General features: G+C 67.6%; 46 protein-coding genes (1 of these 46 only partly in view). 35 read left to right on the forward strand and 11 right to left on the reverse strand.

Going from position 1 to position 57671, the window contains the following annotated elements:
- Together thrS and AC1RU4_RS06570 are read left to right on the forward strand one after the other, a co-directional pair.
- On the forward strand, nt 1-1897 hold the 3' portion of the coding sequence (gene thrS / locus AC1RU4_RS06565) for a threonine--tRNA ligase (protein ID WP_492890242.1). 65 nt of this gene lie to the left of the window's left edge; only the last 1897 of its 1962 coding nucleotides appear in the window; its start codon lies off the left edge, out of view; it ends in the stop codon at nt 1895-1897.
- Nucleotides 1898-2063: 166 nt separating this feature from the next.
- The gene (locus tag AC1RU4_RS06570; RefSeq protein ID WP_492890243.1) at nt 2064-2624 is read left to right on the forward strand and encodes a helix-turn-helix domain-containing protein; all 561 of its coding nucleotides are present in this window, start codon (nt 2064-2066) and stop codon (nt 2622-2624) included.
- Between the two features lie 162 nt (nt 2625-2786).
- Here AC1RU4_RS06570 and AC1RU4_RS06575 read toward each other — a convergent pair whose 3' ends face one another.
- Together AC1RU4_RS06575 and AC1RU4_RS06580 are read right to left on the reverse strand one after the other, a co-directional pair.
- Nucleotides 2787-5402, reverse strand: coding sequence for a glycosyltransferase (locus AC1RU4_RS06575; RefSeq protein ID WP_492890244.1), 2616 nt, complete (start codon nt 5400-5402; stop codon nt 2787-2789).
- 248 nt (nt 5403-5650) lie between these two features.
- Entirely contained in the window at nt 5651-6118 is a 468-nt protein-coding gene (locus tag AC1RU4_RS06580) for a hypothetical protein (RefSeq protein ID WP_492890245.1), read from the reverse strand.
- 256 nt (nt 6119-6374) lie between these two features.
- Between AC1RU4_RS06580 and AC1RU4_RS06585 the strand changes: the two genes are divergently transcribed.
- Complete coding sequence (locus tag AC1RU4_RS06585) at nt 6375-7982, forward strand: glycoside hydrolase family 17 protein (RefSeq protein ID WP_492890246.1); 1608 nt, start codon at nt 6375-6377, stop codon at nt 7980-7982.
- Here AC1RU4_RS06585 and AC1RU4_RS06590 read toward each other — a convergent pair.
- Nucleotides 7942-8322, reverse strand: coding sequence for a hypothetical protein (locus AC1RU4_RS06590; protein ID WP_492890248.1), 381 nt, complete (start codon nt 8320-8322; stop codon nt 7942-7944). The two genes, AC1RU4_RS06585 and AC1RU4_RS06590, sit on opposite strands and share 41 nt — an antisense overlap.
- A gap of 123 nt (nt 8323-8445) precedes the next feature.
- On the opposite strand from AC1RU4_RS06590, the gene glmU reads away from it, so the two are divergent.
- The gene (gene glmU, locus AC1RU4_RS06595) at nt 8446-9801 is read left to right on the forward strand and encodes a bifunctional UDP-N-acetylglucosamine diphosphorylase/glucosamine-1-phosphate N-acetyltransferase GlmU (protein WP_492890249.1); all 1356 of its coding nucleotides are present in this window, start codon (nt 8446-8448) and stop codon (nt 9799-9801) included.
- Nucleotides 9802-9955: 154 nt separating this feature from the next.
- Complete coding sequence (gene glmS / locus AC1RU4_RS06600; protein WP_492890250.1) at nt 9956-11782, forward strand: glutamine--fructose-6-phosphate transaminase (isomerizing); 1827 nt, start codon at nt 9956-9958, stop codon at nt 11780-11782.
- Nucleotides 11783-11910: 128 nt separating this feature from the next.
- On the opposite strand, the gene queF is transcribed toward glmS, so the two are convergent.
- Nucleotides 11911-12363, reverse strand: a complete 453-nt coding sequence (gene queF, locus AC1RU4_RS06605) for a preQ(1) synthase (RefSeq protein WP_492890251.1) — start codon at nt 12361-12363, stop codon at nt 11911-11913.
- A gap of 119 nt (nt 12364-12482) precedes the next feature.
- Here queF and eno point away from each other — a divergent pair, with 119 nt between their 5' ends.
- From eno to AC1RU4_RS06660, 11 genes are all read left to right on the forward strand, one after another.
- Nucleotides 12483-13766: a phosphopyruvate hydratase gene (gene eno, locus AC1RU4_RS06610; protein ID WP_492890252.1), complete on the forward strand. Its 1284-nt coding sequence runs from the start codon at nt 12483-12485 to the stop codon at nt 13764-13766.
- A gap of 39 nt (nt 13767-13805) precedes the next feature.
- Nucleotides 13806-14501, forward strand: coding sequence for an alpha/beta fold hydrolase (locus tag AC1RU4_RS06615; protein ID WP_492890253.1), 696 nt, complete (start codon nt 13806-13808; stop codon nt 14499-14501).
- 116 nt (nt 14502-14617) lie between these two features.
- Nucleotides 14618-14953, forward strand: a complete 336-nt coding sequence (locus tag AC1RU4_RS06620; protein WP_492890254.1) for an FtsB family cell division protein — start codon at nt 14618-14620, stop codon at nt 14951-14953.
- Between the two features lie 267 nt (nt 14954-15220).
- The gene (gene pdhA / locus AC1RU4_RS06625; RefSeq protein ID WP_492890255.1) at nt 15221-16282 is read left to right on the forward strand and encodes a pyruvate dehydrogenase (acetyl-transferring) E1 component subunit alpha; all 1062 of its coding nucleotides are present in this window, start codon (nt 15221-15223) and stop codon (nt 16280-16282) included.
- A 17-nt stretch (nt 16283-16299) separates the two neighbouring features.
- The gene (locus AC1RU4_RS06630) at nt 16300-16617 is read left to right on the forward strand and encodes a hypothetical protein (RefSeq protein WP_492890256.1); all 318 of its coding nucleotides are present in this window, start codon (nt 16300-16302) and stop codon (nt 16615-16617) included.
- 25 nt (nt 16618-16642) lie between these two features.
- Nucleotides 16643-18037, forward strand: coding sequence for a pyruvate dehydrogenase complex E1 component subunit beta (locus AC1RU4_RS06635; protein WP_492890257.1), 1395 nt, complete (start codon nt 16643-16645; stop codon nt 18035-18037).
- A gap of 15 nt (nt 18038-18052) precedes the next feature.
- Entirely contained in the window at nt 18053-19426 is a 1374-nt protein-coding gene (locus AC1RU4_RS06640; RefSeq protein ID WP_492890258.1) for a pyruvate dehydrogenase complex dihydrolipoamide acetyltransferase, read from the forward strand.
- A gap of 162 nt (nt 19427-19588) precedes the next feature.
- On the forward strand, nt 19589-21007 hold the full coding sequence (lpdA, locus tag AC1RU4_RS06645) for a dihydrolipoyl dehydrogenase (RefSeq protein WP_492890259.1): 1419 nt from the start codon (nt 19589-19591) through the stop codon (nt 21005-21007).
- 36 nt (nt 21008-21043) lie between these two features.
- Nucleotides 21044-21322 (forward strand): GlsB/YeaQ/YmgE family stress response membrane protein, encoded by a 279-nt coding sequence (locus tag AC1RU4_RS06650; RefSeq protein WP_492890260.1) that lies wholly within the window; start codon nt 21044-21046, stop codon nt 21320-21322.
- A 138-nt stretch (nt 21323-21460) separates the two neighbouring features.
- Complete coding sequence (gene lipA / locus AC1RU4_RS06655) at nt 21461-22462, forward strand: lipoyl synthase (protein WP_492890261.1); 1002 nt, start codon at nt 21461-21463, stop codon at nt 22460-22462.
- Between the two features lie 3 nt (nt 22463-22465).
- Complete coding sequence (locus tag AC1RU4_RS06660; protein ID WP_492890262.1) at nt 22466-22924, forward strand: type II toxin-antitoxin system RatA family toxin; 459 nt, start codon at nt 22466-22468, stop codon at nt 22922-22924.
- On the opposite strand, the gene AC1RU4_RS06665 is transcribed toward AC1RU4_RS06660, so the two are convergent.
- Nucleotides 22921-23421 carry a CinA family protein gene (locus AC1RU4_RS06665; protein ID WP_492890263.1) on the reverse strand — a complete coding sequence of 167 codons (501 nt, stop codon included), beginning with the start codon at nt 23419-23421 and terminating at the stop codon, nt 22921-22923. The two genes, AC1RU4_RS06660 and AC1RU4_RS06665, sit on opposite strands and share 4 nt — an antisense overlap.
- Nucleotides 23421-24620, reverse strand: coding sequence for a bifunctional 2-C-methyl-D-erythritol 4-phosphate cytidylyltransferase/2-C-methyl-D-erythritol 2,4-cyclodiphosphate synthase (locus AC1RU4_RS06670; protein WP_492890265.1), 1200 nt, complete (start codon nt 24618-24620; stop codon nt 23421-23423). Before AC1RU4_RS06670 ends, AC1RU4_RS06665 begins: the two co-directional genes overlap by 1 nt.
- 198 nt (nt 24621-24818) lie before the next feature.
- On the opposite strand from AC1RU4_RS06670, the gene dusB reads away from it, so the two are divergent.
- The 11 genes from dusB to AC1RU4_RS06725 all read left to right on the forward strand — a co-directional run bounded on the left by dusB (nt 24819) and on the right by AC1RU4_RS06725 (nt 39229).
- Nucleotides 24819-25850, forward strand: a complete 1032-nt coding sequence (gene dusB / locus AC1RU4_RS06675) for a tRNA dihydrouridine synthase DusB (RefSeq protein WP_492890266.1) — start codon at nt 24819-24821, stop codon at nt 25848-25850.
- Nucleotides 25847-27028, forward strand: a complete 1182-nt coding sequence (locus AC1RU4_RS06680) for a two-component system sensor histidine kinase NtrB (RefSeq protein ID WP_492890268.1) — start codon at nt 25847-25849, stop codon at nt 27026-27028. Before dusB ends, AC1RU4_RS06680 begins: the two co-directional genes overlap by 4 nt.
- Before the next feature lie 8 nt (nt 27029-27036).
- Nucleotides 27037-28482, forward strand: a complete 1446-nt coding sequence (gene ntrC, locus AC1RU4_RS06685) for a nitrogen regulation protein NR(I) (protein WP_492890269.1) — start codon at nt 27037-27039, stop codon at nt 28480-28482.
- 145 nt (nt 28483-28627) lie between these two features.
- On the forward strand, nt 28628-30877 hold the full coding sequence (locus AC1RU4_RS06690; RefSeq protein ID WP_492890270.1) for a sensor histidine kinase NtrY-like: 2250 nt from the start codon (nt 28628-28630) through the stop codon (nt 30875-30877).
- 13 nt (nt 30878-30890) lie between these two features.
- Entirely contained in the window at nt 30891-32258 is a 1368-nt protein-coding gene (gene ntrX, locus AC1RU4_RS06695) for a nitrogen assimilation response regulator NtrX (RefSeq protein WP_492890271.1), read from the forward strand.
- Between the two features lie 72 nt (nt 32259-32330).
- The gene (trkA, locus tag AC1RU4_RS06700; protein WP_492890272.1) at nt 32331-33707 is read left to right on the forward strand and encodes a Trk system potassium transporter TrkA; all 1377 of its coding nucleotides are present in this window, start codon (nt 32331-32333) and stop codon (nt 33705-33707) included.
- A 13-nt stretch (nt 33708-33720) separates the two neighbouring features.
- The gene (locus AC1RU4_RS06705; protein WP_492890273.1) at nt 33721-35169 is read left to right on the forward strand and encodes a TrkH family potassium uptake protein; all 1449 of its coding nucleotides are present in this window, start codon (nt 33721-33723) and stop codon (nt 35167-35169) included.
- Between the two features lie 22 nt (nt 35170-35191).
- Nucleotides 35192-36052 (forward strand): D-amino-acid transaminase, encoded by an 861-nt coding sequence (locus AC1RU4_RS06710; protein ID WP_492890274.1) that lies wholly within the window; start codon nt 35192-35194, stop codon nt 36050-36052.
- A 150-nt stretch (nt 36053-36202) separates the two neighbouring features.
- On the forward strand, nt 36203-36454 hold the full coding sequence (hfq, locus tag AC1RU4_RS06715) for an RNA chaperone Hfq (RefSeq protein ID WP_213351732.1): 252 nt from the start codon (nt 36203-36205) through the stop codon (nt 36452-36454).
- Nucleotides 36451-37854, forward strand: coding sequence for a GTPase HflX (gene hflX, locus AC1RU4_RS06720; protein WP_492890275.1), 1404 nt, complete (start codon nt 36451-36453; stop codon nt 37852-37854). Before hfq ends, hflX begins: the two co-directional genes overlap by 4 nt.
- A 37-nt stretch (nt 37855-37891) precedes the next feature.
- Nucleotides 37892-39229, forward strand: a complete 1338-nt coding sequence (locus tag AC1RU4_RS06725) for a nucleotide sugar dehydrogenase (protein WP_492890276.1) — start codon at nt 37892-37894, stop codon at nt 39227-39229.
- A 15-nt stretch (nt 39230-39244) separates the two neighbouring features.
- Here the strand turns inward: AC1RU4_RS06725 and AC1RU4_RS06730 are convergent, their stop codons facing one another.
- Nucleotides 39245-40201, reverse strand: coding sequence for a polysaccharide lyase family 20 protein (locus AC1RU4_RS06730; RefSeq protein WP_492890277.1), 957 nt, complete (start codon nt 40199-40201; stop codon nt 39245-39247).
- 121 nt (nt 40202-40322) lie between these two features.
- On the opposite strand from AC1RU4_RS06730, the gene AC1RU4_RS06735 reads away from it, so the two are divergent.
- The 8 genes from AC1RU4_RS06735 (at nt 40323) to AC1RU4_RS06770 (ending at nt 51827) form a co-directional block, all read left to right on the forward strand.
- On the forward strand, nt 40323-43079 hold the full coding sequence (locus tag AC1RU4_RS06735; protein ID WP_492890278.1) for an ABC transporter transmembrane domain-containing protein: 2757 nt from the start codon (nt 40323-40325) through the stop codon (nt 43077-43079).
- Nucleotides 43076-43585, forward strand: coding sequence for a cyclic nucleotide-binding domain-containing protein (locus tag AC1RU4_RS06740; protein ID WP_492890279.1), 510 nt, complete (start codon nt 43076-43078; stop codon nt 43583-43585). Before AC1RU4_RS06735 ends, AC1RU4_RS06740 begins: the two co-directional genes overlap by 4 nt.
- An 88-nt stretch (nt 43586-43673) precedes the next feature.
- Nucleotides 43674-45329: a 2Fe-2S iron-sulfur cluster-binding protein gene (locus AC1RU4_RS06745; RefSeq protein ID WP_492890280.1), complete on the forward strand. Its 1656-nt coding sequence runs from the start codon at nt 43674-43676 to the stop codon at nt 45327-45329.
- 64 nt (nt 45330-45393) lie between these two features.
- Nucleotides 45394-47205 carry an ABC transporter ATP-binding protein gene (locus AC1RU4_RS06750; RefSeq protein WP_492890487.1) on the forward strand — a complete coding sequence of 604 codons (1812 nt, stop codon included), beginning with the start codon at nt 45394-45396 and terminating at the stop codon, nt 47203-47205.
- A 35-nt stretch (nt 47206-47240) separates the two neighbouring features.
- Complete coding sequence (locus AC1RU4_RS06755) at nt 47241-49127, forward strand: ABC transporter substrate-binding protein (protein WP_492890281.1); 1887 nt, start codon at nt 47241-47243, stop codon at nt 49125-49127.
- Nucleotides 49128-49130: 3 nt separating this feature from the next.
- The gene (locus AC1RU4_RS06760) at nt 49131-50129 is read left to right on the forward strand and encodes an ABC transporter permease (protein ID WP_492890282.1); all 999 of its coding nucleotides are present in this window, start codon (nt 49131-49133) and stop codon (nt 50127-50129) included.
- A complete protein-coding gene (locus tag AC1RU4_RS06765) occupies nt 50126-51310 on the forward strand; it encodes an ABC transporter permease (protein ID WP_492890283.1) in 1185 nt (394 codons plus the stop codon). Before AC1RU4_RS06760 ends, AC1RU4_RS06765 begins: the two co-directional genes overlap by 4 nt.
- A gap of 16 nt (nt 51311-51326) precedes the next feature.
- Nucleotides 51327-51827 (forward strand): class I SAM-dependent methyltransferase, encoded by a 501-nt coding sequence (locus tag AC1RU4_RS06770; protein ID WP_492890284.1) that lies wholly within the window; start codon nt 51327-51329, stop codon nt 51825-51827.
- Here AC1RU4_RS06770 and AC1RU4_RS06775 read toward each other — a convergent pair.
- Genes AC1RU4_RS06775 through AC1RU4_RS06790 form a run of 4 tightly spaced genes read right to left on the reverse strand, consistent with a single transcriptional unit; the run spans nt 51809 to nt 57471 of the window.
- Nucleotides 51809-53758 (reverse strand): glycosyltransferase, encoded by a 1950-nt coding sequence (locus AC1RU4_RS06775; RefSeq protein ID WP_492890285.1) that lies wholly within the window; start codon nt 53756-53758, stop codon nt 51809-51811. The two genes, AC1RU4_RS06770 and AC1RU4_RS06775, sit on opposite strands and share 19 nt — an antisense overlap.
- Nucleotides 53755-54876 (reverse strand): glycosyltransferase family 4 protein, encoded by a 1122-nt coding sequence (locus tag AC1RU4_RS06780; protein WP_492890286.1) that lies wholly within the window; start codon nt 54874-54876, stop codon nt 53755-53757. Before AC1RU4_RS06780 ends, AC1RU4_RS06775 begins: the two co-directional genes overlap by 4 nt.
- Nucleotides 54873-56186, reverse strand: a complete 1314-nt coding sequence (locus tag AC1RU4_RS06785) for a glycosyltransferase (RefSeq protein ID WP_492890287.1) — start codon at nt 56184-56186, stop codon at nt 54873-54875. Before AC1RU4_RS06785 ends, AC1RU4_RS06780 begins: the two co-directional genes overlap by 4 nt.
- Before the next feature lie 4 nt (nt 56187-56190).
- Nucleotides 56191-57471 (reverse strand): glycosyltransferase family protein, encoded by a 1281-nt coding sequence (locus AC1RU4_RS06790; protein WP_492890288.1) that lies wholly within the window; start codon nt 57469-57471, stop codon nt 56191-56193.
- Between the last annotated feature and the right edge of the window lie 200 nt (nt 57472-57671).

A 57671-nucleotide genomic window follows, 5' to 3' on the forward strand; every position in this document is an offset into this window, starting at 1 on the left:
GGTCGCCGCCTCCATCGCCAAGTCGCTCGCCAAGAAATCGCTCGCGGTGAAGCTCGACGGCGTGCTGACCGACCTTTCCGACCCCATCAATGCCGACGCGAAGATCGACCTCGTCACCCGCGAGAGCCCGGAAGCGCTGGAGCTCATCCGCCACGACACCGCCCATGTGCTGGCCGAGGCGGTGCAGGCGCTGTGGCCGGGCACGCAGGTGACCATCGGCCCGGTGATCGAGAACGGCTTCTATTACGACTTCTTCCGCAACGAGCCGTTCACCCCGGACGATTTCGTCGCCATCGAGAAGAAGATGCGCGAGATCATCGCCCGCGACGCCCCCTTCACCAAGGAAGTGTGGGAGCGCGACGAGGCAAAGCGTGTGTTCGCCGAGAAGGGCGAGGCCTTCAAGGTCGAGCTGGTCGATGCCATCCCCGCCGACCAGACGCTGAAGATCTATCGCCAGGGCGAGTGGTTCGACCTCTGCCGCGGCCCGCACATGCCGAGCGTCGGCAAGATCGGCAACGCCTTCAAGCTGATGAAGGTGGCCGGCGCCTATTGGCGCGGCGACGCGAAGAATCCGATGCTCACCCGCATCTACGGCACTGCCTGGCGCACCCAGGAGGAGCTGGACGCCTATATCCACCAGCTGGAGGAAGCTGAGAAGCGCGACCATCGCCGCCTCGGCCGCGAGATGGATCTGTTCCACTTCCAGGAGGAAGGGCCGGGCGTGGTGTTCTGGCACCCCAAGGGCTGGAACCTGTTCCAGAACCTCGTCGCCTATATGCGCCGGCGCCTGGCGGCCGACTATGACGAGGTCAACGCCCCGCAGGTGCTGGACAAGTCGCTGTGGGAGACCTCCGGCCACTGGGGCTGGTACAAGGACAACATGTTCAAGGTGCAGCCGGCCGGCGACACCGAGGACAATGACCGCGTCTACGCCCTCAAGCCGATGAACTGCCCCGGCCATGTGCAGATCTTCAAGCATGGCTTGAAGTCCTACCGCGATCTACCTATGCGGCTTGCGGAATTCGGAGCGGTGCACCGCTATGAGCCCTCCGGCGCGCTGCACGGGCTGATGCGGGTGCGCGGCTTCACCCAGGACGACGCCCACATCTTCTGCACCGAGGAGCAGATGGCGGAGGAGTGCCTGAAGATCAACGATCTCATCCTCTCCACCTATGCCGATTTCGGCTTCGGGGAGATCGTGGTGAAGCTTTCCACGCGGCCCGACAAGCGCGTCGGCTCCGACGCGGTGTGGGACCATGCCGAGGACGTGATGGGCCGCGTGCTCACCCAGATCGAGGCGGAATCGGGCGGCAAGATCAAGACCGGCATCCTGCCGGGCGAGGGCGCCTTCTACGGCCCGAAATTCGAGTACACGCTGCGCGACGCCATCGGCCGCGAATGGCAGTGCGGCACCACGCAGGTCGACTTCAACCTGCCGGAGCGCTTCGGCGCCTTCTATGTCGACGCCGACGGCGGCAAGAAGACGCCGGTGATGATCCACCGCGCCATTTGCGGCTCGATGGAGCGCTTCACCGGCATCCTGATCGAGCATTTCGCCGGGCATTTCCCGCTCTGGCTGGCGCCGGTGCAGGCGGTGGTGGCGACCATCACCTCCGAGGGCGACGACTACGCGAGCGAGATCGTGGCGCGGGCGAAGAAGCGCGGCCTCCGGGTCGAGCTCGACGTGCGCAACGAGAAGATCAACTACAAGGTCCGCGAGCACTCGCTGGCCAAGGTGCCGGCGCTGATCGTGGTCGGGCGCAAGGAGGCGGCCGAGCGCACCGTCTCCATCCGCCGCCTCGGCTCGCCGAACCAGACCGCGATGTCGCTGGACGAGGCGCTGGACGCGCTGGTGGCCGAGGCGACGACGCCGGACCGCACCCGCGACGCGACGTGACGCGAGGGGCGGACCGAGCTCTGCCCCTGTCGCTCCCTTCGAAAGCAGCAAGCCCGGAGCGCCGCTCCGGGCTTTTTCGTGCCGTTCGCTGCCCGGTGACGCCGTGGTGTCGTGGTCGGCGCGGGGCGGCGGCGCTAGGCTCTCCGAAGTCACCGGAGGAGTCGTCATGGCGGTTCGCATCAATCCCGCTCGCCTGAGATCGGAACGCCTCGCTCGCAAATGGTCGCAGGACCAGCTCGCGGCGGTCAGCGGCGTGAGCGTGCGCACGATCCAGCGGCTGGAGCAGGGACGGCCGGCGACGCCCACCTCCCTCGCCGCCTTGTCGCTCGCCATGTCGCTGCCGGAAGCGACGCTCTCGGCATCGGATGGCCCGGTCCGCCGCGTGACCCCGCTCACCATCGTGCGCGATCTCGCCGCGGCACGGGAGCTCTATGTGAGCCTCGGCCTCACCGTCGTGAAGACGGGCGACCCGGAATGCATCGGGCTGCGCGCCGGCCACACGGCGATGATCCTGTGCACGGTCGCCTTCCTGCAGGATGACTTCGGCCGCAAGACTTTCGAGCCGTTGGTCGGCAGGACGATACCCTATCTCTGGGTGCGCTCCGTGGACACGGCCAAGGGCAGCTGGTCCAACATCGTCGCGGATGTCTCGACGCGCAGCGGCACACGGGAGGCGCTGGTCGAGCACGAAGGCCAATGGGCGATTCTCGCGGAAACCGTGCCCTGACGTTCAGCCACAACCCCGACATCGGGGACGACAGTACTCGATAGTCCCATTCTTCCGCAGGTCGCGGCCACGGCCCCAGACGAAAAACGCCGGCCCCGCGAGTGACCGGCGCTTTCGCGTCAAGAATGAACCGGCGCGGCGCGAAAGCGGCGCCGAACCCGCTCAGATGTTCGTCCCGCTCGGCGGCAGCTCGCGGGCCATGGCGACGCCGGAAGCCGACACCGTCACCGGCACGCTGCGGCCGGGCAGCAGGGCCAGCGCGCGGCTGCGCAGGCTTGCCCAGGTGGCGAAGCTGTTCAGCGTCGAGCCCTCCAGCCAGCCGATGAAGGCGGCGGCGAGGAAGGGCAGGCCCTGGATGGCGAGGGCGAGGGCGAACAGGTCGACCTCCACCACCGCGTGCCAGTTGGTCATGCGCAGCGCGATGGCGCAGAGCAGCAGCCCGCCGCCGATCACCGCCTCCGGCAGCGCCGGGAAGGCGCGCACGGCGCTGCCCAGCCATGAACCCTTGGCGGTACGGGCGAAGGCGAGGTCCTTGTAGCGGAACCCGTCATACACCGCCTTGGCGACGGTGAACTGCACCGCCATGGCGGCCAGCGCCGCGCCGAACATGCGCACCGGCGTCGTCGCCACCCGCAGCCGGTAGAGCGCGCAGAAATGCAGCACGTAGATGCCGAAACAGAACACGATCGGCACGGTCAGGATGCGCTGCGGCACGGCGATGCCGAGGCCGAGCACCACCGGCGCCCACAGCAGCGACAGGATCGCCACCAGCGCGCCGATGCTCTCGGCGCCGAGCCAGCTCACCCAGCCGATGCTGAACTCCCGGCGCTGCGCCGAGGTCAGCCGGGTGCCGCCATTGGGCAGCATCCGGTGCCAGTGCTTCTTGATGATCTGCATGCCGCCATAGGCCCAGCGGTGGCGCTGCTTCTTGAAGGAGGCGAAATCGTCCGGCAGCAGGCCCCAGCCGTAGCGGGCATTGGTGTAGTGGCTCTTCCAGCCGCGCTCGACGATCGAGAGGCCGAGATCGGTGTCCTCGCAGATCGTGTCGCTCGACCAGTCGCCGGCCTCCACCATGGCGGCGCGGCGCACCAGGCACATGGTGCCGTGCACGACGATGGCGTCGTGCTCGTTGCGCTGGACCATGCCGATATCGAAGAACCCGGCATATTCGGTATTCATCGCCTCGTGCATCAGGCTACGGTCGGCGTCGCGGTGGTCCTGCGGCGCCTGCACGATGCCGACGGTCGGATCCTCGAAGGTCGGGACGAGATCGCGCAGCCAGTTGGACGCGACGACATAGTCGGCGTCGATCACGCCGATGATCTCGGCGTCCGGCGCGGTCTGCTCCATGGCGACGCGCAGCGCGCCGGCCTTGAAACCCTCGACCTTGGGCAGGTTGATGAACTTGAAGCGCTCGCCAAGCTCGCGGCAATAGGCCTCGATCGGCTCCCAGAAGGCCGGGTCGGGCGTATTGTTGATGATGACGAGGCACTCGTAGTTCGGCCAGTCGAGCCGGGCGACGCTGTCGAGCGTCTGCTTCAGCATCTCCGGCGGTTCCTTGTAGGCCGGGATGTGGATCGACACCTTGGGGGTGCGGGCCGGCATCGGGCCGTTGGTGTTCTCGATCAGCCGGCGCGGGCGGCGGCCGAAGGCGATGGTCGCCAGTTCCTCGACCCGGTACAGCATGACGATGACCAACGGCACCAGCAGCACGATGGAGACCACGAAGGTCACCTTGTTGCCGCCGACGACGTAATGGGTCAGCCAGTGGTCGGTGACGGTGGCGATCCAGGCGCCGACCAGGTTGGCGGCGGCGGCCATCACCGCGGCCTGCGTGAAGGTCAGCCGCGCCATGCGGAACAGCGGCAGCGAGAAGGCGATGCCGAACAGCAGCGCGATGGCGGCCGTGGCGCTGTAGGTGGACGGCGTGACCGGGCCGGCAAGCGGGAATTTCAGCTGCCGGTTGGCGTCGAGCATGCCCCAGTACTGGCCGACGCTGCCCTCGAAGCTCTTCCACGGCGCGTCGAAGGCTTCGATCAGGTTGTAGTCGATGCCGAGCGCGTCGGCGCGGGCGGCGAAGTCGCGGATCACCCGGGCCTGGATCAATTCGCCCGGCACGGCGGCATCGCGGTTGTAGCCGGCGCTGGGCCAGCCGAACTCGGCGATGACGATGCGCTTGCCGGGATAGGCGGCGCGCAGGCGGTTATAGATGCCGATGGAGCGGTCGACCACCTGGTCGGCCGGCACGCCTTCCCAATAGGGCAGGATATGGGCGGCGATATAGTCGACCGCCGATACCAGCTCGGGATGGTCGAGCCAGACGTCCCAGGTCTCGCCGGTGGTTACCGGCACGCTGGTCTGGCTCTTCACCTTGCGGATGATGTCGATCAGTTCCTGCGGCGTCTTTTCCGCGCGCAGGATCGACTCGTTGCCGACCACGATGCCGGTGACGTTGGAATTCTTGCGGGCCGCGTCGAGCGCGTTGGCGATCTCGAGCGCGTTGCGCTTCTCGTCGGTGTCGATCCAGGCGCCGACCGTGGCCTTCAGGCCCTTCTCGGCGGCGATGCGGGCGACGTTCTCCAGCCCCCCGGTGGAGGCATAGGTGCGCACCGCCTTGGTATAGGGCGCCACCGCGTCCATGTCGGAGCGGACCTGCGCCTCGGTGGTGGGCTGTCCCTTGTCGGGATTGGCGTCGCGGGCATAGGGCGCGAAGGACATGCTCGCCAGGCGATCCGGGATCGCCGGGGCGGTCACCTCCGAACGCATTGCGAGCCACATGAAGGCATGCACGGACGTGACCACCGCGATTGCAGCGGCAGCAACACGAACAGCGGGACGCATGGAACTACCCACCAGATCTAGAGGTAACGGGCGATATATACTTTAACTTTAACGCTTTTGCAGCATCTGCGTGGCCGCGATGCAAAAAAAGCGATTCGGGCCTTCAGATACCTGCAAACGCCACGGTCGGAAGATGGTTCCCGTCTGTGGCACGCGCGTGTCCGAGCTAGGGCCGCGCCATGAAATCATTGCGCTGCGGGAGCGGCGGGAGCCGCCGGCGGCGTGGCATCCGGGTTCACCCAGCAGGCATGGACGCGCTCGGAGAGGCGCTCCTGCGCCTTGGGATCGATGTTGCCCTGCCGCACGAGGCAGCGGAACGCGATCTTCAGGTGCTCGGTGGGGCAGCCGAAGCGCTCGTACAGCTCCATGTGGCGGCGGGCGGTGTCGACGTCGTCGCGCCACAGCAGCATGGCGATGCGCCGCCCGCTCCACACGCATTCCGGCAGCCCGGCATTGCCGGGCAGCTTGGCGGCCTCGTTATATTCCTCGATCGAGCGGCGCTGGGCCTCCTTGGCCTGCTCCTCCGGGCTCTGCTGCTCGGCGGGCTTGGCCTCGGTGGCGCTGTTCTGCGCAAACGCCGGAGCGGTGACGGCAGCCGTGAGAAGGAGGCCGCCGAACAAGGCGGCGGCGATGGGACGTACGGAGCACAACATTGAAGAGTTCGTCACACGCGAGAGGAAAACTAAACGAGCTCGAAGACACTAGGTGAAGCTGCTGAATTTGTCAGCATCGCGGCGCCTGTGCCGATAAGCTGTGCGTCATTGTGCTCACCGAATGGTTGATAGGGCCCGTCATGCACCGCGCCGGCCCCGCCGGAGCGTGCGTTGGCGCCTCTTGCGCTCCTCGATTCGCCCGGCTACCCCAAAAGCGTCGCAGCGCGTCGCAGCGCTGGCCGGGGAGACGTCACGCATGCGCATCGCCATCACGCTCGCCGCCATCGTCAGCGCGGTGATCGTCGCCGTCTGGGCCTGGCTGGGGCAGCCGGTTCCGGCTCCGCAATCTCCACTGGCGGCAGGCGAGAAACTGCCCTGCGTCTCCTACGCGCCGTTCCGCCCCGGCCAGTCGCCCTTCGTCGAGGGGCTGGTCATTCCGCCGGAGCAGATCGACGACGACTTCGCGCGTCTCGCCAAGATAACCCATTGCGTGCGCACCTATTCCACCGAGATGGGCCTGAACGTCGTGCCGGAGCTGGCCCGCAAGCACGGGCTCAAGGTGCTGCAGGGCATGTGGATCGGCCGCGACGAGGCCAAGAATCGCGTCGAGATCGACGCCGCGGTGAAGGCGGCGCAGGAAAATCCCGACGTCATCGAGGCGGTGATCGTCGGCAACGAGGTGCTGCTGCGCGGCGAGCAGTCGGCCACCGGCATGGCCGCGCTGATCCGCGAGGTGAAGGGCAGGGTTCCGGTGCCGGTCACCTATGCCGACGTATGGGAATTCTGGGAGCGCAACCGCGACCTCGCCGACAATGTCGACTTCGTCACCGTGCATATCCTGCCGTTCTGGGAGGACCTGCCGGTGGCGGCCGACAAGTCGGTCGCCCATCTCGCCGAGATCCGCGAGCATGTCGGCAAGGTGTTCGCCGGCAAGGAGATCCTGATCGGCGAGACCGGCTGGCCGAGCGAGGGGCGCATGCGCGAGGGCGCTCTGCCTTCCCCCTCCAACCAGGCCAACGTCATCCAGGAGCTGCTGGCGCTCGCCAAGGATAAGGGCTACCGGCTCAACGTCATCGAGGCGTTCGACCAGCCGTGGAAGCGCGCCTCGGAAGGCACGGTCGGCGGCCATTGGGGCTTCCTCGACGCTTACACCCGCGATTTCAAGTTCGGCTGGGGCGAGGCGGTGTCCGACCATCCGAGGTGGCCGCTGCAGGCATTCGGCGGCGTGATCATGGCTCTCGGCGTCTTCGCCTTCGGCGGCCTGGCCGGGCGGACGGGAGGCGTCGATACCCGGCGCTGGTCAGCCATTGCCGGCATCGCGCTGTTCGCCGGCCTGATGCTGCCGCGCGCCTTCGTCTCGGTGCCGGTGGAGAGCCTCGGAATAGGCGGCTGGATTCGCGGCGCCTCGATCCTCGCCCTCACAACGCTGGTGCCGCTGGCGGCCGCCTTCGCGGTCGGCCGCCAGGCGCGGGCGGCGACGCTGACGCAGGCGCTGGACGGGCTGGCGATGCGTGACGCCACGCCGGTGGAGCGCGTCATGGCGCTGCTGCTCGCCGCCTCGGTGGTGCTGATCGCCCATGTGGCGCTCGGGCTGGTGTTCGACCCGCGCTACAAGGATTTCCAGTTCGCCGGCCTGACGCCGGTGGTCATGGCCTTCGCCTTCTTCGCCCTGGTCGCGCCCCCCCGCGCGAGCGTCGAGACCGCGACCGCCGAGCGTATCACCGCCGCGGTGTTCCTCGGCAGCGGCCTCTACATCGCGTTCAACGAGACGCTGGCGAACTGGCAGGCGCTGTGGACCGGCGCGCTGCTGGTGGTGATGGCGCTCAGCCTGTGGCGCCTCGCCACGGCCGCGCAAAGGAAATGAGCAGCAGCCCCGCCGCCACGCCGGACAGGTTGTTGTTGTACATCACCAATCCGGCGCCGGTGGCCATCAGCGCGACGGTGAACATCGGCACGGAGGGCCGGACCAGCTGGATCGCCGACGTCACCAGAGCGGCGATGCCGAAGGCGGACCAGCCGAACATCTCGATCACCGTGCCCCGCACCACGCAGGTGCCGGTCTCGACGCCGACGCAGGCGAGCCCGACCGCCGACTGCTCCACCAGCGCGTAGCGCATATAGATCGCCCAGCCGAGCGCGAAGGCGCCCAGCGCGATGATGAAATTGAACGCCCGCGGACCGGGCATGAAGCTGCGCTGGCTCAAGATCGGCTCCTCCATGGTGCCTCATGGATGCCACGGGCGGCGGCGAGGTTCAACGTCGCCATCTTCCCGTCCCGCCATCGCCTGCGCTAAACAGCACCGCTTTCGCCTTCAGGAGACCCGCGCATGCGCCGCCTGCTCGTCATCGTCCTCGCCGCCGGAGAAGGCACGCGCATGAAATCGGCGCTGCCGAAGGTCATGCACCCGGTCGCCGGCCGCAGCATGGTCGGCCATGTGCTCGCCACCGCGCAGGCCGCCGGCGCCGCCGAGATCGCCGTGGTGATCGGCCCGGACCACGACGCGGTCGCCGCCGAGACAAGCCGCCTCGCGCCCGAGGCGAGCGTCTTCGTGCAGCGCGAGCGGCTCGGCACCGCCCACGCGGTGCTCGCCGCTCGCGCGGCGCTGGAGAAGGGTTTCGACGACGTCGTGGTGATGTATGGCGACACGCCGCTGGTGCGCCCGCACACGCTGGAGGCGCTGCGCGCGCCGTTGGCGCAGGGCGCCGGCCTCGCCGTGCTCGGCTTCCGCCCCGCCGACCCGACGGGCTATGGCCGTCTCGTCACCCGCGATGGACAGCTCGTCGCCATCCGCGAGGAGAAGGACGCCAGCGAGGCGGAGAAGGCCATCGACCTCTGCAATGCCGGGCTGATGGCGCTCGACGGCGCGCTGGCGCTGGACGTGCTGTCCGGCATCGGCAACGCCAATGCCAAGGGCGAATATTACCTCACCGACGCCGTCGAGGCGGTGATCGCGCGCGGCCGGCCGGCGGCGGTGTGCGTCGTCGACGCCGCCGAGGTCGCCGGCGTCAACAACCGCGCCCAGCTCGCCGAGGCCGAGGCGGTGATCCAGCAGCGCCTGCGCAAGGCGGCGATGGAAGCGGGCGCGACCCTCGTCGCGCCGGAGACGGTGTTCTTCAGCGCCGACACGCAGCTCGGCCGCGACGTGGTGGTGGAACCGAACGTGGTGTTCGGCCCCGGCGTCACCGTGGCGGACAATGTCGTCATCCACGCCTTCAGCCATATTGAGGGTGCCAGACTGGCGCGCGGCGTCTCGGTCGGCCCGTTCGCGCGGCTGCGGCCCGGCGCCTCGCTGGGCGAAGGGGCGCGCGTCGGCAATTTCGTGGAGATCAAGGCGGCCGAGCTCGGGGCGGGCGCGAAGGTCAACCACCTGTCCTATATCGGCGATTCGACCGTGGGGGAGGGCACCAATATCGGCGCCGGCTCCATCACCTGCAATTATGACGGCTACAACAAGCACCGCACCACCATCGGCGCCAATGCCTTCGTCGGCACCAACAGCCTGATGGTCGCCCCGGTCACCATCGGCGACGGCGCCTATGTCGGCACCGGCTCCGTCATCACCGAGGACGTTCCGGCCGACGCGCTCGCCATCGGCCGCGCCCGGCAGGTCAACAAGCCCGGCCTCGCCGCCCGGCTGCGCGAGCGCCTGAAGGCGACGAAGGCGGCGGCCGGCAAAGGCTGACGGCGGGCGGGCCGGCGCAAGAGCCGCTCGGGTGCCGGGCCCGCCAATATCTCGGATACGAAACGACACCTGATGTGATTTTCGCAACGCAGTGACGGCCGGTTAAACCGAAAGCCGTAGCCTCGGCGCATTCCTCTGGCGAAAGGTCCTTCGCATGTGTGGCATCATTGGCATTGTCGGCACCGCTCCCGTGGCGGACCGGCTGGTCGATTCGCTCAAGCGGCTCGAATATCGCGGCTATGATTCCGCCGGCATCGCGACGCTCGAATCCGGCCGGCTCACCCGCCGACGGGCGCAGGGCAAGCTGCGCAATCTCGAAACCGCGCTCGCCGAGGCGCCGCTGGCCGGAAATATCGGCATCGGCCACACCCGCTGGGCCACCCATGGCCGGCCGAGCGTCGCCAACGCCCATCCGCATGCCACCACGCAGGTCGCCGTGGTTCATAACGGCATCATCGAGAACTATCGCGAGCTGCGCGAGGAATTGCTGCGCGACGGCGCAAATTTCGAGAGCGAGACCGACACCGAGGTCGTCGCCCATCTCGTCACCCGCGAGATGCGCGGCGGGTCGAGCCCGGTCGATGCGGTCGCCGCCTCGCTGCCGCGCCTCAGGGGCGCCTTCGCGCTCGCCTTCATGTTCGACGGCGATGACGACCTGCTGATCGGTGCCCGCAAGGGCAGCCCGCTGGCGGTCGGCTATGGCAAGGGCGAGATGTATCTCGGCTCGGACGCCATCGCGCTCGCGCCCTTCACCGACACGATCTGCTATCTCGACGATGGCGACTGGGCGGTGCTGCATCGCGGCCGCGCGGAAATCCGCAACGCCGCCAACGACGTGGTGGCGAGGCCGATCCAGAAGTCCACCGCCTCCGCCTTCCTGGTCGAGAAGGGCAACCACCGCCATTTCATGGCCAAGGAGATGCATGAGCAGCCCGAGGTGGTCGCCCACACGCTGGCGCATTATCTCGACCTCGCCAATGAGACGGTCGAGCTGGCCACCGACCTGCCCTTCGATTTCACGTCGCTGGAGCGCATCTCCATCGCCGCCTGCGGCACCGCCTATTATGCCGGCCTGATCGCCAAATACTGGTTCGAGCAGATCGCCCGCCTGCCGGTGGAGATCGACGTCGCCTCCGAGTTCCGCTACCGCGAGGCGCCGCTGCCGAAGAACGGCCTCGCCATCGTCATCTCGCAATCGGGCGAGACCGCCGACACCCTCGCCTCGCTGCGCTACGCCCGGCAGGAGGGGCAGAAGGTGATGGCGGTGGTCAATGTGCCGACCTCCACCATCGCCCGCGAGAGCGACGCGGTGATGCCGACCTTGGCCGGCCCCGAGATCGGCGTCGCCTCCACCAAGGCCTTCACCTGCCAGCTGGCGACGCTGGCGGCCATCGCCGTGGCCGCCGGCCGCGCCCGCGGCGTGCTCTCGCCGGAGCGCGAGCGCGAATTGGTGCGCGCCCTCGTCGAGGTGCCGCGGCTGATGAGCGAGGCGCTGCGGCTCGGCCCACAGATCGAGACGCTCGCCCGCACCTTCGCCAAGACGCAGGACGTGCTCTATCTCGGCCGCGCGACCTCCTATCCGCTGGCGCTCGAAGGCGCGCTGAAGCTGAAGGAGATTTCCTACATTCACGCCGAGGGCTACGCCGCCGGCGAACTCAAGCATGGTCCGATCGCGCTGATCGACGAGAAGATGCCGGTGGTGGTCATCGCCCCGCACGACGCGGTGTTCGAGAAGACCATGTCGAACATGCAGGAGGTTGCGGCGCGCGGCGGCCGCATCGTCCTCATCACCGACCCGCGCGGCGCCGCCGAATGCGGCATCGACACCGAGGCGACGCTGATACTGCCGGAGATGAACCCGCTGGTCACGCCGCTGGTCTACGCCATCCCGATCCAGCTGCTCGCCTATCACACGGCGGTGCTGATGGGCACCGACGTCGACCAGCCGCGCAACCTCGCCAAGTCGGTGACGGTGGAGTGAGGCGGGCAGGGTAGGGCGCGGGTTTCAAAGCCCGCCGGAGCCGCGAACCGCCGCGTCCTTGCCCGCAACCCTGGCGCGGGCGCGGACCGTGAACGCGAAAACGTCGCCGACGCCGCTTGAAAAGCCGACTACCCGCGCCCGCGATAGGGCGGTACGCCCTGATCCGGCAGCCAGACGTCCTTCGGCGGCGCCCCGCTCTGCCAGAACACGTCGATCGGGATGCCGCCGCGCGGATACCAGTAGCCGCCGATCCGCAGCCAGTGCGGCTGCAGCAGGTCGGCGAGCCGCCGACCGACCGTAACCGTGCAATCCTCGTGGAACGCGCCATGGTTTCGGAAGCTGGCGAGATAGAGCTTCAGCGACTTCGATTCGACCAGCCATCCGGCCGGCATGTAGTCGATCACCAGATGCGCGAAATCCGGCTGTCCGGTCACCGGGCAGAGCGAGGTGAATTCCGGGCAGGTGAAGCGGGCGACATAGAGCGTGTCGGCCTGCGGATTGGGCACGCGGTCGAGCACCGCCGCCTCCGGCGAGGCCGGCCACGGCGTCGCGCGCCCGAGTTGAAGCGTGTGGTCGGTCATCGAGCGTCTCCTGCGCAGCCCCGTGCCCTGCTCTTTACCGGCACCTCTTTCGCATGTCATGGCGAGCTTGTAGAAGCGCTGGAGCCGACCGTCCGCGCGATGAGGAACTGGGGAAACGCATGACTGCCATTGTCGACATTATCGGCCGCGAAATTCTGGATAGCCGCGGCAACCCGACCGTCGAGGTCGACGTATTCCTCGAAGACGGCTCGAAGGGCCGCGCGGCAGTGCCCTCGGGCGCCTCGACCGGCGCGCACGAGGCGGTCGAGCTCCGGGACGGCGACAAGGGCCGCTATCTCGGCAAGGGCGTCCTGAAGGCCGTCGACGCCGTCAATGGCGAGATCTTCGACGCCATCGGCGGTATGGACGCCGAGGACCAGGCGGCGATCGACCAGATCCTCATCGAGCTCGACGGCACGCCGAACAAGGCCCGCCTCGGCGCCAACGCCATTCTCGGCGTCTCGCTGGCGCTGGCCAAGGCGTCGGCCGCCGCCGCCGACATGCCGCTCTACCGCTATGTCGGCGGCGTGAACGCGCGCGTCCTGCCGGTGCCGATGATGAACATCGTCAATGGCGGCGCCCATGCCGACAACCCGATCGACTTCCAGGAATTCATGATCCTGCCGGTCGGCGCGCCGACCTTCGCGGAAGGCCTGCGCACCGGCGCCGAGATCTTCCACACGCTGAAGAAGGCGCTCAAGGACGCCGGCCACAACACCAATGTCGGCGACGAGGGCGGCTTCGCCCCCAACCTGCCGTCGGCCGACGCCGCGCTCGCCTTCGTGGTGAAGGCCATCGAGACCGCCGGCTACAAGCCGGGCGAGGACGTGTTCATCGGCCTCGACTGCGCCTCGACCGAGTTCTTCAAGAACGGCAAGTACGACTACGAGGGCGAAGGCGTCGTGCGCGACATCGAGACCCAGGTGAAGTACCTCGCCGATCTGGTCGCCCGCTATCCGATCGCCACCATCGAGGACGGCATGGCCGAGGACGACTGGGAGGGCTGGAAGCTGCTCACCGACAGCATCGGCTCCAGGTGCCAGCTGGTCGGCGACGACCTGTTCGTCACCAACGTCACCCGCCTGTCGGCCGGCATCAAGCAGGGCGTCGGCAATTCGATCCTGGTGAAGGTCAACCAGATCGGCTCGCTCACCGAGACGCTGAACGCCGTCGAGATGGCCCACAAGGCCGGCTACACCGCGGTGATGTCGCACCGTTCCGGCGAGACCGAGGATTCCACCATCGCCGATCTCGCGGTCGCCACCAATTGCGGGCAGATCAAGACCGGCTCGCTGGCCCGCTCCGACCGTACCGCCAAGTACAACCAGCTGCTGCGCATCGAGCAGGAGCTCGGCCCGCAGGCGATCTATGCCGGCCGCGCGGCGCTGAAGGCGCTCGCCTGAGCCGAAGCACGGGACGACGGGTGCAGGCGGCCCTTCGGCATGCCCGATGACGGATCGGTCGAACTGGTCCTGCTGCACGCGCTTCCCCTGGACGGCTCCATGTGGGCCGGGCAACGCGATCTGCTGCCCGGCGCCACGTTCGCCCCGACGCTCTACCCTCTGGGCGAGCACGTTGCGGACTGGGCTTCCGCGATATTGAACACCGTGCAGGGGCGCCGGCTGGTCGTGGTCGGCTGTTCGATCGGCGGCTCCTGCGCCCTCGAACTGGCGGCCGCGGCACCGGAGCGGGTGGCCGCCCTGGTGTTGATCGGCACGAAAGCCGTCCATCGGCCCGAGCCGGCGCTCAGGGATGCCGCCCTCGACATGCTGGCGCACGGAGGCGTCGTGCCGGCGTGGCAGGCCCTTTGGGCGCCGCTGTTCCCGACCTCGGCCGCAATTGCGCGCGACCGCGCCGAAGCCATCGCCCTCCGCCAATCCGCCGGCGACCTGACGCGAGGCGTACGGGCCTTCCACAGCCGGCCGAGCCGCGATGACATCCTTGCCGCCTTTCCGGGGCCGGTCACGGTCGTCACCGGCGCGGACGACAGGTTTCCCGGCCCGACGATGAGCCGGGCGCAGGCGAGACTGGCGCGTCGCGGCACGCTGCACGTGCTTCCGGGCTGCGGCCACTATGTGCCGCTGGAGCGGCCGGCGGAGCTGAACGCGATATTGAGAGACGTGCTCGCCACCCTCTGAGCCGGCGACGGGCCGGCCGGAACGCAGCGCTGAAGCCCCCCGCCTGAGCCGATTTTCGCCGGTTCCGGCGACACGGTTAACGGAGCCTCAACCGCCTGCGGGTAGGCTCCGTTTCCATGATAGCACGCACCCGTTGGCGCTCGATTCTCCAAACCGTCACGCTGCATCTCGGCGCGGCAATGCTTATCGGTTATTTCGCCTTCCAGGGCTATAACGGCCAGTACGGCCTCCTGGCGCGGCGGCATTTCGAGGAGCAGATGTCGACGCTGACGCAGGAGCGCGACGCATTGCGCACGCAGCGCGAGGCCCTTGAATCCAAGGTCCGGCTGCTCTCGCCCGATCTCGTCGATGCCGACATGCTGGACGAGCAGGCGCGCTCGCTGCTCAATCTCGTCCATCCCAAGGATCTCGTCCTGCTGCGTCCGCGCTCCGAGATCACGGCGGCACAATAAATTCACCGGCCCCCGGAGCCTTTCGACGGACCCGCCGGCGCCCGGCGATTTCGGCTATCCGTATAATACCAGGGGGAAAACGATATTCGCCAGATACTTAACTTAATATGAGTTAAATAGCCGATTTAATTCATTTTGAGTTAAACGGATGAAACCCTTGCGCTGACAACATGTTGTGCACCGCAGCATTGCATTCTGCGCGTAGCGTCGTGCCGGAACTTGCGCTATGACACTGGCAAAATCCGGTAATGAGCTAGGGATGCGTCCATGGTTGTCGCTGCGAAGAAGTCCCCCGCCACCAAGGCCGTCGCCAAGAGCGCCGCGCCGAAGGCTCCCGCCAAACGGTCGGAGAAGACCTCCGCCAGACTGGACTTCTCGAAGGACGAAGAACTCGACGCCTATCGCCAGATGCTCGAAATCCGGCGCTTCGAGGAGAAGGCCGGCCAGATGTACGGCATGGGCCTCATCGGCGGCTTCTGCCATCTCTATATCGGCCAGGAGGCCGTCGTCGTCGGCATGCAGCTGGCCCTGAAGAAGGGCGACCAGGTCATCACCGGCTATCGCGACCACGGCCACATGCTGGCCTGCGGCATGGATCCCAAGGGCGTCATGGCCGAGCTCACCGGCCGCCGCGGCGGCTATTCCAAGGGCAAGGGCGGCTCGATGCACATGTTCAGCATCGAGAAGGGCTTCTTCGGCGGCCACGGAATCGTCGGCGCCCAGGTCTCGCTCGGCACCGGCCTCGCCTTCGCCAATCATTACCGCGACAATGGCAACGTGACCCTGGCCTATTTCGGCGACGGTGCCTCCAATCAGGGGCAGGTCTACGAGAGCTTCAACATGGCGGAGCTCTGGAAGCTGCCGGTGGTCTACATCATCGAGAACAACCGCTACGCCATGGGCACCTCGGTGAGCCGCGCCTCGGCACAGACCGACTTCTCCAAGCGCGGCGCTTCCTTCAACATCCCCGGCGAGCAGGTCGACGGCATGGATGTGCGGGCGGTCAAGGCCGCCGGCGAGCGCGCGGTCGAGTTCGCCCGCTCCGGCAAGGGCCCGTACATCCTCGAAATGCTCACCTATCGCTATCGCGGCCACTCCATGTCCGACCCGGCCAAGTACCGGTCGAAGGAGGAGGTGCAGAAGATGCGCACCGAGCACGACCCGATCGAGCAGGTGCGCGCGCGCCTGCTGGAAAAGGGCTGGGCCACCGAGGACGATCTCAAGGCGATCGACGCCGAGATCCGCGACGTGATGAACGCCGCCGCCGATTTCGCCACTCACGATCCGGAGCCGGATCCGTCCGAGCTCTACACCGACATTCTCCGCTGATCGGCGGAGCCGGGGGCATGCTCGCTTCGCTTTTCTGGGGATTGTGGGTCGCCGGAGCATCGGCGATCGTCGTCCTGTGGGTGTTCTCCATCGGGTCGGCCTTCCACATAATTTCCGGCGTCCGCGCCGGCGGCGGCAGCCACGCATCTGCCGACTGGATCAAAATGGTCGTCTGGCCCTTCGCCATACGCCACCTCGCCGGGGCGCCAGCGGACCGGGTGGCCAGCCTCTCCAAGATGCTGATCGCTCTCTTTGCCGCCTTTCTCGTGGCCACCGCATCGTTGGCCGTCTACAGCAATCTGACGTTTGTGCCGCCGGTACCGACGCATCAGTGACGCGCGATCTCGAGGGAACGCCGCCATGCCGACCGAAATTCTCATGCCTGCCCTCTCTCCCACCATGGAGAAGGGCAATCTGGCCAAGTGGCTGAAAAAAGAGGGCGATTCGGTGAAGTCCGGCGATGTCATCGCCGAGATCGAAACCGATAAGGCCACGATGGAAGTCGAGGCGATCGACGAGGGCACGCTCGGCAGGATCCTGGTGCCGGAAGGCACCCAGGATGTGGCGGTGAACACCCCGATCGCCGTCATCCTCGCCGATGGCGAGGATGCGAGCGCGGCCAGCGCCCCCGCCCCCAAGGCCGCTGAATCGGCGCCGCCGGTCGCTGCGGCTCCGGCCGAGCCGGCCCCGGTGGCCACCGCCGCGCCGGCCGCTCCCGCGGTGGTCTCCGCGCCGGCTCCGGCCCCCGAGCCGGACGTGCCGGAAGGCACCGAGATGGTCACCATGACCATGCGCGAGGCGCTGCGCGACGCCATGGCCGAGGAGATGCGCCGCGACGGCGACGTCTTCGTCATGGGTGAGGAAGTCGCCGAATATCAGGGCGCCTACAAGATCACCCAGGGCCTGCTGCAGGAATTCGGGCCGAAGCGGGTCATCGACACCCCGATCACCGAGCACGGCTTCGCCGGCGTCGGCGTCGGCTCCGCCATGGCGGGGCTGAAGCCGGTGGTCGAGTTCATGACCTTCAACTTCGCCATGCAGGCGATCGACCAGATCATCAACTCGGCGGCCAAGACGCTCTACATGTCCGGCGGCCAGATCCAGTGCTCGATCGTGTTCCGCGGCCCCAACGGCGCCGCCGCCCGCGTCGCCGCCCAGCACAGCCAGGACTACACCTCCTGGTACAGCCACGTTCCCGGCCTCAAGGTCGTCGCGCCCTACACGGCAGCCGACGCCAAGGGCCTGCTGAAGGCGGCGATCCGCGACCCGAACCCGGTCGTGTTCCTCGAGAACGAGATCCTCTACGGCCATTCCTCGCCGGTGCCGAAGCTCGACGACTTCATCGTCCCGCTCGGCAAGGCGAAGATCTCCCGTCCGGGCAAGGACGTGACGCTGGTGGCCTGGTCGATCGGCATGAGCTACGCGCTCAAGGCCGCCGACGAACTCGCCAAGCTCGGCATCGAGGCCGAGGTCATCGACCTGCGCACCATCCGCCCGATGGACACCGAGACTATCCTCGCCTCGGTGAGGAAGACCGGGCGCCTGGTGACGGTGGAAGAGGGCTGGGGCCAGTCCGGCGTCGGCGCCGAGATCGCCGCCCGCGTCATGAAGAAGGCGTTCGATTATCTCGATGCGCCGGTGCTGCGGGTGTTCGGCAAGGACGTGCCGATGCCCTACGCCGCCAATCTCGAAAAGCTCGCGCTGCCGACCGTGCAGGACGTCATCGACGCTGCACGCGCGGTCACCTATCGCTGAGGACGGAGAGCGCCCATGTCGATCGAGATCCTCATGCCGGCCCTGTCTCCCACCATGGAGAAGGGCAACCTGGCCAAGTGGCTCAAGAAGGAAGGCGACAAGGTCGCGCCCGGCGATGTGATCGCCGAGATCGAGACCGACAAGGCCACGATGGAAGTCGAAGCCATCGACGAGGGGACGCTGGCGAAGATCCTGGTGCCGGAAGGCTCGCAGGACGTGCCGGTGAACCAGCTCATCGCGGTGCTCGCCACCGATGGCGAGGACGTCAAGGCGGTCGCCGCCGGCGGCTCCTCGGCGCCCAAGGCCGCTCCCGCCGCCGAAGCCCCCAAGGCTGAAGCTGCGAAGGCTGAAGCTGCGAAGGCGCCCGAGCCGGCGGCTCCCGCTCCGGTCGCGGCGGCCCCGGCTCCCGCCACCGCTCCGGCGGCGTCCGGCGACCGCGTGTTCGCCTCGCCGCTGGCCCGTCGCCTCGCCAGGGACAAGGGTGTCGACCTGTCGGGCGTGAAGGGTTCCGGCCCGCATGGACGCATCGTCGCCGCCGACATCGCCACCGCCACGCCCGGCGCCGCCAAGCCGGCGACGGCCGCGGCCCCGGCCCCCGTGCCGGCGGCAGCTGTCGCTCCGGCCCCCGCTCCGGTCTCGTCCAGCACGCTGCTCGACCAGGTGAAGGCCTATTACGAGCCCGGCACCTACCAGGAAGTCATGCTCGACGGCATGCGCCGCGTCATCGCCCAGCGCATGACGGAGGCGAGGCAGACGGTGCCGACCTTCTACCTCAATGTCGACTGCGACATGGACGAGTTGCTCAAGCTGCGCGAGACGCTCAACAAGGCCGCGCCCGAGAAGGACGGCAAGCCGTCCTACAAGCTCTCGGTCAACGACTTCGTCATCAAGGCCTATGCGCTCGCCTTCCAGCAGGTGCCGGACGCCAACCAGGTGTGGGGCGGCGACCGCTACCTCAAGCTGGAGCACTCCGACATCGGCGTCGCGGTGGCGATCGACGGCGGCAAGGGCCTCCTGACCCCGATCATCCGCAAGGCGGAGACCAAGTCGCTCTCGACCATCTCCAACGAGACCCGCGACTTCGCCATCCGCGCCCGCAACAAGAAGCTGGCGCCGAGCGAGTATCAGGGCGGATCGTCGGCGATTTCGAACCTCGGCATGTTTGGAATCAAGGACTTCACGGCGATCATTAATCCCCCGCATGCGACCATCCTGGCGGTTGGCGCCAGCGAGCAGCGCGCGGTGGTGCGGAAGGGCGAGCTCACCATCGCCACCCAGATGTCGGTGACGCTGTCCTGCGACCACCGCGTCATGGACGGCGCGATGGGCGCGACGCTTCTCACCGCCTTCAAGGCGCTGATCGAGAAGCCGATGGCCATGCTGGTCTAGAGCGTAGCCGACTCGTCATGGCCGGGCGAAGGCGACCGACAGGCCGCCGTCTCCCGGAGACGCCGAAGCGAAAGCCCCGGCTCTCCCGGCCATCCACTTTTCTGACAGGGCTATGCGGGCGCCGTCGCCCCGTCCGGCCCGGGGCATGACGGAACAATCCAGATGGCCGCGACTTCCTACGACATCCTCATCATCGGCTCCGGCCCCGGCGGCTACGTCGCCGCCATCCGCGCCGCCCAGCTCGGCCTCAAGGTCGGCGTGGTGGAGCGCCAGTACATGGGCGGCATCTGCCCGAACTGGGGCTGCATCCCGGCCAAGGCGCTGCTGCGCTCGGCGGAGATCTTCCATTATATCGAGCACGCCAAGGATTACGGCCTCGTCGCCGAGAAGTTCGGCATCGACATTGCCGGGGTGGTGAAGCGCTCGCGCGGCATCGCCGCGCAGATGAGCAGCGGCGTCGGCTTCCTGCTCAAGAAGAACAAGGTCGACGTGATCTGGGGCCAGGCCACCATCACCGCGCCCGGCAAGGTCTCGGTCGCCGCATCGGACGGCGCGCCGAAGGGCGCGCTGGCGGCCGGCGAGTACACCGCCAAGAGCATCATCGTCGCCACCGGCGCCCGTCCGCGCGCGCTGCCCGGCATCGAGCCGGACAGACACCTGATCTGGACCTATTTCGAGGCGCTGGCCCCGGCCGGCGTGCCGAAGTCGCTGCTGATCATGGGCTCGGGCGCCATCGGCGTCGAATTCGCCTCCTTCTACAAGGCGATGGGCTCGGACGTGACCATCGTCGAGCTGCTGCCGCAGATTCTCCCCGTCGAGGACGAGGAGATCGCCGCCCATGCCCGCAAGCGCTTCGAGAAGGACGGCATCAAGATCCTCACCGGCGCCAAGGTGTCGAAGGTCGTGAAGGGTGCGGACAACGTCACCGCCACGGTGGAGACCGCCGACGGCAAGGTGCAGACCCTCACCGCCGACCGGCTGATCTCGGCGGTGGGCGTGGTCGGCAATATCGAGAATCTCGGGCTGGAAAAGCTCGGGGTGAAGACCGATCGCGGCTGCGTGGTGATCGACGGCCTGTGCCGCACCAATGTGCCCGGCATCTACGCCATCGGCGACGTCGCCGGCCCGCCCATGCTGGCCCACAAGGCCGAGCACGAGGGCGTCATCTGCGTCGAGGGCATTGCCGGCAAGCACGCCCACCCGATGGACAAGCTGATGATTCCGGGCTGCACCTATTGCATGCCGCAGGTGGCGTCGGTCGGCCTCACCGAGAAGAAAGCCAAGGAAGCCGGCTACGAGATCAAGGTCGGCCGCTTCCCCTTCATCGGCAACGGCAAGGCGGTGGCGCTCGGCGAGGCGGACGGGCTGGTCAAGACCATTTTCGACGCCAAGACAGGCCGGCTGCTCGGCGCGCATCTGATCGGCGCGGAAGTGACCGAGCTCATCCAGGGTTTCGTGCTCGCCATGAATCTGGAGACCACCGAGGAAGAGCTGATCAATGCGGTCTTCCCGCACCCGACGGTTTCTGAGACGATGCATGAAAGCGTGCTCGCCGCCTATGGGCGGGCGATTCACGTCTAGAACGGGCCGCAGGCCCGCAGGGCAGGGAGCCTCGCCATGGAGATGGATACCTATGCGGCACTGAACCAGCCGGGAGTGGGCTGGTTCACCATGATCATTATCGGTCTGCTCGCCGGCTGGATCGCCGAGCGGGTGACCGACAGCGATCAGGGATTGCTGGCTAATCTGCTGTTCGGCCTGATCGGCGCCTTCGTCGGCAAATATCTCGCCGAGCTGGCGGCGATCCCGGTCTTCGGCTTCTTCCGCACCCTGATCGCCGCCGCGGTCGGCGCGATCATCGTGCTGTTTATCTGGCGCAAGCTGCGCGGGCGCTGACGGGGGCGCCGGCCGGGGCGCTCATGCGCCATGGTCGGGCCAGCCGTCCGCAAGGCGGGGTTTTCCGAACGTCACGCAGCGTTTAAGTGTGAAGTCGAAACGCAAGCGGGCCGAACGCAAACGGGTATCGGGCACAGCATGGTCACCGTCCTCAACACCCTGAACCGTGCGCTCGAAAAGCCGCGCCACCCCGAGAAGGTGAACCGGCCGGAGACGCCGGCGCTGAAGAAGCCGGACTGGATCCGCGTGCGCGCGCCCGGCACGCCCGGCTGGCAGGAAACCGCCGATATCGTGCGCGCCAACGGCCTCGTCACGGTGTGCGAGGAGGCGAGCTGCCCGAATATCGGCGAGTGCTGGCAGAAGAAGCACGCCACCTTCATGATCATGGGCGACACCTGCACGCGGGCCTGCGCCTTCTGCAATGTGCGCACCGGCTTGCCGGGCGCGCTCGACCTCGACGAGCCGCAGAAGGTGGCGGACGCGGTCGCCAAGCTCGGGCTTGAACATGTCGTCGTCACCTCGGTCGACCGCGACGATCTCGCCGATGGCGGCGCCGAGCATTTCGCCCGCACCATCCGCGCCATCCGCGCCACCAGCCCCGGCACCACCATCGAGATCCTCACCCCGGACTTCCTGCGCAAGGACGGCGCCCTGGAAGTGGTGGTCGAGGCCAGGCCGGACGTGTTCAACCACAATCTGGAATGCGTGCCCTCGCTCTATCTCAAGGTCCGCCCCGGCGCGCGCTATTTCCACTCGCTGCGGCTGTTGCAGCGGGTGAAGGAGCTCGACCCGTCGATCTTCACCAAGTCCGGCATCATGGTCGGCCTCGGCGAGGTGCGGAACGAGGTGCTGCAGCTGATGGACGACCTGCGCTCGGCCGAGATCGACTTCATGACCATCGGCCAGTACCTCCAACCGACCCGCAAGCACCATCCGGTGATGGGCTTCGTGACGCCGGAGGAGTTCAAGTCCTACGAGACCATCGCCTATGCCAAGGGCTTCCTGATGGTGTCGTCGAGCCCGCTGACCCGCTCGTCTCACCATGCCGGCGAGGATTTCGCCCGGCTGCGGGCGGCGCGGGCGAGCAAGCTTGGCACGGCCCGTGCCGGCACCTCCGCTCCGGCTCTCGCGCCCGTCTGAGCCATGCCGTCGTTCCGCAGCAAGCGGCAGGTCCGGCATTCTGCCGCCGACATGTTCGACCTCGTCGCCGATGTCGAGCGCTACCCTGAATTCGTGCCGCTCTGCGAGGGCCTTCAGGTGCGCCGGCGGGTGGCGAGCGGGGAGGGCGTCGACATCCTCGTCGCCGACATGACCGTCGCCTACAAGGTGTTCCGCGAGACCTTCGCCAGCCGGGTGACGCTGGACCGGCCGCGGCTCGCCATCGTCGTCGAATATCTCGACGGGCCGTTCAGCCGGCTGCAGAACCGCTGGACCTTCCGCAGCACCGGCGAGCATAGCTCCGAGGTCGAGTTCTTCATCGACTACGAGTTCCGCTCGCGCGCGCTCGGCCTGCTGATGGGCGCGATGTTCGACGCCGCCTTCCACCGCTTCGCCGAAGCCTTCGAGAAGCGCGCCGACGAGGTCTACGGCACCACGGCCTAGCCGCCGGCCAGTTCGGCCAGCATCGCCAGCGCCGTCATCACCGCATGCGCCCGCACGCCGGAGCGATTCTCGCCGGCGAACACCTCGCGCCGCACGATCACCCGCCCGTCGGCGCCCGCCGCGGCGAAATGCACCAGCCCGACCGGCTTCGAGGCCGAGCCGCCGCCCGGTCCGGCAATGCCGGTCACCGAGACGCCGAGCGAGGTGCCGGCGATCCCGAGGAGACCGGCCGCCATCTCCCGCGCCGTCTCCTCGCTCACCGCGCCATGCGCGTCGAGCGTGGCTTGCGAGACGCCGAGCACCGCCATCTTGGCCGCGTTCGAATAGGTGACGAAGGCGCGGTCCACCACGTCGGAGGAACCGGCGATCTCGGTCAGCGCGGCGCAGACGAGGCCGCCGGTGCAGGATTCCGCCGTCGCGACGGTGAGCCCGCGCGCGCGGCACAGTTCCAGCACCCGGACGGCGAGGGTGTCGCGCGCGTCGGTATCGATAGCCATCATGCCTCGTCCTCGCTCCAGGGCAGCCGCACCGTCGCCACCGCCATCGCCGCGATGCCCTCGCGCCGGCCGGTGAAGCCGAGCTGCTCGCTGGTCGTCGCCTTGACGCTGACGCGGCCGACCGCAATCCCCGCGATCTCGGCGATCCTCGCCCGCATCGCCTCGCGGTGCGGGCCGATCTTCGGCTCCTCGCAGATGATGGTCGCGTCGAGATGGGCGACGCGCCCGCCCTGCGCCTTCACCAGGTCCACCGCGTGGCGCAGGAACCGGTCGGAGGCCGCGCCCTTCCATTCCGGCTTCGAGGGCGGGAAATGGAAGCCGATATCGGCGGCGCCGATGGTGCCGAGCAGCGCGTCGGTCAGCGCATGCAGCACCACGTCGGCGTCGGAATGGCCGGAGAGCCCGCGCCCGTGCGGAATGGCGATGCCGCCCAGCATCACGTGGTCGCCCTCGCCGAAGGCATGCACGTCGTAGCCGGTGGCGGTGCGTATATCGGTCAGGTCACGGGCGAGAAGGCGCTCGGCACTCACGAAATCCTCCGGCGTGGTCAGCTTCACATTGGCCGGATCGCCGGCAAAACTGGCGACCCTGTGGCCGGCGGCATCGGCCACCGCCGCGTCGTCGGTGAGGTCGTCGCGTCCGGCCAGCGCGCGATGGGCGTCGCGAATCAGCGCGTAGCGGAAGCTCTGCGGCGTCTGCACGCTGCGCAGGAATTCCCGGTCCGGGCCGGAGACGACGAAACCGTCCGCCTCGCAGGCCTTCACCGTATCGACCAGCCGCAATCCCGGCACCGCCGCCCCGTGGCGTGCGGCGGCGGCCAGCGCATCGGCGACGAGGCGCGGCGCCACGAAGGGCCGGGCGGCGTCATGGATCAGCACCAGTTCCGGCGGATCGTCGGCCAGCGCCTCCAGCCCGGCGCGCACCGAGGCCTGCCGCGTGGCGCCGCCGGCTACCGGGGCCGCAAGGCCGGCAAGCCCTTGCGTGGCGCGGGCATAGAGCTCGGCATGGCCGGGATCGATCACCGCCACCACCCGGCGGATGCCGGGCCGGCCGAGAAAACGTTCCAGCGTACGGCGCAGCATCGGCACCCCGCCGACGGCGCGATATTGCTTGGGCAGCCCGTCGCCGGCCCGCGCCCCACGCCCCGCCGCGACCACGATGACGTCTGCCTGCACAACCGCCCGCACGTCCGCCTTCACGCCTTCACCCCTGCGTCAGCCATTGCCCGCGTTTGCCGCAGCCGAAGCTTGCCCCGGCCCACCGTTTAGCGCAAAAGCGGCACGCTCGTGCAAAAGTTTCAACATCACCGTGGCGAAAGGCTTGATGACGGGCCTCGTCTGTCTATTATGTAGGCACCGCCCGCCGGGCTCATTTCGTGTGCACCGAGTGATCATCGCTTGATCGTTGCTGCCTTCCCAAACGCCAATCTTTCCGTCGGGTCGCTGACGTTGCCGAATCGCGTCGTGCTCGCGCCGATGGCGGGCATTACCGACGCACCCTTCCGCCGCATGGCGCACCGCTATGGCGCCGGGCTGGTGATCTCGGAAATGGTGGCGTCGGACGCGCTGCAGGCCGGCCATGCCGAGACCGCGCTGCGGGCCGAGGCCGCGGGCCTGCCCGTCCACGCCGTCCAGCTCGCCGGCAACGAGCCTGCCTCCATGGCGCGGGCCGCGGCGATGGCGGAAGCCGCCGGCGCCGCGCTCATCGACATCAATATGGGCTGTCCGGCCAAGCGGGTCACCACCGGCCTCGCCGGCGCCGCGCTGCTGCGCGATCTCGACCTCGCGACGCGCATCGTCGAGGCGGTGGTCGGCGCGGTTTGCGTGCCGGTCACGCTGAAGACCCGACTCGGCTGGGACGATGCCGCCCGCGTGGCGCCGCAGCTCGCGCGCCGGGCGCAGGATATCGGCGTGCGCCTCGTCACCATTCACGGCCGCACCCGCTGCCAGTTCTATACCGGCGCGGCGGACTGGGCGGCGATCGCCGCGGTCAGCGGCGCCATCGACCTCCCGGTGCTCGCCAATGGCGATCTCGTCGAGGCGACGCAGGCGCCCGCGATGCTCGCGGCCTCCGGCGGCGCGGGGGTGATGATCGGGCGCGGCGCGCAGGGGCGCCCGTGGTTCCCCGGCCAGGTCGCCGCCTATCTCTCGACCGGCCGCGTGCCGGCCGAACCGGATCTCGCCGAGCAGCGCGACGTGCTGCTGGAAATGTATGAAGGCTGGCTGTCGCATTACGGCGCCGAGCTCGGCCGCCGCCAGGCGCGCAAGCATATCGGCTGGGCGCTGGAGGCGGCCTGCGCCGCCGCCGGCCGGGCGCCGGACGCGCTGACGCATTGGCGCAAGCGCATCCTCACGCAGGACGAGCCGCATCACGTCCGCGCCGGCATTCGCGCCGCCTTCGACGAATTGTCATGGAGTGCCGCAGCATGAGAACGGTCAAGCCCGATCCCAAGACCGAAGCGGGCAGGGCCGCCGCCGCGGCCAAGGCGGCGGCCGAACCCAACGCGGACGCCAGTTCGGCAGCGACCTCGGAGGCGGTGGTCAACGCCCTGCCGCACCCGGTCTTCACCCTGGCCGCCGACGACCGGCTGGTCGATGCCAATGTCGCCGCCGAGGCCTTCTTCGAAGCCGGCCACGCCGTGCTGGCGCGCCACCGCCTGCAGGAATTCATTCCCTTCGGCAGTCCGCTGCTGGCGCTGGTGGAGCAGGTGAGGGCGACCGGCGCCGCCGTGAACGAGTACCGCGTCGATCTCGGCACCCCGCGCAATGGCGGCGAGCGCATCGTCGACATCCATGTCGCGCCGCTGCCGGAAGCCGCCGGCCATGTGGTGGTGATGCTGCAGGAGCGCACCATCGCCGACAAGATGGACCGCCAGCTCACCCATCGCGGCGCCGCGCGCTCGGTCACCGCGCTCGCCTCCATGCTGGCGCACGAGATCAAGAACCCGCTCTCCGGCATTCGCGGCGCGGCCCAGCTTCTGGAACTCAACGCCAGCGACGATGACCGCTCGCTGACCCGGCTAATCACCGACGAGGCCGACCGCATCGTGAAGCTGGTCGACCGCATGGAGGTGTTCTCCGACGAGCGCCCCATCGAGCGCGAGCCGGTGAACATCCACGCGGTGCTGGAGCACGTGCGCACGCTGGCCTCCACCGGTTTCGCCCGCAACATCCGCTTCGTCGAGGAATACGATCCTTCGCTGCCGCCGGTGCTGGCCAATCGCGACCAGCTCATCCAGGTGTTCCTCAACCTGGTGAAGAACGCGGCGGAGGCGATCGGCGACAGCCCGGACGGCGAGATCCTGCTCACCACCGCCTTCCGCCCCGGCGTGCGCCTCACCGTGCCCGGGTCGGCGACCCGCGTGAGCCTGCCGCTGGAATTCTGCGTGCGCGACAACGGCCCCGGCGTGCCGGAGGACCTGATGCAGCACCTGTTCGACCCCTTCGTGACCACCAAGCCGACCGGCACCGGCCTCGGTCTCGCCCTCGTCGCCAAGATCGTCGGCGACCATGGCGGCATCATCGAATGCGACAGCCAGCCGCGCCGCACCACGTTTCGAGTCCTCATGCCCATGTATCGCGGCCTCCGCGGTACTGAGAAGAGTTGAGAGCGCCTATGCCGACGGGAAGTATTCTGGTCGCCGACGACGACGCCGCCATCCGCACCGTGCTCAACCAGGCGTTGTCGCGGGCGGGCTATGAGGTGCGCTCCTGCGGCAATGCCGCCACGCTCTGGCGCTGGGTCAGCCAGGGCGACGGCGATCTCGTCATCACCGACGTGGTGATGCCGGACGAGAACGCCTTCGACCTGCTGCCGCGCATAAAGAAGGTGCGTCCCGACCTGCCCGTGATCGTCATGAGCGCGCAGAACACCTTCATGACCGCCATCCGCGCCTCCGAGCGCGGGGCCTATGAATATCTGCCCAAGCCCTTCGACCTGAAGGAGCTGATCGCCATCGTCGGCCGCGCCCTGTCGGAGCCGAAGAAGCACGATCTGGCGCCGAAATCGGGCGGGGAGGAGGCCGACGCCATTCCGCTGGTCGGCCGCTCGCCGGCGATGCAGGACATCTATCGCGTGCTGGCGCGGCTGATGCAGACCGACCTCACGGTGATGATCGCCGGCGAGAGCGGCACCGGCAAGGAGCTGGTGGCGCGCGCGCTCCACGATTACGGCAAGCGCCGCAACGGGCCCTTCGTCGCCATCAACATGGCGGCGATCCCGCGCGACCTCATCGAGAGCGAGCTGTTCGGCCATGAGAAGGGCGCCTTCACCGGCGCCAATGCCCGCTCCGCCGGCCGCTTCGAGCAGGCCGAGAGCGGCACGCTGTTCCTCGACGAGATCGGCGACATGCCGATGGAGGCGCAGACCCGCCTGCTGCGCGTGCTGCAGCAGGGCGAGTACACCACGGTCGGCGGGCGCACCGCGATCAAGACCGACGTGCGCATCGTCGCCGCCAGCAACAAGGACCTGCGCATCCTGATCCAGCAGGGCCTGTTCCGCGAGGACCTGTTCTTCCGCCTCAACGTGGTGCCGCTGCGGCTGCCGCCGCTGCGCGAGCGCACCGAGGACATCCCCGACCTGGTGCGCCACTTCTTCCTGCAGGCCGAGCGGGAAGGGCTCCCGCGCAAGCAGATCGACATCGCCGCCCTCGACCGGCTGAAGCGCTACCGCTGGCCGGGCAATGTGCGCGAGCTGGAAAACCTCATCCGCCGCCTCGCCGCGCTCTATCCGCAGGAGATCATCACCGCCTCGATCATCGAGGCGGAGCTCGCCACGCCGATCTCCACCGCTTCGCCGGAGGAGACCGGCCAGGACGAGACGCTGTCCTCGTCGGTGGAGCGCCACCTCAACACCTATTTTGGCGGCTTCGGCGAGAACCTGCCGCCGCCGGGCCTCTATCACCGCATCCTGAAGGACGTGGAATATCCGCTGCTGTCGGCGGCGCTGGCGGCGACCCGCGGCAACCAGATCAAGGCCGCCGAGCTGCTGGGCCTCAACCGCAATACGCTGCGCAAGAAGATCCGCGATCTCGACATCCAGATAATCCGCACCAGCCGCTGACCAGCGATCAATGTGGATGCACTGAAATTAAATGCGTCCTACGCTGGTGCATGTCACATTTTTGCACCAGTGTCGTCCCACTGCATCAGTTGCGCCGGACCGAATCGAAGGTCCGCCGCCGCGGTGAGACATGACGGACACGGAAATGACGCGCGAAACCGGCGGCCGTGATGTCCCCGATCTCGGGGGCATGGGCTTCCGTTTCTCGCTCTGGGGTCTCGCACCGCTCGCGGTTCTGGCCTCACTGGTCACCGCACTGGTCAGCTTCATCATCCTGATCGGCATCACGCCGCTGGTGCCGTCGCAGGGTATCGTCGTCGTCGTTCTGTGCATCAACGGCCTGATGTCGCTGATATTGCTCGGCATCATCGGCCGCGAGGTCTGGCGCATCGTCAAGGCCCGCCGGCGCGGCCGCGCCGCCGCCCGCCTGCATGTGCGGATCGTCGGCCTGTTCGGCATCGTCGCCGTGGTTCCGGCACTACTGGTAGCGGTTCTGGCGAGCATCACGCTAGATCGTGGGCTCGATCGCTGGTTCTCGGTGCGCACCCGCGCCATCGTCGACAATGCGGTGTCGGTGGCGCAGACCTATGTGCGCGAGCATGCCTATTCGATCCGCGGCGACGTCATGGGCATGGCGCGCGACCTCCAGCGTATCCGCCCGATCTGGGACCAGGACCGCAGCCGCTTCCGCCAGGCGATGACGGCGCAGGCGGTGGTGCGCGGACTGCCGGTCGCCATGGTGATCCAGCGCGACCTCTCGGTCGTCGACCGCAGCACCGTCCGCACCGGGCGTGAGTTCGTGGTGCCCTCGAACCTCGCGGTGAAGGACGCCACGGAAGAGCAGCCGCTGATCTACCTGCCGACCGACGCCGATTTCGTCGGTGCGGTCATCCCCTTGAAAGATTTCGGGGATTTATTCCTGTACGTCGCGCGGCCGGTCGATCCGCGGGTGATCAACTATCTGAAGGAGACGCAGGCAGCGGTCGCCGATTACCGCAATCTCGAGCAGCAGCGCATCGGCGTCCAGGTCGCCTTCGCACTGCTTTACGCGGTGATCTCGCTCACCGTTCTGCTCTGCGCGGTGTGGCTCGGCATCCATTTCGCCAATCGCCTCGTCGCGCCCATCCGGCGGCTGATCGGCGCCGCCGACCTCGTGGCCGCCGGCAATCTCTATGTCGAGGTGCCGGTCCGCCGGGCGGAAGGCGACCTGTCGAGCCTCGCCGAGACCTTCAACAAGATGACGCAGGAACTGCGCACCCAGCGCGACGACCTCGTCCAGGCCCGCGACCAGATCGACACCCGCCGTCGCTTCACCGAGGCGGTGCTTTCCGGCGTCGGCGCCGGCGTCATCGGCGTCGATTCCTCCGGCCGCATCACCATCATCAACCGCCCGGCCGAGAAGATGCTCGGCCTGAGCGAGGACGACGCGCTCGGAAAGCCCCTCGGCGACATCGTGCCGGAAATCGCGCCGATGCTGGCCGAGGCGATGGGGGCGGGCCCGCGCTCCGTCCAGGGCAACACCACCTTGTCGCGCGACGGCCGCGACCGGGTGATCGCCGTGCGCTTCACCACCGAGCAGTCGCGCGAGGCCGATCACGGCTGGGTGGTGACGCTTGACGACATCACCGAGCTCGTCGTCGCCCAGCGCTCCTCCGCATGGGCCGACATCGCCCGGCGCATCGCCCATGAGATCAAGAACCCGCTCACCCCGATCCAGCTTTCCGCCGAGCGCCTGCGCCGGCGTTACGGCAAGGTGATCGGCGAGGATCGGGAAGTGTTCGACCAGTGCACCGACACCATCATCCGCCAGGTCGGCGACATCGGCCGCATGGTGGACGAGTTCTCCTCCTTCGCCCGCATGCCCAAGCCGGTGGTCGAGGAGCAGGATATCGCCGAGACGGTACGGCAGGTGGTGTTCCTGATGCGGGTCGGCAACCCGGAGATCGACATCCGCTTCGACGCACCGGACGGGCCGGTTCTGGCCCGCTTCGACCGTCGGCTGATCTCCCAGGCGCTCACCAATATCGTGAAGAACGCCACGGAAGCGCTTGCCGCGGTTCCGCCGGAGGAGCGCGTCGAGCCGCCGCGCATCAAGGTCGACCTGGCCAGCGACGAGCGCACCGTCACCATCGACGTGATCGACAATGGCAAGGGCTTGCCGACGGAGAACCGCGCCCGCCTGCTGGAGCCCTATGTGACGACCCGCGAGAAGGGCACCGGCCTCGGCCTCGCCATCGTCGGCAAGATCATGGAAGAACACGGCGGCGGCATCGAGCTCGACGACGCGCCGGAAGGCCGCGGCGCCTGGATCCGCCTGCGATTCCTGCGCGGGGGCGCCGCCATCCCTCATATCGTAACCAGTGACAAAGCCGCGCCTGCGCAGCAGGCCGGATAAAGGAGTACCGACCATGGCGACCGACATTCTGATTGTCGACGACGAGGCCGATATTCGCGGGCTGGTCGCGGGCATTCTGGAGGACGAAGGCTACGGCGCCCGCACGGCCAAGGACAGCGACGAGGCGCTGGCCGCCATCGAGGCGCGCCGCCCGCAACTCATCTTCCTCGACATCTGGATCGAGCGCAGCAAGCTCGACGGGCTGCAACTGCTCGAAGTCATTAAGCGCCAGCACCCGGACGTGCCGGTGGTCATGATTTCCGGCCATGGCACCATTGAGACCGCGGTGGCGGCCATCAAGCAGGGCGCCTACGACTTCATCGAGAAGCCGTTCAATTCGGATCGGCTGATCCTGGTCGCCGACCGGGCGCTGGAGACGGTACGGCTGAAGCGCGAGGTGCGCGACCTCAAGCAGCGCGCCCCGGTGGCCCAGCAGCTCATCGGCCGCTCCTCGGTGATGAACCAGCTGCGCCAGACCATCGAGCGGGTGGCGCCGACCAACAGCCGCATCATGATCGTCGGCCCCTCCGGCGCCGGCAAGGAGCTGACCGCCCGCATGCTGCATACCGCCTCGACGCGCGCCAACGGGCCGTTCGTGGTGATCAACGCCGCCGCCATCACGCCCGAGCGGATGGAGGTGGAGCTGTTCGGGGTGGAGGCGACGGGCGGGCAGGGTCGGCAGGTCGGCGCGCTCGAAGAGGCGCATGGAGGCACGCTGTTCATCGACGAGATCGCCGACATGCCGCGCGAGACCCAGAACCGCATCCTGCGGGTGCTGGTCGACCAGAACTTCATGCGCGTCGGCGGCACCACCCGCGTCTCGGTGGATGTGCGAATCATCTCCTCGACCGCCCGCAATCTGGAGAAGGAGATCGCCGAAGGCCGCTTCCGCGAGGATCTCTATCACCGCCTCGGCGTGGTGCCGATCCGGGTGCCGCCGCTTGCGGAGCGTCGCGACGACGTGCCGGAACTGGTCGAGTTCTTCCTGGAGCAGATCTCGCAGGGTACCGGCCTGCCGCGCCGACGCATCGCCGCCGACGCGCTCGCCGTGCTGCAGTCGCACGACTGGCCGGGAAATGTCCGCCAGTTGCGCAACAATATCGAGCGGCTACTGATTCTCGCGACCGGCGAGCCGGACGCGCCGGTGACCGCCGACATGCTGCCGCCGGATGTCGGGTCGCTGGTGCCGAACCTGCCGAACGGCACGGGGGGCGAGCACCTGATGGGCCTGCCGCTGCGCGATGCGCGCGAGGTGTTCGAGCGCGAATATCTGGTGGCGCAGATCAGCCGATTCGGCGGCAACATCTCGCGCACCGCCGAGTTCGTCGGCATGGAGCGCTCGGCCCTGCATCGCAAGCTCAAGGCGCTGGGGATCGGCTGAGGCGGTCGCAATCCGGCCGTGGCGTGCCCGGTGGAATGATATAGTCTCCCGCGTGAGAGTTTGGGGGTAGCGATGAAGGTCGTCATCTGCGGGGCGGGCCAGGTGGGTTTCGGCATCGCCGAGCGTTTGGCGGCGGAACAGAACGACGTGTCGATCATCGACACGTCGCCGCGCCTCATCCAGGCGGTGACCGATTCGCTCGACGTGCGCGGCTTCGTCGGTCACGGCTCGCATCCCGACGTGCTGGAGCGGGCGGGGCTCGAAGCGGCGGACATGCTCATCGCCGTCACCCTGCATGACGAAGTGAACATGATCGCCTGCCAGGTCGGCCATGCGCTGTTCGACGTGCCGACCAAGATCGCCCGCGTGCGCGCCCAGAGCTACCTGCACGGGCATTGGCGCGACCTGTTCTCGCGCGACCATCTGCCCATCGACGTCGTCATCTCGCCGGAGATCGAGGTCGGCGAGATGGTGCTGCGCCGCCTGTCGCTGCCGGGCGCCGTCGATACGGTGAGCTTCGCCGACGGCGCGGCGGTGGTGGTCGGCGTGCGCTGCGCCGACGACTGCCCGGTGCTCGACACGCCGCTGCGCCAGCTCACCGACCTGTTCCCGGACCTGCGCGCCGTGGTGGTGGCGGTCAATCGCAAGGGCCGGGTTTTCGTGCCGCGCAGTGCCGACGCGCTGATCGCCGGCGACCTCGTCTATTTCGTTGCCGGCGCCGATCAGGTGACGCGCACCCTGTCGATCTTCGGCCATGACGAGCCGCCCGCGCAGCGCGTGGTGATCGGCGGCGGCGGCAATATCGGCCTTTACGTCGCCCGCGAGCTGGAACGGCGCAATCCCAAGGCGCGGGTGAAGATCATCGAGGACAATGCCGAGCGCGCCGAAGCCATCGCGCAGGTGCTGTCCAAGACGGTGGTGCTGCGCGGCAGCGCGCTCGACCGGCTGATCCTCGATGAAGCCTCGGTCGGCGACGCCGACACCATGATCGCGGTCACCAATGACGACCGCGTTAATATCCTGGCCTGCCTGCTGTCGCGCGAGCTCGGCGCCAAGCGCATGCTTTCGCTGCTCAACGACCCGAACTATCCGGCCTTCGCGCGCGGCCTCGGCATCGACGCCTATGTCAATCCGCGGCAGATCACCGTCTCCAAGATCCTGCAATATGTGCGCAAGGGCCGTATCCTCGGCGTGCATTCGCTGCTCGACGGCGCCGGCGAGGTGATCGAGGCGGAAGCGCTGGAAACCTCGCCTCTGGTCGGCAAACCCTTGCGCGATCTCGACCTTTTCGACGGCATGCGCATCGGCGCCATCGTTCGCGGCGGGCATGTGATGCTGCCGCGCGGCGATACGGTGATCCATGCCCGCGACCGGGTCATCCTGTTTGCGCTCGCCGACCGGGTCAAACGCGTCGAACAATTGTTCCGGGTCAGCCTGGAATTCTTTTGAGAGGCGCCCGTCGATGATCGCGCTCGCCCGCTATGGAGCGACCGCCGCCTGCGCACTGGCGGCCTTCCTGCTGGTAGCTGCCGCTGGCGCGCTGGTCAGGGGCGACGGCGGTGCGGCGGCGTTTCTGGCGACGGCGCTGCTCACCATCTTCGGTGCCGGCTCCGTCTATCTCGGGCTGCGCAACATCAAGGCGCGGCTGGACCGGCTGTCCTCCTTCGCCCTGCTGCTGGTGCTGTGGCTGGCCTTGCCGGTCATTGCGGCCTTTCCGATCGCCGCGACCACGCCGCTCACCTTCGTCCAGGCGTGGTTCGAGGCGGTGTCCGCCTTCACCACCACCGGTGGCGGACTGATCCATGAAATCGAGCCCCTGCCGCGCGTGACGCTGGGCTGGCTGCTGACGCTGCAATGGGCCGGCGGACTGCTGACGCTCGTCGGCTTCGTCGCCGTGCTGGGTCCGGCCGGGGTCGGAGGGCTGCCCGACCATGCCGCCCGCAGCCATCTGCTGCGGCAGAGCGAGGCGACGTCGATCTCCGATGCGCTGCGACAGGTGCTGCCGGTCTATCTCGGGGCGACGGTGCTTTGCACCATCCTGCTCTACGCGGTCGGGGTACAGGTCTTCGACGCCATCGGCCTTGCCGGCGCCGCGCTGTCGACCGGCAGCCTTCTGCCCGATGCCGACGGCATCACCGCCTACCCGCATTTCGGCGTCAAGCTGGTCATGATCCTGTTCATGCTGGTGGGTGGCACCAGCGTCCTGTGGCATCGGCTGATCCTCGCCCGCCGCTTCCGCCTGGCCCTCGGCCAGCAGGAAAATGTCGGCGTCCTGCTCGCCAGTCTTGCCATCGGCATCCTGGCCGCCGCCGTCTGGTACGCGACGCCGATCGGCCGGCAGTCATTGCCGCTGGCGCTGGAGGATGGGCTTTTCACCGGCGTGGCCCTGGTGACGACCACCGGCATCGAGCCGCATGCCGGGGCGATTTCGGCCCTGCCGCTCAGTCTGGTGCTGGTGGTCATCTTCATCGGCGGGGCGAGCTTCTCCTCGGCCGGCGGCATCAAGATCTACCGCGCCGGCGCAATGGCGCTGCAAGGCTCGCTGGAACTGAGGCGGCTGGTGCATCCCAATGCCGTCCATGCCCGGCGCCTCGGCCAGCAAAGCATCTCGATGCAGATGATGAAGGCGATCTGGCTGTGCTTCGGCAGCGCCTGCACCATGATCGCGGCGCTGACGGCAGCCCTCGCCCCCGCCATGCCGAGCTTCGAGGCGGCGCTGGTCGCCATCGTGGCGGCGACGAGCAATGTCGGACCCGTCTATTACGCCGGCTGGTCGGACAGTGTGGCCTGGCCGGAATGGACCAGCCTGCCGGCCTACGCCCAGCTTATACTGGCCGCAGCCATGATTCTCGGGCGGCTCGAAATCCTCGTCGTGCTGGGTCTGGTTCACTTCGCCTTCTGGCGGCGGTAATTCGAGACCTCTTGAGGATAGCATGTCACGCGTGGCTTATGTGAACGGCCTTTATGTCCCCCATGCCGATGCCGCCGTGCATGTCGAGGATCGCGGCTATCAGTTCGCCGACGGCGTTTACGAGGTCTGCGAAATCCGCGGCGGACGCATGGTCGACGAGCGCCGCCATATCGAGCGCTTGCAGCGCTCGCTGCGTGAACTGCGCATCGCCATGCCGATGACGCCGGCGTCGCTGGGCGTCGTGCTGCGCGAGACCATCCGGCGCAATCGCGTGCGCGACGGCATCGTCTATCTGCAGGTGACGCGCGGGGTCGCCCGCCGCGATCATTATTTCCCGGCGCCGGACACGCCGCCGTCGGTTGTCGTCACCGCCCGTTCGTCGGATCCCGCGAAGACCGCCGCCCAGGCCGCCGGTGGCGGCGCGGTCATCACCGTGCCGGACAATCGCTGGGAGCGGGTGGACATCAAGACCATCGGCCTCTTGCCGAACGTGCTGGCCAAGCAGGCCGCCCGGGAAGCGGGCGCGCGCGAGGCCTGGTTCGTGCGCGACGGCGTGATCACCGAGGGCGGCTCCACCAACGCCTGGATCGTCACGGCGGCAGGCGCCATCGTCACCCGCCCGGCGGAGCATGGCATCCTGCGCGGCATCACCCGCACCGTGCTGCTGGAAGTGGCGAATCGGCTCGGGCTCACCGTCGAGGAGCGCGGTTTCACCCTGGAGGAAGCTTTTGCCGCCCGCGAGGCCTTCATTTCCTCGGCCAGCAACGTCGTCATGCCGATTGTCAGCATCGACGGGACGGCAATCGGCGACGGCCAACCGGGGCCGGTAGCCCGCTCGCTGCGCGATTCCTTCTATGAACTTGCGGAATTTGCCCGCAAATAGCGCAAAACCTCTTCACAGACGAATGCATCTTGCGCGATAGGCTTGGTGTGCGATGCTGATAAAGCATGCCGCCTTCGCCGCTCCCCGGACGGGAGCAGCGATTCAACGGCAGCCGCGCGGGCGCACCACACAAACAACGGATCAAAAAACATGGCCGCGGAACGTACGCAAAATCTTCAGGACACTTTCCTCAACCACGTCCGCAAGAACAAGACGCCGCTCACGATCTTTCTCGTCAATGGCGTGAAGCTGCAGGGTGTTGTCACCTGGTTCGACAATTTCTGCGTCCTGCTGCGGCGGGACGGGCACTCGCAGCTTGTCTACAAGCATGCGATCTCCACCATCATGCCCGGTCATCCCGTCCAACTCTTCGAGCCTGACGAGACCGGCGAGAAGGGTTGAGTTTGGAAACCAAGGATTCCCGGCGCTCGCCCGCCGGTTCCAGTTCGGGCCCGCTATCGACCGACGAGCCGACCGGCGACACCATGCGCGTCGTGGTGCTGGTGCCGCATGTCACGCGCCGGGCGAGCGAGGACGCAGAGCGCCGCCGCTCTCCCGAGGCTCGGCTCGATGAAGCGGTCGGCCTTGCCCTCGCCATCGATCTCGACGTGGTCTCCAGCCATGTCGTCGGCCTGTCCGCCGTGCGGCCGGCGACCTATCTCGGCACCGGCAAGGTCGAGGAGATCGCCGAGGACGTGAAGGCGCACGATGCCGGGCTGGTCTTCGTCGACGCGCCGCTCAGTCCCGTGCAGCAGCGCAATCTTGAAAAGGCATGGTCCGCCAAGGTCATCGACCGAACGGCTCTCATCCTGGAAATCTTCGGCCAGCGCGCCCGCACCAAGGAAGGCGTGCTGCAGGTCGAGCTCGCCCATCTGAACTACCAGAAGAGCCGGCTGGTGCGGTCCTGGACCCATCTGGAGCGCCAGCGCGGCGGCTTCGGCTTCCTCGGCGGCCCGGGCGAAACCCAGATCGAGGCGGACCGCCGCATCATCGGTGAACGCATCTACAAGATCGAGCGCGAGCTCGAGCAGGTGAAGCGCACCCGCGCGCTGCACCGCGCCAGCCGCAAGAAGGTACCGTATCCGGTCGTCGCGCTGGTGGGCTACACCAATGCCGGCAAGTCGACGCTGTTCAACCGGCTCACCTCCGCCAGCGTCATGGCGCAAGACCTGCTGTTCGCCACGCTCGATCCGACGCTGCGCTCGGTCAAGCTCGACACCGGCGACCAGATCATCCTGTCCGACACGGTGGGCTTCATCTCCGACCTGCCAACCCAGCTCGTTGCCGCCTTCCGCGCGACGCTGGAAGAGGTGATCGAGGCCGACATCATCCTGCATGTCCGCGACGTCTCACACGAGGACACGCAGGCCCAGGCCGCCGACGTCGCCGACGTGCTGCGCGGTCTCGGCGTCGACCCGGACGACGACCACCGGCTGATCGAGGTGTGGAACAAGATCGACCGCCTCGACGAGGACGGCCGCACCCGCATCTTCAATTCCGCCGGGCGGCTGACCGGCGACGCGCACCCGATCCCCGTCTCCGCCCTGACCGGGGAGGGGCTGGACGAACTGCGCCTCGCCGTCTCCCGCCGCCTGTCGCGCGACCGCGTCACCCTGGCGCTCGATCTCGATCCCACCGATGGCGAGGGGCTCTCCTGGCTGTACCGCCACAGCGAAGTGCTGGATCGGCGCACCGGCGAGGGTGGCACTCTGCATCTGGTGGTGCGGGTGGCACCGGACCGAGCGGAAAACATCGAGCGCCGGTTCGGCGCCCGCCGCACCGGACGGCGGGGAGCGGCCTGAAAACCGCGCCGAGACCTTTCAACCGAGACGCTTGCCCATGACCACGCCCCCTCCCGCCGACCTCGACGCGCTGTTCCGTGCCCGGCGCGCCACCATCGGCATTGTCGGCCTCGGCTATGTCGGGCTGCCTCTGGCCCTGGTCGCCGCCGAGGCCGGCTTCGCCGTCGCCGGCTTCGACATCAATCCGCGCCGCGTCGAGGCCATCAATGCCGGCGAACAGGTGATCCGCTACATTCCCGCCGCGCGGATGGAAGCCGCGCTGGCGGATGGGCGCTTCCGGGCCACTGATGACTTCTCCAGCCTCGGCGCCTGCGACGCCATCATCATCTGCGTGCCGACGCCGCTGACCCGCCAGCGCGAACCGGACCTGTCCTTCGTTGCCGACACCACCCGCACCATCGCGGCGACGCTGCGGCCGGGCCAGCTCGTGGTGCTGGAATCGACCACCTGGCCCGGCACCACGGTGGAACTGGTGAAGCCGATCCTGGAGGCGACCGGCCTCGTCTCCGGCCGCGACTTCTTCCTCGCCTTCTCCCCGGAACGCGAGGATCCGGGCAATCCGAGCTACAGCACCGCCACCATCCCCAAGGTCGTCGGCGGCGACGGCGAAGCCGCAGGCGCACTGGCGCAGAGCCTCTACAGCCAGCTCATCAGCTCGGTGGTGCCGGTCTCCTCGACCCAGGCCGCCGAGGCGGTGAAGCTTACCGAGAACATCTTCCGCTCGGTGAACATCGCGCTCGTCAACGAGTTGAAGACCGTCTACGCCGCCATGGGCATCGACATCTGGGAGGTCATCGAGGCGGCGAGCAGCAAGCCGTTCGGCTTCATGCCCTTCTATCCCGGCCCCGGCCTCGGCGGGCACTGCATTCCCATCGACCCGTTCTATCTGACGTGGAAGGCGCGCGAATTCGACATCGAGACGCGCTTCATCGAGCTCGCCGGCCAGATCAATACCCGCATGCCCTACCTTGTTGTCGACCAGCTCGCCGAGGCGCTGGACCGCTTCTTCGGCCGCGGGCTCGCGGGCGCGCGCATCCTGGTACTCGGCACCGCCTACAAGAAGAACGTCGACGACGTGCGCGAGAGCCCGGCGCTGAAGCTGATGGAACTGATCGACGAGCGCGGCGGCCTGTGCGAGTTCCACGACCCGCATGTCGCCGCGCTGCCGCCGACGCGCCGGCATCCCCGACTGAGCGGCAAGGCGTCGATCGCGCTCGATGCCGGAGCGCTCGAAAGCTTCGAGGCGGTACTGGTCGCCACCGACCATGACGGCGTCGACTACGGGCTGGTCGCCGAGCATGCGAAGCTGGTTGTCGACACACGCAACGTCTTCGCCCGTCTGGGCCTGTCGCCGGCGAGGATGGTGAAGGCCTGAGCGCCGGACGCCCGCTCAGCGGATCTTGGCGCAGACCTCCGCGGGAGCGACATCGGTGCAGGAAGGCCCGCGGCGGAAGTCGTCGTAATAGATGCGCCATGTGTTGACGTCGCCGCCGCGATAGGGCCCGAACTTGAAATATTGGTGGTCGCCGAGTTGCGGCCCCTCATGTCCGATCTTGCCTTCGACGGTGACGATCCATTGGCCATTGGCGACGACGTCGATCCGCCCGTCGCCCCTGGGGCCGGGCTTCACTAGAAAGACGAAATCGATCCACCCGGAATCCGCCACCGGCAGCGTGCCGCCACGTGGCGTCACGCGCAGATCGGGCGTGCAGCCGGTGTAACCCGACGCTTCGGCGCTCGGCGCACCCGGTTCGATGGCGACGATGGAGCGGAACTGGTTGAACTCATCCGGCGGCGTGGCGGCGGCCTCCCCGGGTTTGCAGCCGGTGGGACGCTCCGGCGTGCCGATGTCCGCGAACGCGCCGGTATCGGTATCGACGGTGACCGCGATCCGCCCCTCCATCAGGCGCAAGGCGAGCAGGGGGCTGTAGTCGCCCATCGCGCCGGGATCGATCTCGCGCTTCCACTGCATCATCACGTAGCGATGGCGCTCGGTCGACACCGGCGGGGCGAGCATCATCGACAGCCCGTACCATATGGGTCGGCCGTAGATCGCCAGCACTTCCGGCTTCTCCCAGATCTCGGCCCGCTCGCTGCACAGCTCGTTGTCCGGTTTGCACAGAGGGCGCACCGACAGGTCGAGCGACTGCCTGCCGCCGCGCACCACCTTCGACTGGAACAGAACCGTGCCGGCACTCTGCTCGTGGTTGTGCTTGTAGTAGAGCCCGCCACCGGGGGCGAAATCCTCCGCTTCGAACCCATCGAAGAGCGGGGTGCCGCCCGGATCGGCCAGAGCCGGGGGCGTCAGCAGAGCGAGCAGCAGGGCGACGGTCGGGGCGGGGCGCATCTCACCGGGACTCGATTGTCATGCTAAGATCATAAAGTGGTGAAGCCGTCGGCGAGACGAACGCCCGCTCACTATCTAGGGCGATCAGATTATCCTTCAGCGAGAGAAGGCGCCAAGCGCATTGTCGGTCAATTTTTTCCGTTACGTCTGGATGTACAGCCGGCGCGAGCAGATCATCGTGCTGTTCTATGTCGTGGCGTCGCTGCCGTTCTACTGGTGGTCGCTCGACGTGCCCAAGCGCATCGTCAATGAAGGCATCCAGGGCAGCGTCTTCGAGCATGGCGTCACCCATGCCCGGCTGTTCGCCTTTACCCTTTCCATTCCGGACTTCCTGGGCGGCGGCAGCTATGTGCTGACCGACGGGATGATGCTCGCCCAATTGCCTTACCTGTTCGCGCTCAGCCTCGTCTTCCTGGCGCTGACGCTGATCAATGGCTGGTTCAAATACGTCATCAATATCCGCAAGGGCGTGCTGGGCGAGCGCATGCTGCGCCGTCTGCGCTTCGACCTGTTCGGGCTGGTGATGCGCTTCCGGCCGGAGGACATCCGCACGACCAAGTCGGCGGAAGTCACCAGCATGATCAAGGACGAAGTCGAGCCGATCGGCGGCTTCTTCGGCGAAGCCTTCATCACGCCGGCCTTCCTGGGGACGCAGGCGCTGACCGCGATGGCGTTCATTCTCGCCCAGAATTTGTGGCTGGGCGCGCTGGCCATCGGCCTCATCCTGGTGCAAGGCATCGTCATTCCGCATCTGCGCCGCGAACAGATCCGCCTCGGGCGCGAGCGGCAGATCGAATCGCGCATCCTGGCGGGACGCATCGGCGAGATGATCGAAGCGGCTCCGGCATTGCACAATTTCGGCGTGACCGGCCACAGCTCGGCGGAGATCGGCCATCGGCTCGGCACGCTTTTCGACATCCGCCTGCGGCTCTATCGCCGCAAATTCGCGGTGAAATACCTGAACAACCTGCTGGCGCAGCTGACTCCCTTCGTCTTCTACACGCTGGGCGGCTATCTCGCCCTGCAGGGGAAGCTCGACATCGGCCAGCTGGTGGCGGTCATCGCCGCCTATCGCGATTTGCCCGGACCGATCAAGGAGCTGATCGACTGGGACCAGCAGCGGGCCGACGTCACCGTCAAGTACGAGCAGGTGGTCAGCCAGTTCTCCAAGGACATCCTGCTGCCCAAGGAACAGGATGGGGCGGCGCCGACGATCGATGCCGATGCGCCGATCACGACGGTCGGCCTGCGGGTCGTCAACGGCCGCGGCATGGTTCAGCTCGACCGCATGTCGGTCGCCATCGATCGTCCGGGCCGTATCGCCTTCATGGGGCCGGCCGGGGGAGGGCGGGACATCCTGCCCAAGGTGGTCGGCCGGCAGATCACCGACTACCAGGGCAGCGTGGCCATCGGCGGTCACGAGATCGCCGCCATGTCGGACCGGGAAGCCAGCAGCATGCTGCTCTATGTCTCGAGCGAGCCCTTCATCATGTCGGGCTCGATCCGGGACAATCTCACCCTCGCGCTGCGTCGCGCCACCCCGAGCTTCGACGAGCGGGCGGAACGGACGGCCAAACAGCGCTATTGGCTGGAGGAGGCACGCCAGACCGACAATCCCATCATCTCGCCGGATGCCGACTGGATCGACTATGCCGCCATCGGCGCATCGAGCCCGGAGGACGTCGACGCGGCGATCAACAATGCCTTGCGCATCGTTCGCGGCTACGAAGACATCTTCCGCGTCGGCATGTCGAGCCGCCTCGGCGACAACGTGCCGCCCGATATCGCCGAGCGCCTGCTGTCCGCGCGACCGGCGATGTTGACGCGTTTCCGCGACCGCGGCCTCATCCAGTATGTCGAAGCCTTCGAGCCCGACACCTTCAACACCAGCGCCAGCATCGGCGAGAACCTGCTCTACGGTGTGGCGGTCGGCAATCGCTTCGCGCCGGAGAACATGGCGTCCGATCCGTTCATGCGCTCGATCATCGCCGCGGAGGCCCTGACCGCGCCGCTGACGGCGATCGGCATGAAGATGGTGGAGACGGTGGCAGACGTCTTCCAGGGCCTCGCACCCGACAATCCGCTGCGCGAGCGCTATTCCTTCATCGACGACGCCGAGATCGAAATGGTCTGGCCGGAGGTCCGCTCGGCCTGGCAGCGCGGCCAGCGCCGCCATCTCAGCGCCGAGATCCGCAACAAGCTGATGGGCTACGCGCTGATGTATGTCGAGCCGCGCCATCGGCTCAATCTGATCGACGACCGGCTGGTGGCGCGCGTGCTGCGGGCGCGGGTGAGCTTCCGGCAGTTCCTGCCGGCCTCCGATGCCAGGGATGTCGAGTTCTACGACGATGCGCGGCTGATGCCGGCCGCCTCGATCCGCGACAACCTCCTGTTCGGCCGCATTCGCTACGGCAAGGCGCATATGCGCGACAAGCTGCTCGCCGCGGTCGCCGAGGTGCTGAACGAGCACGAACTGGAGAGTTTCGTGGTGTCGAAGGGACTGGACCAGGAGGTAGGCCCCGGCGGACGCCTGATCTCGCCGCAGCAGCGCGTTACCGTGCAACTGGCCCGCGCCATGCTGCGCCGGCCCGATATCCTCGTCCTCGACGATGCATTGTCTAGCTTCTCGCCGTCCGAAGGCCATATGATCCTTCAGAACATCATGGCCGCCATGGAACGCAGGACACTGCTCGTCACCCAGTCGGGCGACGACGATGTTTCCTCTTTCGACATGGTGTTGAAGTTTGAGGGTGCTAAGTTCGTCGGGCTGGATCGCAACGGAAGCGCGAAAGCGCCTGCCGAGGCAGAGGCTCCCGAACCGCCATCGGGCGAAAACGCGGGCGACGGGGATCGTGTTCCTCAGGAGGTTGGGAAATGACTATCGAGGACGAAGTCAGATCGCTTCAGAAGTTCCGCATGTTCCACCATGTCGAGACGTCGAAGCTGAAGCTGCTCGCCATGGTCAGCGACCGGATCACCTTCCAGCCCGGCGAGGTGATCTACGACCAGGGCGGGCCGTCGGATGCAGTCTATATCGTGCTGGAGGGCCAGTTCGGTGTGTCGCTGCGCACGCCGGCGGGCGTGATCAACTTCGCCCAGCACGTGCGCGGTGCCATTCTCGGCGAAGCGGGGGTGCTGTGCGACCAGGTCCGGATGGTGACCATCACCGCCGAGAGCACCGTGGTGGCGCTCCGCGTCGACCGGGACGCGTTCCTGCAACTGCTGAAGGAGTCCCAGCCGTTCAATTTCGCGGTCATGCGCGAGCTCGGGCGGCAGATCATGGATCTCAACAATATCTGCGCCCAGCTCGTGCAGCAGCTCCCGCAGGGAGCGCCGGCCGTGGATGCCGGGCGCAACATCGCCCAGCCGCAGCACACGCATTGAGCATTTCATGTCCTCCGTTCCCGCTCCGTCCGCCGCACGCGACCCGGGCGTTCCGAGCAGCGATTTTCGCGATCATCCATGGGCGTGCATGACGCGCCTGTGGGCGGGCATCATCCTTTTCGCTTTCGTGTTTACCCATCTCCTCAATCACGCGGTCGGCATTTTCGGCATCGCCGCAATGGAACAGGCGCAGGAGTGGCGCTGGCTGCTGTGGAAGTCGCTGCCCGGCAGCATCCTGCTCTATGCCGCCTTCCTCCTCCATCTGATCCTCGCCAGCCAACGCATCCTGCGTCGCCACACATGGCGGATGCCGCGCGACGAGGCCTGGCAGATCGCCTCCGGCCTCGCTATTCCGATGCTGGCGGCCGGCCATGTGCTGGAGACACGGGTCGGCGGCTCCTGGTTCGGCGTCGACGAGAGCTATCATTCGGTACTCGCGGGCATGTGGCCGGCGCTGGCTTTCTCGCAGACCCTGCTGCTGCTTGTGACCTGGTCGCATGGCGTGATCGGCATCCATCATTCGCTGCGCTACCAGCGCTGGTATCCCCGCTGGCGCGTGACGGGGCTGGTGCTGGCGATCCTCATCCCGGTCATGGCGCTCGCCGGCTTCGTCGCCTCGGGCCGCGAGGCGGTGGCGAGGTTCGCCGCGAGTGCGAGGACGGACGACCAGCGCGCCGGTCTCGACCAGGCGCGGATGATGCTCGACAGCGGCCTCGGGGCCTTCGGCATCGGTCTCGCCGGCCTCCTCGGCTTCGCCTATGTGCGCCGGCGGTCGCGGGCGACGGTCACGATCACCTATCGCGGCTACGGCCCCGTCCAGGTGCCGCGCGGGGTCTCGGTGCTGGAAGCGAGCCGCATGCACGGCATTCCGCACCCGTCCACCTGCCGCGGGCGCGGGCGATGCTCGACCTGCCGGGTGCATATTCTCGCCGGCGCCAAGGGCCTGCCGGAGGCCTCCGGCCCCGAGCGCATGTTGCTGGCCCATGTCGGTGCCACCGAGAATGTGCGGCTCGGCTGCCAGCTGCGGCCCAATCACGATATCGGCGTGCGGGTCCTCATGCCGGTGCTCGGCCGCCCCACCGCCGATGTCGACACCGAAGCCAATGAATGGGCGCTGGAACGAAACGCCACCGTGCTCTGCCTCGACCTGCGGGCCTTCAACACCCTGACCCAGAACCGGCTGCCCTATGAGATCGCGGTGCTGATCAATCGCTTCGCCACCGAAATGACCCAGGCGGTCGAGAGCCACGGGGGCCATGTCGACCAGATGTATGGGGACGGCCTGCTCGCGGTGTTCGACACCGATGAGAATGTGGGTGCCGGCGCGCGTGCCGCGCTGAGCGCCGTCCGCGACATGAGCCGGGTGCTCGACCTGCTGAACGTGGAGATGCGCGGGGCGCTGCCGATCCCGATCCGCGCCGGCATCGGCGTCCACACCGGCCCCGTCATTCTCGCCCGCATCGGCGATGGCCTGCAGAATTCGGTGATGCGCGCGATCGGCTCCACCGTCGCGCTCGCGGTCGGGCTGGAAGCCGCGTCGAAAGAATTCCTTGCCGATTATGTGATCTCGGCCGCCACCGCCGACGCGTCGGGCTACGACTTCGCCAATCTCGGCATTCGCGATGCGGTGATCGATGCCCACAACACCACCGTGCGGTGCTATGCGATCTCCGATCGATCGGCGCTGGACAAGATCATGGCGCGCCCTGCTATGCTGCGGGTCCTGAACAAGGCAGGAGTATAGAAGCTTGGCGCCCGCGACATCCGAAGAGGTCCTGCGCATCGAGGATCTGCGCATTTCCTTCGAGATGCACGGACACCTCAACGAGGTCGTGAAGGGCGTTTCGCTGCGCGTTCCCGCCGGGCGGACCGTGGCGCTCGTGGGTGAATCCGGCTCCGGCAAGACCGTCATCTCGCAGGCGGCGATGGGGCTGCTGCCCCGCAACGGCGTGATCAGCGGCGGACGCATCCTGTTCAGCGACCCGCTGAAGAACGGCAAGGTGGTCGATATCGCCGCCCTGCCATCGGACGGCACCAAGATGCGCAAGCTTCGCGGCGGGCGCATCGGCATGATCTTCCAGGAGCCGATGTCCTCGCTGTCGCCGGTGCATACCATCGGCAGCCAGATCGAGGAGGCGCTGCAGCTGCACCGCCCGCATCCTCGCAAGGAGGCGCGGGCGGTCACCGAGAAGATGCTCGGCCTTGTCGGCTTCCGCGATCCGCCACGCTCCTACGAGCGCTACCCGTTCGAACTGTCGGGCGGGCTGCGCCAGCGCGCCATGCTCGCCATGGCGCTCATCTGCCATCCGGCGCTGCTAATCGCCGACGAGCCGACCACCGCGCTGGACGTCACCATCCAGGCGCAGGTGCTGAAGCTGATGAAGGAGCTCCAGCGCGACATCGGCATGGCGATCCTGCTGATCACCCACGATCTCGGCGTGGTCGCCAACATCGCCGACGAGGTCGTGGTGGTCTATCGCGGCGAGGTGATGGAGGCCGGCACCGTCGACGACATCTTCCGCCGTCCATCGCATCCCTATCTCAAGGCGCTGCTCAAGGCGTCGCCGGACTTCGACATGAAGGAAGGCGAGCGCCTGGTGGCGCTGCGGGAGGTGGCCGCAGCCGCGCCGTCCCGAACCAAGCCCAGCTTCGACGGCAACAGCGCGCCGCTACTGAGCGTGCGCCACCTGCGCAAGACCTATGGGTCGAAGAGCGGCGGCAGCGTGGTGGCGGTCGACGATGTCAGCTTCGACATCGGGCGCGGCGAATGCCTCGGCCTCGTCGGCGAGAGCGGATCCGGCAAGACCACGGTCGGCAACATGATCATGCGCGCCCGCAAGGCGGATTCCGGCGAGGTCGTGTTCCATGGGGAGGCCGGACCGGTCGACGTGCTCGGCCTCAATTCCCATGCGCTCAAGGGCTTCCGCCCGCATATGCAGATGATCTTCCAGGACCCGGTCAGCTCGCTGTCGCCGCGCATGACCGTACTGGACATCATCCGCGAGCCGATGATCATCCAGGGGCGCGGCGACGCGGCCTATCACAAGCGACGCGCGGTGGAGCTGATGCACGCCGTCGGCCTCGATCCGCGCTTCCTCAGCCGCTATCCGCACAGCTTCTCCGGCGGCCAGCGCCAGCGCATCGGCATTGCACGGGCGCTGGCCCTCGACCCCGACCTCATCATCTGCGACGAACCCGTCTCGGCGCTCGACGTCTCGGTGCAGGCCCAGATCCTCAATCTCCTCAAGGATCTGCAGGCTTCGCTCGGGCTCACCTACCTGTTCGTCTCCCACAATCTCGCGGTGGTGCACTACATGGCCGAGCGCATCGCCGTCATGGCCCGCGGCCGTGTCGTCGAGATCGGCCCGCGCCACGCCTTGTTCCGCAACCCGGCCCATCCCTATACGCGGTGCCTGCTCAAGGCGGTGCCGCTGCCCGATCTCGACCGCAAGCTCGATTTCGATCTCGCCATGTCCGGCGGCACCGCCTCCGATCCCTCGACCTGGCCGGCGGAATTCCGCGGCGGCGAGGGCGGAACCCTGTGCATGATCGATCTGGGTGGCGGACATAGCGTGCTGGCCGCCGAGCGCTGCACCGTCGCCGATATTCGCAGCGCATAGGGGTCGTCATGGGGCGCGGTGGAATTCTGGCTCTGATGGTCGCCCTCGTCGGCACCGGTTTCGCCATGGCGGCGCCTGCCACGAATCCACCCGAACCGCCGATGCTGCGCACCGATGTCGACATCGATCAGATGCCGGCGCTGCCCGACCGCTTGCCGGAACATCCGCGGGTGATCGACCTCACGGCCATGGGCCGCCAGCCCGGCCGCTATGGCGGCACCGTCCGCATGCTGATGGGCGACCAGCGCGACGTCCGGGCCATCAGCATCTACGGCTATACCCGCCTGGTGGTCTTCGACCTGGCGGGCAAGATCGTCCCCGACATCCTGGAAAAGGCCGATGTCGAGGACGGGCGCATCTTCACCCTGCACCTGCGCAAGGGACACAAATGGTCGGACGGCTGGCCCTTCACCAGCGAGGATTTCCGCTATTGGTGGGAGGACATGGCCAATGACGAGCGGCTGAGCCCCGGCGGGCCGCCGTTCCAGCTTTTCGTCAACGGCGAGAAGGCCAAGTTCGAGGTCCTCGACGAGACGACCGTGCGCTACAGCTGGAGCCAGCCGAACCCCGCCTTCCTGCCGGCGCTCGCCGGCGCCCAGCCGCTCGAGATCTTCACGCCGGCGCATTATCTGCGCCAGTTCCACCAGCGCTACGCCGACCCCAACAAGCTCGGCGCGCTGATCAAGCAGGAGCGCGTGAAGGATTGGGGTGCGCTGCACGACCGCATGGCGCGCTCCTATCGGCCGGAAAACCCGGAACTGCCCATGCTCGGCCCCTGGATTCCCCGTACAAAGCCGCCAGCGGAATTTTTCGTGTTCGAGCGCAACCCGTTCTTCCACCGCGTCGACGAGCGTGGCTGGCAGCTGCCCTATGTCGATCGCATCACCCTGTCGATCGGCACCAGTTCGCTGATTCCGGCCAAGGTGGGCGCCGGCGGCGCCGATTTGCAGGCCCGCTACCTGCGCTTCGACAATTACACGTTCCTGAAGGAAGGGGAGCAGCGCGGCAATTACACCGTCCGCCTGTGGGAGCGCGGGGAGGGCGCCTATGTCGCTATTTTCCCCAATCTCAATGTCAAGGATCCCGGCTGGCGGGAGGTGCTGCGCGACACCAATGTCCGCCGGGCGCTCTCCATCGGCATCAACCGGCGCGACATCAACCAGGTGATCTTCTTCGGGCTGGGCCATGAGGGGGCCAACACCGTGCTTCCCGGCAGCACGCTCTACGATTCCAAATATGACCAGGCCTGGGCACAGTATGACCCGGCGCTCGCCGACAAGCTGCTCGACGCCGCCGGGCTGTCCAGGCGCGACGAGGATGGCATCCGGCTGCTGCCCGACGGCCGGCGCGCGGAGATCACCATCGAGACCTCGGGCAACAGCACCGAGGAGACCGATATACTCGAGCTGGTTGCGTATGACTGGGCGAAGATCGGCATCAAGCTGTTCACGCGGGCGACGCAGACCGACCTGCTGCGGCGCAGCGTCAGTTCCGGCCACGCGATGATGACGGTGTGGCCCGGTCTCGACAATGCCATTCCGAGCCCGGACATGTCGCCGGACGGCCTCGCGCCGTCGAACTCCATGCAGTTCCAGTGGCCGCTCTGGGGCCAGTATGTCGAGAGCGGCGGCCGCGATGGTGAGAAGCCCGACATGCCGGCGGCGCTGGAGCTGGTCGCCCTGCAGAAGCGCTGGCGCCATTCGGTGACGGAGGAGGAGCGGCAGGCGATCTGGAAGCGCATGCTGGAGATCAATGCCGACGAGGTCTTCACCATCGGCATCGTCAACCGCGCCTCGCAGCCGGTGGTCGTCTCCAACACATTGAAGAACGTGCCGGAAGTCGGCATCTACAGCTTCGAGCCGGGCGCCTATTTCGGCGTCTACATGCCCGACACGTTCTGGTTCGACGACGGGAAGGAATGAGCGATGCTGCGCTATGTCGTCCGTCGAATCCTGATCATGATACCGACGCTGCTGATTACCAGCGCGCTGATCTTCACCGTCATGCAGCTGCCGCCCAGCGACTATTTCGAAACCTATGTCGCTGAGCTGGCGGCGCAGGGCGAGCATGCCGACATGAGCCGGGTGGAATTCCTCAAGAAGGAATACGGTTTCGATAAGCCATTGATCGAGCGCTATTTCCTATGGGTCACCGGCTTCGTGCAGGGTGATTTCGGCTACTCGTTCGAATATGAGATGCCGGTGCGCGACGTGGTCGGCGAGCGGCTGGCGCTTACCGTGCTGGTCTCGTTCTGCACCATCCTGATGACATGGATCGTCGCCTTCCCGATCGGCATCTATTCGGCGACCCATCAATATAGCTGGGCGGATTACGGCCTCACCTTCATGGGCCTGATCGGCATTGCCGTGCCGCATTTCCTCCTGGCGCTGATCTTCATGTATTTCGCCAATGTGTGGTTTGGCCTGTCGATCGGCGGCCTGATGGACCCGGTCTATTTCAACCAGCCGATGAGCTGGGCGAAGGCGCAGTCGATCCTCGCCCATTTGTGGATTCCGGTTCTGATCATCGGCGCCGGCGGCACCGGCTCGATGGTCCGCTCGATCCGCGCCAACCTGCTCGACGAATTGCAGAAGCAGTATTACGTCACCGCCAAGGCCAAGGGCCTGCCGCCCGGCAAGGCGCTGGTGAAATACCCGCTACGCATGTCGCTGAACTTCTTCGTCTCGCATATCGGCGATGTGCTGCCCTCGATCGTCTCTGGCTCGGAGCTGACCGCCGTGGTGCTGTCGCTCCAGACGACCGGCCCGCTGCTGCTGCGCGCGCTGCAGAGCCAGGACATGTATCTGGCCGGCTCCTTCCTGCTGTTCCTGTCGTGCCTCACTGTGGTCGGCGTGCTGATCTCCGACATCGCGCTCGGCTTCCTCGACCCGCGCATCCGCCTGCAGGGAGGCGCATCGAAATGACGGCGAACGTCTCCGCCCTGCCGCCGCCCGGCGCGCCGCTCGCCCATTACGTCGCCGAAGGGGTGTTCGATCCCCATCGGGCCGATACGCTCACCAAGGCGCAGGAGCGCGTCTATCTCGCCTCGCAGCTCACGCTGATGTGGTGGAAATTCCGCAAGCACCGGATGGCGTTGGCCTCGGGCATCTTCCTGCTGCTGCTCTACGCCTCGATCCTGATCAGCGAAATCCTTGCGCCCTACAATTACCAGACCCGCCACACCGACTTCATCCGCACACCGCCGCAAAGCGTTCATCTATTCCATGAGGGGCGCTTCATCGGGCCGTTCACCTATGGCCTGACCGCCACGCTCGACATGAACAACCTGAAGCGGAACTACAGCGAAAACACCCAACAGGTTCATCCAATTCGATTTTTCTGCCAAGGCGACGGCTACAGATTCTGGGGCCTGTTTGAAGCGAACTTTCACCTGATGTGCCCGGGCGAGGGCGGAACGCTGTTCCTGCTCGGTTCCGACCGGCTGGGCCGCGACATGCTCTCGCGCATCATCTACGGGGCACGGATTTCGCTCACCATCGGCCTCATCGGCATTCTGGTGAGCTTCACGCTCGGCATCGTCATCGGCGGCCTCGCCGGCTATTACGGCGGCATATTCGACCTGATCACCCAGCGCGTCATCGAGGTGGTGCAGTCGCTGCCGCATATCCCGCTCTGGCTCGCGCTGTCGTCGATCATGCCGCCCAGCTGGAGCCCGATCCTGGTCTATTTCGGCATCACCATGATCCTCGGCCTGATGGACTGGACCGGGCTCGCCCGTGCCGTGCGGTCCAAGCTGCTGTCGCTGCGCGAGGACGACTATGTCGTTGCCGCCCAGCTGATGGGGGCGGGCACGCCGCGCATCGTGTTCCGCCATCTGGTTCCGGGCTTCATGAGCCATCTCATTGCCGCCGCCACCATTGCCATTCCGAGCATGATCCTTGGCGAGACGGCGCTGAGCTTCCTCGGCCTCGGCCTGCGCCCGCCCATCACCAGCTGGGGCGTGATGCTGAACGAGGCGCAGAACATCAACATCGTCGTGCTTTATCCCTGGCTCATCCTGCCGGTGGTGCCGGTAATCGCCGTCATCCTCGCCTTCAATTTCCTGGGCGACGGGCTGCGCGACGCCGCCGATCCCTATCGCTGAACCGCCGCGGGCACGCATGTCGACCGTTTCCCGTCTCGAAAAGACGCTGTTCCGCCTGCAATCGCAGCATGCCTGCCTCGCCTGGGCCTTCGAGGAAATAGCCCATCGGTCGGGGCCGGTGGTGGAACTCGGGCTCGGCCTCGGGCGGACCTTCGACCATCTGCGCCGCCACCTTTCCGGCCGCGACATCTATGTGTTCGACCGGATCAACGGCGCCTATGCCGATTGCCAGCCCGACCCCGCCCTGCTCATGCTCGGCGAGATCGAGGAGACGCTGCCGCCGCTGCACCACCGGCTCGCCGGCAAGGTTGTGCTGGCGAATTCCGATCTCGGCTCCTTCGACCGGGAATCGAACCGGCGTGTGGCGGATATGTCGGCACGGCTGCTGCCGCCGATCATGGCGCCCGGCGGTATCGTCATGTCCGATCTGCCGTTGCGCCTCGACGGCTTCGACACCGTTCCGCTGCCGGTCGGCGCCTTGGAAGGCCGCTATTACCTCTACCGACGCCCGGCTTGAGCGCCCAGCGCCGGATCCTCCGCCAGCATCTCCGAGATCGCCACGAAGCGAACCGCGCCCGACCCGAGCAGCCGATCGACCAACTCGTCGAGAAAGCGGTCGATCCAGCCGTCATGCACCAGGTGATGGGTGAGCAGACCGATCGGCTCCAGTTCGCCCGGCCGCGCTGCCAGCTCGTCCTCGATCAGATCCACGAGACGATCCAGCAGTTTCGCCTCATCGGCGAGCCCGCCGCCGCGACGCCACGCAATGGGGTCGAGATGGGTGTTGAACTGCACCATGCCCGGAGCCGCGTAACGGCTAAGGCGTCGGTTGAAGGTCGACAGGGCATGATAGCCGCAGCCGGGCAGGGCGCTGGCGAATGCCAGGTCGACGCGGTTCCAGGGTGGGACGAATACCGGCTGCGCCTTGGAACCGAACAGCGCCTCGACGCGCCGCAGTCCCTCGACGGCCTGCGCCGTCATGACGTCGATCGGACGATGCGGGCCGAATTCGACCTTCTTCTCGCCGGTAGGTGCGTGATTGGCGTGGCTCCAGCCATGAACGAGAATGTCGACCGCGTCGATCGAGGCGACATGGCGCGCCAGGTCCAACGTCGTCCGTGCCGGAATCGCCGCCAGCGAGATCGGAATGCGGCGGTCGATGCAGCGGGCAAGCAGCCGGTCGAGTTCCCCGGTCGGCTCGACCGCATCGTCGTCGCGCCACCAGAAGCGCAGATGCCGTCCCGCCACCTGCGCGCGATGCAGGGCATCATCCAGCCGGTCGAGCGCATGGGCGCGGGCGGCCGACCGCGTGGCCGCCTCGCCGACCAATTGCACCGTGCGGCGCGCCCCATCCCGCGCGATGCCGGACCAGTCCGGGCGCGGTTGCTCCAGCAATTCGGCAGCCGCCATGGCGATGCTCTCGCCATCGGCATTTGCCGTCGGGATCACCCGTGCAAGGCCCCGGCGCTCCAGCTCGGCGGCGCGCAGCGTCTGCTCGCGCTCGCCGCCCTCGGCGAAGGGGACCAGCAGCGCGCGGGCGCCAGCGGCAGCGAGGTCCAGCACGGTATTGTACCCGGCCTGGCTGACCGACAGCGCCGCGCGATCGAGCAGCAGCGGAAAGTCCGGCCGGGCGCGCTCAACGGTCAGGTTCGGTGGCGCCGAGCCCTGCAGCCCGGCGAAATCGGCCTCCGGCACGCCGTGGCCGATGAGCAGCCGCCAGCGGCGCTCGGGCAGCCGCGCCGCGGCCGCGAGCGTCGCACGGGCAAGCGGCAGGCTGGCGGTCGATCCGCCGCCGGACACCACGATCTCGTCCCGCCCGTCGGCGCCGCCGTCGTCGAAAAGCCGGCCGCTGTCATGAAGATAGCCGGTGTCCTGGATTCGCCGCATCAGCTCCGGCGATGTCGGCCAGGAGGCGGCGAGCGGCACCACCTCGCCGTCTCCATGAAACAATACGCCGTCATAATAGGCCGCAAGCCGTTCCAGCGCCGATCGCGCCTTTTCCGGCCGGGAGGGCGGATTGAGGACATCGCGGATCGAGCTCAGCACCGCCGGACGCGGAACCATGGCGTGAGCGCGTTGCAGCACCGCATCGAACTCGCCGCGCAAGGCCCGGCGACCGAACGGATAGAGTTCGGTGATGAGAACATCCGGCCGGACGCGGTCGAACGCCGCGATCAGGGCTTCGGTGCGCGCGGCGAGATAGGCGGCATTCGCCGCACATCCGTCCGGCATCAGCAACGTGGCGAAGTCCGCGCCGACGCAATGGAGCGGCGGCAGCTGGACCATCTCGCAGCCACCGGTATCGATCGTCGCATTCGGCCTGCCGCCAGAGGCCAGCACCACCCGCCAGCCCTCTGCCGCCAGCGCGCGACCGAGCGCCGCCATGCGGGCGAGGTGCCCGACGCCGAGCAGATGGGTGACCACGATCAGGGCCGTTCCGGCGGTCATAGACGGTCTCCGGGAAGCGGAATGCCGGCCTGTCCGAAAGCCTGCCGAACGACCGCCGCCGCTGCCGGCAGGTCGCGTTCCTCGGCGATGAAGCGGGCCGCAGCCGCTCCCATCCGCGCGCGCCGATGCGGATCGTCGATGAGCTCGGCAAGGCGCGCCGCCAGCGCCGCGACATCGCCCGGCGGCGCCAGCAGGCCGGTCTCGCCGTCCCGCACCACGTCCGGGATGCCGCCATAGGCGCCGGCGACGCAGGGCAGGCCATGCGCCTGCGCTTCGAGATAGGCAGCGCCGAACGCCTCGTTGACGCCCGGCCAGACGAAGAGCTCGGCACTGGCGAGCAGGCGGCTGAGGGCAGGGCGCTCCACTACCGCGCCGAGAAAGCGCACCCGCGCTCCAAAGGCGGCGAACAGTGCCTCGACCTCGCGGCGCGCCGGCCCGTCCCCGACCACCGTCAGGCTCCAGGGTCGATCGACGAGGCGCCCGAGGCTATCGGCGAGTTGACCATAGGAGGCGAGCTTGTCGCCCGCGCGCATCATCGCCACGCAGATCAATCCCGGCTCCGTGCCCCGGCCGGGCGGCCGTGGTCCGGCCAGCGGCCATTCGCCGAGATCGAGGAAGGGCCGCAGATCGACGAGACGCTGATGCGCGGGACGCAGCCGCTCCAGCATCTCGCGGTCGAGCCGGGTGGGAGTGAGCACCAGATCGGCGCGATCGATCGCCACCTCGCTGAGGCGATGGCCTTCGGCATAGCTGCCCTGCGCCCGCTTCGGCGCGCGAGAAGCTTCGGCGATGACATAGGGCACGCCGAGCGCCGCCGCCAGGGCAGGGCCGATGAGATCCGGGGCCTTGTAGTAGACGTGGTAGGTGAATACGCAGGCGACCGGATCGCCGCCCGCCTCCGCATCCAATATCCGCGCCACCTCGATCCGCGCCGCCTCCTGCATCCCCTCCCAAATGGCGGGGGAGGGCGTGGAAGTATGGGTGCGCAGCTGCGAAGCCAGCTCGACCTCATAGCCGAGCCGGCGCAGCAGCTTCATGAACAGCCGCGCAATGGTGCGCTCGCCCGACGGAACCGGATGGTCCGGCGGCTTGAGCGGCGCGAGGAACAGGACCCTCATGTCTCGCGCAGCGGAACGGCCAGCGGCCGCATCAGCGCATCGAGCCGCGCGATGCCGGCATCGAAGGAGAAGCCCTGGACCAGCCGCTCGCGTGCAGCCTGGCCCAGCCGCAGCCGCTCCGCCGGCGAGGCGATCAAAGCGGCGAGCGCTTCGGCCAGCTCCACCGGCGCGCGGGGCGGGACAAGCACGCCATTGACGCCATTCTCGATGAATTCCGGCACGCCGGCGAAATCGGTGGAAATGGCCGGCAATGCCTGCGTCGCCGCCTCCATCAACACGTTCGGCAGGCCGTCGCGGTCGCCGTCTCCGGCCGGCCGGCTCGGCAACACGAAGAAATCGGCCTGCCGCATCGCCTCCACCACCGCACCCTGCGCCTGGCTGCCGCGCCATTCGATGCGGTCGGCAAGGCCGAGCTGCGTCGCCTGCGCCTTGAGCGCGGCAAGCAGTTCGCCACCGCCAATATGAACCAGACGCCAGTTGAGCGTCGCCGGAAGCCGCGCCAGCGCGGCAAGGAGGTCGTCGAACCCCTTCTTCTCCACCGCCCGCCCAACCGCCAGCAGCCGTACCGGATGGACCGGGTCGCTGCCGTCCGCCGGCTCGCGGCCCTGCGGAGGCAGGGGGAAGCGGTCGAGATCGAGGCCGTGATAGACCAGCTCCACCCGCTCGCCGTCGCCCGTCGCCGCCACGCGCCGCAGTTCGGACCAGCCGTCACGGGTGCAGGTCACGCCCCAGCGCGCATCGGTAATCTTCTCGCGGCGCTCCCAGTCCGGGGTCGTCCAGATATCCTTGGCGTGGGCGGAGAACGAGAAGGACCGCCCGGTCAGCAGCGCCGCGTAGCGGGTGACCGAGGCGGGCGTGTGCAGGAAATGCACATGCAGATGGCCGATGGCGGGATCGACTTCCTGCGCCAGCACGAGCGCCTGCCCGAGGCGACGGACCCGGCTCGCCGAAAAGTCGCGGCGCAGATCGCGCAGGAACACCGGCAGCAACGACCTCCAGTCAAGCCGCCGCAGCGCATGGACGAAGCCGCGCGCCACACGGCGCGGATCGTCGCGCAGATATTCCGGGAGATAGAACAGCCGGGCGGCGATCTGCTCGTGCATCGGGTGGCGGTGGCGATCGGTCGGGCGCCGCAGCGACCAGATGTCGAACTCGTAGCCGGCGCGCTCCAGGGCGAGGATTTCCTGGGCGATGAAGGTCTCCGAAAGCCGCGGATATCCCTTGAGGACGATGGCGAGGCGAGGGGAGGCATCCTGCCCATGCCGGCTCTGCGCCGGTGCGGTGCCGTCGCCGTTGTTCTGCGTCGTCATATGGTCAGACCCCGACGCCGATCGCCGATCCGCTGTCATGGTCCGGCTTGCGGATATAGGGCTCGAGATGCCGGGAAATGTGGTCCAGCCCATCCAGCAAGCCCGGCATCGACACGTTGGACGGCGAAGGTTGATCGCGCAGCGCCGTCAGCGCGGCGGCCATCTGCAGCGGGTCGCGGGAAGTCGCGCCATGCTCCATCGGGTCTTCCAGCATGCGCACGAGGCCCAGATCGGCGGCGCGCGTGGCGCGGATGGTCTGTTCGAGGCGTGGGCGCGAGCGCGGCACCAGCAGGGCCGGTTTGTCGAGGGACAGGATCTCGCAGAAGGTGTTGTAGCCGCCCATGGCGACCACCGCCGCCGCCCGGTTCATCAGCCGCTCGATCTTCGGGTCGAAAACGATGGCGTCCACCTTGGCAAGCCGCTCGATACGCTGGAGAAAATTGCCGCGCTGGGTGTTCGACAGAAACGGCCCGAAGGCGATGACCGCGGGCAGGGGAATATAGGGGTCCGCCTCATAGGCGGAGATCACCCAGTCGATCAGCCCGGCGCCGTCGGCGCCACCGCCGGTGGTCACCAGGATGAACGGCCCCTTCGCCGAGCGGGGATAGCGCATGGTGGCGAGGCCGCCCGGCACCGAGCGGCGCAGATAGCCGGTATAAATGAGGCGCGAGCGCATTTCCGCCGGCAGCGGTATGCCGTCCAGCGGGCGGTAGAACTCCTCGAGGCCATAGACCAACACGTCGTCGTAATGCTCGGTGAGGGCGCGGATCGCTCCCTTGTCGTGCCACTCGACACGGATCGCCTCGGCACCGTCGAGCACGTCGCGGATGCCGATGACCCGCCGCGTACCCATATGGCCCATCAGCTTCAGCGTCGGCAGCAGTTCGCCGCGAAAGCCGGCCGGCTCCTTGTCGGCGATGAAGATGTCCGGGCGGAAGGCCTCCGCCGTCTGGCGGATCAGCGCCTCGCGGATCGCCGTGACCTGCGGCAGGCCGAGGCGCAGATTGGCGCTGGCATATTCGCCGTCCTCGCTCTTAGCGACGCCCGGCACATGCACGAAATCAATTCCCGGCGCGAAATTGAAGCTGCCGGCGAGCGCGGAACCGCAGATGATCAACACCGACAGGTTGTCGTGAGCCCCGACAAGCGCGTTGGCGATGGCGCGCGTGCGACGGATGTGGCCCAGCCCGTAGGTGTCGTGGCTGTACATCAGGATGCGGGCACTGCCCTTGCCCGACCTGCCCGCCTCCACGATCGCCGGCACCGGCGTACGAGGAAATTCCATCAAACCATCCACTCGCGAACTTCCGTCGGACTCATGCTAGGCGAGGCCTCTGCCATACGCCATCCCGGCCGAGCGGAGGCTGGCAAAATGGTAGGGCGGACCCGTCCGCTCTGTCGAGCGGCCTTGATCTGCCTAACGCAGATTCGATCAAATGTAGATGGCCGAACAAGGGGGATGGCATCCAAGGGGAGGGCATGCAC

This window comes from Ancylobacter sp. GW821-FHT10E12, from assembly GCF_058809335.1.

Excerpts from the sequence above, each read along its gene's own strand:
- AC1RU4_RS06580 (WP_492890245.1), bottom strand. The coding sequence starts at position 6,118 with ATGTTGTGCTCCGTACGTCCCATCGCCGCCGCCTTGTTCGGCGGCCTC.
- AC1RU4_RS06765 (WP_492890283.1), top strand. The coding sequence starts at position 50,126 with ATGACGGCGAACGTCTCCGCCCTGCCGCCGCCCGGCGCGCCGCTCGCC.
- AC1RU4_RS06630 (WP_492890256.1), top strand. The coding sequence starts at position 16,300 with ATGCTCGCTTCGCTTTTCTGGGGATTGTGGGTCGCCGGAGCATCGGCG.
- AC1RU4_RS06650 (WP_492890260.1), top strand. The coding sequence starts at position 21,044 with ATGGAGATGGATACCTATGCGGCACTGAACCAGCCGGGAGTGGGCTGG.
- AC1RU4_RS06665 (WP_492890263.1), bottom strand. The coding sequence starts at position 23,421 with ATGGCTATCGATACCGACGCGCGCGACACCCTCGCCGTCCGGGTGCTG.
- ntrX (WP_492890271.1), top strand. The coding sequence starts at position 30,891 with ATGGCGACCGACATTCTGATTGTCGACGACGAGGCCGATATTCGCGGG.
- AC1RU4_RS06620 (WP_492890254.1), top strand. The coding sequence starts at position 14,618 with ATGATAGCACGCACCCGTTGGCGCTCGATTCTCCAAACCGTCACGCTG.
- trkA (WP_492890272.1), top strand. The coding sequence starts at position 32,331 with ATGAAGGTCGTCATCTGCGGGGCGGGCCAGGTGGGTTTCGGCATCGCC.
- AC1RU4_RS06725 (WP_492890276.1), top strand. The coding sequence starts at position 37,892 with ATGACCACGCCCCCTCCCGCCGACCTCGACGCGCTGTTCCGTGCCCGG.
- AC1RU4_RS06705 (WP_492890273.1), top strand. The coding sequence starts at position 33,721 with ATGATCGCGCTCGCCCGCTATGGAGCGACCGCCGCCTGCGCACTGGCG.
- AC1RU4_RS06660 (WP_492890262.1), top strand. The coding sequence starts at position 22,466 with ATGCCGTCGTTCCGCAGCAAGCGGCAGGTCCGGCATTCTGCCGCCGAC.
- lipA (WP_492890261.1), top strand. The coding sequence starts at position 21,461 with ATGGTCACCGTCCTCAACACCCTGAACCGTGCGCTCGAAAAGCCGCGC.
- AC1RU4_RS06745 (WP_492890280.1), top strand. The coding sequence starts at position 43,674 with ATGACGCGCCTGTGGGCGGGCATCATCCTTTTCGCTTTCGTGTTTACC.
- AC1RU4_RS06690 (WP_492890270.1), top strand. The coding sequence starts at position 28,628 with ATGACGCGCGAAACCGGCGGCCGTGATGTCCCCGATCTCGGGGGCATG.
- AC1RU4_RS06760 (WP_492890282.1), top strand. The coding sequence starts at position 49,131 with ATGCTGCGCTATGTCGTCCGTCGAATCCTGATCATGATACCGACGCTG.
- AC1RU4_RS06575 (WP_492890244.1), bottom strand. The coding sequence starts at position 5,402 with ATGTGGCTCGCAATGCGTTCGGAGGTGACCGCCCCGGCGATCCCGGAT.
- pdhA (WP_492890255.1), top strand. The coding sequence starts at position 15,221 with ATGGTTGTCGCTGCGAAGAAGTCCCCCGCCACCAAGGCCGTCGCCAAG.
- AC1RU4_RS06780 (WP_492890286.1), bottom strand. The coding sequence starts at position 54,876 with ATGAGGGTCCTGTTCCTCGCGCCGCTCAAGCCGCCGGACCATCCGGTT.
- glmS (WP_492890250.1), top strand. The coding sequence starts at position 9,956 with ATGTGTGGCATCATTGGCATTGTCGGCACCGCTCCCGTGGCGGACCGG.
- AC1RU4_RS06730 (WP_492890277.1), bottom strand. The coding sequence starts at position 40,201 with ATGCGCCCCGCCCCGACCGTCGCCCTGCTGCTCGCTCTGCTGACGCCC.
- glmU (WP_492890249.1), top strand. The coding sequence starts at position 8,446 with ATGCGCCGCCTGCTCGTCATCGTCCTCGCCGCCGGAGAAGGCACGCGC.
- AC1RU4_RS06680 (WP_492890268.1), top strand. The coding sequence starts at position 25,847 with ATGAGAACGGTCAAGCCCGATCCCAAGACCGAAGCGGGCAGGGCCGCC.
- lpdA (WP_492890259.1), top strand. The coding sequence starts at position 19,589 with ATGGCCGCGACTTCCTACGACATCCTCATCATCGGCTCCGGCCCCGGC.
- AC1RU4_RS06570 (WP_492890243.1), top strand. The coding sequence starts at position 2,064 with ATGGCGGTTCGCATCAATCCCGCTCGCCTGAGATCGGAACGCCTCGCT.
- AC1RU4_RS06585 (WP_492890246.1), top strand. The coding sequence starts at position 6,375 with ATGCGCATCGCCATCACGCTCGCCGCCATCGTCAGCGCGGTGATCGTC.
- queF (WP_492890251.1), bottom strand. The coding sequence starts at position 12,363 with ATGACCGACCACACGCTTCAACTCGGGCGCGCGACGCCGTGGCCGGCC.
- ntrC (WP_492890269.1), top strand. The coding sequence starts at position 27,037 with ATGCCGACGGGAAGTATTCTGGTCGCCGACGACGACGCCGCCATCCGC.
- AC1RU4_RS06710 (WP_492890274.1), top strand. The coding sequence starts at position 35,192 with ATGTCACGCGTGGCTTATGTGAACGGCCTTTATGTCCCCCATGCCGAT.
- AC1RU4_RS06615 (WP_492890253.1), top strand. The coding sequence starts at position 13,806 with ATGCCCGATGACGGATCGGTCGAACTGGTCCTGCTGCACGCGCTTCCC.
- AC1RU4_RS06775 (WP_492890285.1), bottom strand. The coding sequence starts at position 53,758 with ATGACCGCCGGAACGGCCCTGATCGTGGTCACCCATCTGCTCGGCGTC.
- AC1RU4_RS06740 (WP_492890279.1), top strand. The coding sequence starts at position 43,076 with ATGACTATCGAGGACGAAGTCAGATCGCTTCAGAAGTTCCGCATGTTC.
- AC1RU4_RS06640 (WP_492890258.1), top strand. The coding sequence starts at position 18,053 with ATGTCGATCGAGATCCTCATGCCGGCCCTGTCTCCCACCATGGAGAAG.
- AC1RU4_RS06785 (WP_492890287.1), bottom strand. The coding sequence starts at position 56,186 with ATGACGACGCAGAACAACGGCGACGGCACCGCACCGGCGCAGAGCCGG.
- AC1RU4_RS06635 (WP_492890257.1), top strand. The coding sequence starts at position 16,643 with ATGCCGACCGAAATTCTCATGCCTGCCCTCTCTCCCACCATGGAGAAG.
- AC1RU4_RS06790 (WP_492890288.1), bottom strand. The coding sequence starts at position 57,471 with ATGGAATTTCCTCGTACGCCGGTGCCGGCGATCGTGGAGGCGGGCAGG.
- AC1RU4_RS06770 (WP_492890284.1), top strand. The coding sequence starts at position 51,327 with ATGTCGACCGTTTCCCGTCTCGAAAAGACGCTGTTCCGCCTGCAATCG.
- AC1RU4_RS06755 (WP_492890281.1), top strand. The coding sequence starts at position 47,241 with ATGGTCGCCCTCGTCGGCACCGGTTTCGCCATGGCGGCGCCTGCCACG.
- AC1RU4_RS06750 (WP_492890487.1), top strand. The coding sequence starts at position 45,394 with ATGCACGGACACCTCAACGAGGTCGTGAAGGGCGTTTCGCTGCGCGTT.
- eno (WP_492890252.1), top strand. The coding sequence starts at position 12,483 with ATGACTGCCATTGTCGACATTATCGGCCGCGAAATTCTGGATAGCCGC.
- hfq (WP_213351732.1), top strand. The coding sequence starts at position 36,203 with ATGGCCGCGGAACGTACGCAAAATCTTCAGGACACTTTCCTCAACCAC.